Genomic DNA, 55,331 nt, shown 5'->3' on the forward strand with positions numbered 1-55,331 from the left:
ACCTGATCCGCACCGTGGGCGCCCGTCCGGCCGCCGCCGGAGACCGTCCCGATGTCCTCCTCCCCCGCCGCCGTCGAACCCGCCGCGCAGGATGGCCTGCCGCTCCACCTGCGCCGCTGGGTGGTGCTGACCACCACCATCGCGGTGGTCATGGCCTCGCTCGACACCGCCATCGCCAATACCGCTCTGCCGACCATCGCCGGCGACCTCCATACCGACGCCGCCACCGCCGTGTGGATCGTCAACGTCTACCAGCTGGCCATGGTGGCGACGCTGCTGCCGTTCGCCTCGCTGGGCGAGACGGCGGGGCACGAGCGGGTCTATCTGGGCGGGCTGATCCTGTTCACCTTCGCCTCGCTCGCCTGCGCGCTGGCCTGGTCGCTGCCCAGCCTGATGGTGGCGCGCATGCTGCAAGGCATCGGCGCCAGCGGCATCATGAGCGTGAACGCCGCCATCGTCCGCCACATCTATCCCCGCTCCATGCTGGGATTGGGCGTCGGGCGCACGGCGCTGGCGGTGGGGGTGGCCTTCGCGCTGGGGCCGACGGTCGCTTCCGCCATCCTCTCGGTGGCGGACTGGCCGTGGCTGTTCGCGGTCAACGTGCCGTTCGGCCTCGCCGCCATCGCCATCGGGCTGCGCACCACGCCGCGCACGCCGCGGGCGGACCACCGCTATGACCTGGTGGGCGGCGCCCTGGTGGCGGCCGCCTTCGCCGCGCTGATCCTGGCCATCGGCGAGGCGGCCCACTGGGCGCATCCGCTGGCGGTGGGGCTGGAGCTGCTCATCGCCGTCGTGCTGGGGGCGGTGCTGATCCGCCGGCAGGCCGGCCATCCGGCGCCCATGCTGCCGCTGGACCTGTTCCGCCGGCCGATGTTCACGCTCTCGGCCGCCACCGCCATGTGCTCCTTCGCCGCCCAGGGCCTCGCCTTCGTCGGGCTGCCGTTCTATTTCCAGGACGTGCTGGGCCGCACGGCGGTGGACACCGGCTTCCTCATGACCCCCTGGTCGATCGTGGTGGCGGTGATGGCGCCGGTGGCCGGGCGGCTGTCCGACCGCTATCCGGTGGGCATCCTCGGCGGCGGCGGGCTGATCATGCTCGGCATCGGCCTGGTGCTGCTCGCCACTTTGCCGGCCAATCCCTCGGTGGCCGACATCGTCTGGCGCATGGCGGTGTGCGGCGCCGGCTTCGGCTTTTTCCAGTCACCCAACATCCGCGCCATCATGTCGAGCGCCCCGCCCGGGCGCTCGGGCAGCGCCAGCGGCATGGTGGCGACCGCCCGCCTGCTGGGCCAGACCATCGGCGCCTCGCTCGTCGCCCTGTGCTTCGCCCTCGCCGGCCAGTCCGGCTCGACCCTGGCCCTGGCCTTGGGCGCCGGCTTCGCCTTCCTGGGCAGCGGGGCCAGCTTCCTGCGGCTGGCGGCCGGGCGTGGAGTGCCGGCTGAATGATGTTTTAAACATCACAAATGGGTATTGAAAAATGACTTAAGCCGGATTAGAGATGATTTATCGTCATCCATCCGTGAGCGTTCCGGGCCGCCATGATCACCGCTGCGCAATTGCGTGCCGCACGGGCGCTGCTCGGCCTGGACCAGAAGGCGCTGGCCGGCCTGTGCGGTCTGTCGGTGCCCACCATCCAGCGGATGGAAGGCAGCGACGGCGTGATCCGGGGCAATGTGGATTCGCTGATGAAGCTGGTCGGCGCGCTGGAGCGGGCCGGCGTCGAGCTGATCGCCGAGGGCAATGTGAGCGAGGCGGGCGGGCGCGGCGTGCGCCTGCGCGACCTGCCGGCCCGCCGCCCCGCCCCTCTGCCGGACGAGGCCTGAGCCATGGCCGTGGTCGTCGAGCTCTGGTGCGTCGCCGCGCTGCTGGCTCTGGCGGTCCTGGCCGTGCCCTTGTCCCGCGCCCATGCGGGCTCCCCCATCGTCTATGGCGGCGCGCTGGTGCTGAGCCTGATCGGCCTCGGCAATGCCGTGGCCGCGCTCGCCGCGCCGGCCGGCACGCTCGCTTTGCCGCTCGGCCTGCCCGGCACCGGGGCGCACTTCCGGCTCGACGGCCTGAGCGCGGTCTTCCTCGCCATCGTCCATCTGTGCGGCGCGAGCGCCAGCCTCTACGCCATCGGCTATGGCCGCCACGCGGACGCGCCGGGGCGGGTGCTGCCCTTCTTCCCCGCCTTCCTCGCCGCCATGAGCCTGGTGCTGCTGGCGGACGATGCCTACAGCTTCCTGTTCGCCTGGGAGAGCATGTCGCTGGCCTCCTGGGCGCTGGTCATCGCCGACCATCGCGCGGCGGAGAACCGCCGGGCGGCCTATGTCTATCTCGTCATGGCGAGCTTCGGCACCTTCCTGCTGATGCTGGCCTTCGGCCTGCTGGCGGGGACGGCGGGCATCTATGACTTCGTCGGCCTGCGCGCCCATCCGCCCGCCGCGCTGGTGGGCGGCGTGGTGCTCGGCCTCGCGCTCCTGGGGGCGGGCTCGAAGGCCGGCCTCGTGCCGCTGCACGCCTGGCTGCCGCTGGCCCATCCCGCCGCCCCCAGCCACGTCTCGGCGCTGATGAGCGCGGGCATGACCAAGGTGGCGGTCTACGGCTTCCTGCGCATCGTGTTCGACCTCATGGGCCCGCCGCAATGGTGGTGGGGCATTCCGGTGCTGGCGGCGGGGGCGGCGAGCGCGGCGCTCGGCGTGCTCTATGCGCTGATGCAGAGCGACATCAAGCGCGCGCTCGCCTACAGCACCATCGAGAACATCGGCATCGTCTTCGTCGGCCTCGGCCTGGCGCTGGCCTTTACTGCCAATGCGCTGCCCGCCGCCGGGGCGCTGGCGCTCACCGCCGCGCTGTTCCACGCGCTCAACCATGCGCTGTTCAAGAGCCTGCTGTTCTTCGGCGCCGGGGCGGTGCTGGGCGCCACCGGCGTGCGCGACATGGAGCGCATGGGCGGGCTGATCCACGGCATGCCGGTGACCGCCTTCGCCATGCTCATCGCCTGCGCCGCCATCTCGGCGCTGCCGCCGCTCAACGGCTTCGTCTCCGAATGGCTGATCTTCCAGGCCATCCTCATCAGCCCGGAATTGCCGGCCTGGGGGCTGAAGCTGCTGGTGCCCGCCGCCGGCGCGCTGCTGGCGCTGGCCGCGGCGCTCGCCGCCGCCTGCTTCGTGCGGCTCTACGGCATCTCCTTCCTCGGCCGCCCGCGCGGGCCACAGGCCGCCGCCGCGCGCGAGGTGGACCGCTGGCAGCTCGGCGCCATGCTGGCGCTGGCGGGGCTGTGCGTGCTGGCCGGCGTGCTGCCGGGCCTCGTCATCGACGCCATGGCGCCCGCCGTCGCCGCGCTCACCGGCGCGCGCATGCCGCCGCAGGCGGGGGTGGCGTGGCTGTCCATCATCCCGGTGGCGGAGAGCCGCAGCTCCTATAACGGCCTGCTGGTGCTGGTCTTCGTCGCCGGCTCCGCCGCCCTGGTGGCGGCGGCGATCCACCGCTTCGCCTCGCGCGCGGTGCGCCGGGCGCCGGCCTGGGACTGCGGCTTCCCGAATGCCGGCCTGCGCACCCAGTACACCGCCTCCAGCTTCGCCCAGCCGATCCGCCGGGTGTTCGGCGCCACGGTGTTCTCCGCCCGCGAGCAGATCCACATGCCCCCGCCCGGCGACCTCTCCCCGGCGCGCTTCCGGCTGCGCCTGGTCGATCCGGCGTGGGACGGGCTCTATTTGCCGCTGGCGCGCGCCGTCTGGGCGCTGTCGGGGCGGATGAACGCCCTGCAATATCTCTCCATCCGGCGTTATCTCGCCCTGGTGTTCGGCGCTCTGGTGCTCCTGCTGCTGGTGCTGGCGCTATGGGGATGATCCACGCCCTCCTGGTGCAGGGCCTCCAGATGGCCCTGGTGCTGGCCATCGCCCCGCTGGTCACCGGCTTCGTGCGGGTGGTGAAGGCCCGCCTGCTGCGCCGGCGCGGCCCGCCGCTGCTCCAGCCCTATTTCGATCTCGCCCGCCTCGCCCGCAAGGAGGCGGTGCTGGCGCAGAATGCCTCCTGGCTGTTCCGCGCCGCGCCCTATCTCATCTTCGCCGCCACCTGGGTGGCGGCGGCGCTGGTGCCCACCTTCGCCACCGGCCTCGTCTTCTCCTGGACGGCGGACCTCATCGCCATCACCGCCCTGCTCGGCAGCGCGCGCTTCTTCCTGGCGCTGGCCGGCATGGATGTGGGCACCAGCTTCGGCGGCCTCGGCGCCAGCCGCGAGGTGATGATCGCCTCGCTGGCCGAGCCGGCGCTCATCATGATCGTGTTCACTTTGGCGCTGGTGGCCGGCTCCACCCAACTCTCCACCGTGGCCGAGCACATGCTCTCCGCCCATGTAGGCCTGCGCGTCTCGCTCGGCCTCGCGCTGATCGGCCTGACCATGGTGGCGATCGCCGAGAATGCCCGCATCCCCATCGACAATCCGGCCACCCACCTGGAACTGACCATGGTGCACGAGGCCATGGTGCTGGAATATTCCGGCCGCCACCTGGCGCTGATCGAGCTGGCCGCGTCGCTGAAGCTGACGCTCTATCTCTCGCTGATCGCCTGCGTGTTCCTGCCCTGGGGGCTGGCGCCGGCGGGCGCGGCCCCCGCCGTGCTGGCGCTGGGCATGCTCGCCTATGGCGCCAAGCTGGCGCTGGGCGGGGCGCTGCTCGGCCTGTTCGAGACCGTCATCGCCAAGATGCGGGTGTTCCGGGTGCCGGACTTCCTCGGCGCGGCGCTGATGCTGGGCCTGCTCGGCACGCTGCTGCTGTTCGTGTCGAGGAGCTTCTGATGGGCAGCCTCGTCTTCGATGTGGCGCATCTCCTGGCCGGCGGCCTCGTGCTGCTCAGCCTCGTCATGCTCTATCAGGACCGCCTGCCGGCGCTGATCCGCATGTTCGCGCTCCAGGCGGTGGTGCTCACCCTGTCGGTGTCCTGGCAGGCCTATGCGCAGGGCGCGCCGCACCTCTATGTCACCGCCGCCATCGCGCTGGCGTTCAAGGCCATCATCATTCCCATCGCCCTCCAGCGCATCGTCGTGCGGCTCGGCCTGCACCGGGAGGTGGAGACCGCGCTTTCCATCGGCCCGACCATGGTGGCGGGCATCGCGCTGGTGGCGCTGTCCATGGTGGTGATGCTGCGCGTCACCGCCGAGGCCGATCCGCTGGCGCGGGAGGATCTGGCCTTCGCCCTCTCGGTGGTGCTGCTGGGCCTGCTGATGATGGTGACGCGGCGCAACGCGGTGAGCCAGGTGGTGGGCTTCATGTCGCTGGAGAACGGCCTCATCCTCGCCGCCGCCGGCGCCAAGGGCATGCCGCTGGTGGTGGAGATTTCGGTCGCCTTCTCCGTGCTGGTGGCCTTCATCGTCATCGGCATCTTCCTGTTCCGCATCCGCGAGCGCTTCGACACGGTGGACAGCGCGGCGCTGGACCGTTTCCGCGAGGGCCAGAGATGACCGCCGGCTTCGACGCGGCCTCCGCCCTGCTCCTGCTGCCGGCGCTCGCCGCCGCCGTGCTGCTGGCGCTGCCCGGCTACCGGGCCGGCGCGGTGGTGAACACGCTCGCCGCCTTCCTCTCCTTCCTCGCCGCCGCCTCGCTGCTGGTGGCAAAGCCCGAGGACGGGGCGTTCCTGCGGGTGGACGACCTCAACATCGTCTTCCTGGTGCTCAACAGCTTCGTCGGCTGCACCACGGCGCTGTTCAGCGCCGGCTACATCGCCCACGAGCTGGAGGCGGGGCGGCTGACCATCGGCCAGATGCGCTTCTACCACGCCATGTATCAGGCGCTGCTGTTCGCCATGAACCTCGCCCTGCTGGCCAGCAGCATCGGCGTCATGTGGGTGGCCATCGAGATGGCGACGCTGACCACCGTGCTCATGGTCGGCCTCTACCGCACCCCGGCGGCCATCGAGGCGGCGTGGAAATACTTCATCCTCGGCAGCGTCGGCATCGCGCTCGCGCTGTTCGGCAGCATCCTGGTCTACATGGCCGCCCGGCCGGTGGTGGGGGAGGGGCCCGACGGCATGGCGTGGGCCGTGCTGATGGCCCACGCGGCGGCGTTCGACCCGGCGCTGCTCAACCTCGCCTTCGTCTTCCTGCTGCTGGGCTACGGCACCAAGGTCGGCCTCGTGCCGCTGCATGCCTGGCTGCCGGATGCCCATGCGGAGGGGCCGACGCCGATCTCCGCCGTGCTCTCCGGCCTGCTGCTCAACGTGGCGCTCTACGCGGTGCTGCGCTTCAAGCTGCTGCTCGCGGCGGCCCCCGGCGCGCTGGCGCCCGGGCCGCTGCTGATGGGGCTGGGGCTGCTGTCGCTGCTGTTCGCCGGCGGCATGCTCTACCGGCGGCGGGACATCAAGCGCCTGTTCGCCTTTTCCTCCATCGAGCACATGGGGCTGATCGCCTTCGCCTTCGGCATCGGCGGGCCGATCGCCAATTTCGCCGGCCTGCTGCACATGGCCATGCACAGCCTCACCAAGTCGGCCATCTTCTTCGGCGTCGGCCATGTGGTGCAGGTGAAGGGCACGCAGGCGCTGTCCGAGATCCGCGGCCTCACCGCCAGCCACCCGGTGCTGGGCTGGGGGCTGGTGCTGGGTGTCGCCGCCATCGCCGGCCTGCCGCCGTCGGGCGTGTTCATGAGCGAATTCCTGGTGGTGACGTCCACGGTGGCCCACGCCCCGGCGCTGGCGGCGCTCCTGGTGGCGGGCCTGCTGCTGGCCTTCGGCGCCCTGATGCTGCGCCTGCACGGCCTCGCCTTCGGCGCGCCCACCGGCCGCATGGCGCCGGTGAAGGGCACGCAGGCGCCCATGCTGCTGCATCTCGCTTTGGTGGTCGGCGCCGGCCTCTATCTGCCGCCGCCGCTGGTCGCCTGGTTCCAGCACATCGCGCGGCTTCTGGGCTGAGGAGGGGGACATGCCGGCGCTCTTCAATGTCCTCGCCTCCGGCCGCATCCGGCCCGACCACCGGCCCTGGCTGCGGGCCGAGGTGGACGCGGCGCTGTGGTGCGCGCTGGCTCAGCAATTGGCGGAGGGGCGCTGGACCCTGCTCGGCCTGTGGGGCGACGCCGGCGCGGTGCACATGGCGCTGCTCGACGCGACCGGCGGTGCGGTGGGCGTGGCGAGCCTGGCCTGCGCGGACGGGACGTTTCCCTCGGTCGGCCGCCTGCATGCGCCGGCGCAGCGGCTTGAGCGCACGATCACCGATCTGTTCGGCCTGACACCGGTGGATGCGCCGGATACCCGGCCCTGGCTCGACCATGGCCGCTGGCCGGTGTCCCGCCCGCTGGCCGCCCGGCCCGGCGCGCCGGAGGCGGCGCCCTATGCCTTCCTGCCGGTGGAGGGCGAGGGGCTGCACGAGGTGGCGGTCGGCCCGGTGCATGCGGGCATCATCGAGCCCGGCCATTTCCGCTTCACCGCCAATGGCGAGGCGGTGGTGCGGCTGGAGGAGCGCCTCGGCTACGTGCATCGCGGCGTCGAGGGGCTGATGGCCGGGGCGTCCGTGGCGCAGGGCGCGGCGCTGGCGGGGCGGGTGTGCGGCGACAGCACGGTGGCCTATGCGCTCGCCTTCGCCCGTGCGGTGGAGGCGGCGCTGGGCGTGGCGGCGCCGGAGCGGGCGCAGTGGCTGCGCGGCCTGATGGCGGAGCTGGAGCGCCTCGCCAACCATATCGGCGACATCGGCGCGGTGTGCAACGATGCCGCCTTCCCGCGCCTGCTGGCGCCCTGCGCGGTGCTGCGCGAGCAGGTGCTGCGCGCCGCCGAGGCCGGCTTCGGCCAGCGCATGATGAAGGACCGCATCGTCCCCGGCGGGGTGACGGCGGACCTCGCCCCGGCGGGCGCGGCGCGCATCCGCGCCTTGGTCTCGACCGCGCGGGCGGCGCTGCCGGAGCTTATCTCCATCTATGACGGCACCGCCTCGTTGCAGGACCGCACCGCGGGCACCGGCTTCGCCCGGCCGGACCTGGTGGCGCGGTTCGGCTGCGGCGGTTTCGTCGGGCGGGCGTCGGGGCGGGGCTTCGACGCCCGGCGCGTGCTGCCCTATGCGCCCTATGACGCGCTGACCTTCGCCGTGCCGGTGCTGGACGGCGGCGACGTGAATGCCCGGGTGTGGGTGCGCATCAAGGAGGTGGAGCAGAGCCTCGGTCTCGTCACGCAGATGCTGGACCGGATGCCGGAGGGGCCGCTCGGTGTGGACCTGCCCGTGCCGGGGGCGCCGTGCGAGGGGCTGGCGCTGGTGGAGGGGTTCCGCGGCGACGTGCTGGCGTTCGTGCGGCTCGACGCCGAGGGCCGCATCGCCCGCTGCCATTTGCGCGATCCGTCCTGGTTCCAGTGGCCGGTGCTGGAGGCGGCGATCGAGGGCAACATCATCGCCGACTTTCCGCTCTGCAATAAGTCGTTCAACTGCGCCTATGCCGGGGTGGACCTTTAGGAGAGGCGCGATGCGCACGCTGCTGCTGGATGCCCTGTTGAAAGGGCCGCTCACCGAGCCCGCCCCCGCCGCGGACGATGCGGAGCTCATGGCGCTCGCCGCCCAGCTGGAGGGCGCGGCCAGGCGCCGGCTCGGGCGGGGCCTTGCCATCCGCCAGGTGGATGCGGGCTCGTGCAACGGCTGCGAGCTGGAGATCCACGCCCTTTCCAATGCCTATTACGACCTGGAGCGCTTCGGGCTGCGCTTCGTCGCCTCGCCGCGCCATGCGGACGTGCTGCTGGTCACCGGGCCGGTGACCGCCAACATGCGCGAAGCCCTGCTGCGCACCCATGCGGCGACGCCGGGGCCGAAATGGGTGGTGGCGGCGGGATCGTGCGCCTGCGACGGCGGGATGTTCGCCGGCAGCTATGCCTGCGCCGGCGGTGTCGAGGCCGTGCTGCCGGTGGACCTGCGCATCCCCGGCTGCCCGCCCAGCCCCGCCACGCTGCTGAAGGGGCTGATCGCGCTGCTCGGGCGCTGAGCCTTAGCCGCGCGGGCGCACGCCGTCGAGGAAGGTGCGCACGCAGCGCTTGAGGTGGACGAGGCGGGCGGCGCGCGCCGGTCCGGTGGGCGGGCCGTGCCGGGGATCGGAAAAGTGCAGCATGGCGCCGAACAGCATGTCCATGAGCATGCGCGCCGCGCTGTCCGCGTCCTCCAGCACGATGGCGCCGGTCTCCGCCTGGGCGGCCAGCCATTCTGCCAACATACGGCGTGACGCGTCCGGCCCGGCCTCGCGCAGGATGGCGTGGATCTCCGGGACGTCGTGGCCCTCGCGCATGGCCAGATGCACGAAGGCGCGGCGCTCCTGCTCCGCCTCGGGCGAGAGGTCGAAGCGGAACACGGCGGCGATGGCCTCGTCGAGCGGCAGGCCGGCGCGCTGGAGCGGCAGCTCCAGCATGGTGGCGCGGTGGTCGATCACCAGGGCGCGGAACAATTCGGCCTTGCTGGGGAACAGGCGGTAGAGCGTCTGCTTGGAGATGCGCGCCTCCGCCGCCACCATCTCGGTGGTGGTGCCGGCGTAGCCCTCGGCCTGGAACAGGCGCAGCGCGGCCTTGAGGATCCCGGCGCGGCGGTCCGCGTCGCTGGCCGTGCGCGGCCGTCCGCGCGGCCGGCCAGTGGCCGGTTTCAGCTCATCCGTGTCCCGCGCGACATATTCCACCTTGCTCATCTCGGCGCCCCCACGCATCCGATTGACAGTCCCGTGCCATCTCTATTATCAGTACCCATCGGTTCCGTAAATCATCCGTGGATGTGGAACGGTTCAAAGGGGCAGGGTCTCGGCTTGGACGGAGCATTTGTCTCCGGTATAGGCTGGAGCCGACAGGCGGCGCGCATCCCATACGTCGCGTCCGCTCTCAATGTCGGCATGCGCCGCGGTCCCGCAACCGCGCTCGTGCTTTCGGGCATGTGGATTTTGGTAATCGCGCCGTCGCGGACGGCCGCGGGCTGTGGGTGGACAGTCGGCGGACGGAGCCCGGCGTGCGCTTGCAGGTGATTGATGGCTCTGGCGTTTCCACCCCCTGGTGTGCCTTCCCGTGAGAGGGCGCGCGCCGCGCGCCGCCTCTTGCTGCGCCCCTTGCCGCGCCTCGCGCCCCGTTTTGCACCGCGTCTGGCCGCCCGGCTGCGGGCGACGGTCGCGCTGATCGCGCTCGCCCCGGCGCTCGCCGCCTGCGTGGTCGGGCCGGACTACGCGCCGCCGCCCATCGCCATGCCGCTCACCTTCAACGCCGCCAGCAAGGCGCAGTCGAAGAAGCCGCCGGAGCTGCACGCCTGGTGGCGCCGGCTGCGCGACCCCATGCTCGACACGCTGGTGAACGAGGCGGTGGCCGCCAATCTGGACGTGGCGACCGCCAAGTCCAGCATCCGCCAGGCCCGCGCCACCCGCGCCCAGCAGGCGTCCAACCTGTTCCCCACCCTGACCGGCTCCGGCTCCGTCATCCGCGAGCAGAATGCCACCTCCGGCACCACGACCTCCTCCTCCGGCACCAGCAGCACGGTGACGGTGGATACCGGCAGCAACTCGGGCACCACCACGGACACCCAGTGGCAGGGTGGCTTCGACGCCTCCTGGGAACTGGACCTGTTCGGCGGCAACAAGCGCGCCGTTGAGGCGGCGACCCGCGCCCTGGAAGCTTCCGACGAGCAGCTGCGCGACACGCTGGTGACGCTGATCGGCGACGTCACCACCTATTATGTGCAGGCGCGCGGCTATCAGGCCCGCATCGACCTTGCCACCCGCACGGCCGTGTCGCAGCGCGAGACGGCGGCGCTGACCAAGCGCAAGTTCGAGGCCGGCTCGGCCTCCGCCGTGGACGTGGCCAAGGCGGTGGCGCAGGCGGCGAGCACCGAGGCGGACATCCCCAGCCTCCAGATCAGCTACGCCCAGTCGGTGCACCGGCTCGGCGTGCTGCTGGGCCGCGAGCCCGCCGCGCTGATGGCGCAGATGAACCGCAGCAAGCCCATTCCCGCGCCGCCCGCGCGCATCGCCGCCGGGGTGCCGGCGGACATCCTCACCGCCCGGCCGGACGTGCGCGCCGCCGAGCGCCAGCTGGCGCAATATACCGCCAGCCTCGGCAATGCGACCGCCCAGCTCTATCCGAGCGTCAGCCTCACCGGCAGCGTCGCCACCACCGCCCTCAAGGCCGGCGACCTGGCCAAGGGGTCCACCATCAGCTGGTCGTTCGGCCCCTCGATCAGCATCCCGATCTTCAACGGCGGCAACCTGCAGGCGGGCGTCGATCTCGCCGCCGCCCAGCGCGACCAGTATTACATCGCGCTGCGCTCCAGCGTGCTGACCGCGCTGGAGGATGTGGAGAACGCCCTGGTGGCGCTGTCCCGCGAGCGGGTGCGGGCCAAGAGCCTGGATGAATCCGCCACCGCCTATGACGAGGCGGCCCGGCTCTCCCGCGCGCTCTACCAGACCGGCGGGTCGAGCTTCCTCGACGTGCTCGATGCCGAGCGCTCGCTCTATACCGCGCAGGACACGCTGCTGCAGAGCCGCGTGCTCATCGCCACCGACTACATCTCCCTGCACAAGGCGCTGGGCGGCGGCTGGGACGGGCGGATGGACACCAAGACACCGGAGGTGATCGACGTGAACACCGGCCCGCATCTGCCGGATGCCGCCGCGGTTCCCGCCATGCTGCCGTTCGGAGGCTGAGATGCCACGGCCCGAGCGGCTTCCCCCCCGCAATGAAGTCCCGGTGGACGCGCCCCATTTGGATGCCCCTCGCCCGGATGCGACGCCCGCCCGGCCCGACGCGGCGCCGGACTTCGGTGGCGACGCGGGCGGCGGCGCCGGCGGCGGGCGGCGCACCGCGCGCAAGCGGCGGCGCTGGCTCATCCTCGCCGGCCTGCTGCTGCTGGCGGGCGCCGGCTTCTATGCCTATCGCGCCGGCACCGCCGCGCGCCCGGCGGACGCCTACACCACCGCCGCCGTCGCCACGGGCGACGTGGAGGAGAGCGTGCTCGCCACCGGCATCCTGAAGCCGGTGCGCTTCGTCGCCGTGGGCGCCCAGGCCTCCGGCCGGCTGATCCGGATGAACGTGAAGCTGGGGCAGGTGGTGAAGGCCGGCGACCTCATCGCCGAGATCGATTCGCTCACCCAGCAGAACAGCCTGCGCACCGCCGAGGCGGACCTCGCCAACATCCGCGCCCAGCGCGAGGAAAAGCTGGTGACGCTGAAATATGCCGAGCTGACGCTGGCCCGGCAGACCCGCATGCTGTCCCAGACCATCACCTCGCAGGCGGATTTCGAGACCGCCGCCTCCACGGTCGGCACCACCAAGGCGCAGATCGCCTCGCTGGAGGCGCAGATCGCCGAGGCCGAGGTGGCGGTGGAGAACGCTCGGGTGAACCTCGGCTACACCCGCATCACCGCGCCCATCGACGGCACCATATTGTCCCTGGTCACCCAGGAAGGGCAGACGGTGAACGCCAGCCAGTCCGCGCCGACCATCGTCATCCTCGGCGCGGTGGACACGATGGTGGTGCGCACCGAGATCTCCGAGACCGACGTGGTCAAGGTGAAGCCGGGCCAGGACGTCTATTTCACCATCCTGGGCGAGCCGGACCGGCCCTATCACGCCAAGCTGGAATCCATCGAGCCGGCGCCGGAATCGGTGAAGAGCGACAGCAGCTTCAGCACCTCCACCACGTCCTCCTCGTCGTCGTCCTCCTCCTCGTCCACCAGCACCAGCTCGGCGATCTACTACAACGGCCTGTTCAACGTGCCGAACCCCGAGGGCAAGCTGCGCACCTACATGACCGCCGAGGTGCATATCGTGCTGGGCAGCGCCAAGGGCGTGCTCATCATTCCCGCCGCCGCTTTGGGCGCGCCGGCGGGGAACGGCGCCTATCCGGTGCAGGTGGTGAAGTCCGACGGCACGCTGGAAACCCGCGCCGTCACCGTCGGCCTCAACGACAAGGCGTCGGCGCAGGTGCTCTCGGGCCTCGCCGGAGGCGAGCAGGTGGTCACCGGCCGACGCAGCGCCCAGGGCACCGCGACCACGCAGCGGCCGGGTGGCGGCCCGCCGCCGGGGATGTGAGATGAGCGAGCCGCCGCTGATCGTTCTCGAACAGGTCCGGCAGGAGTTTCCCTCCGGCGACGGCACGCTGGTCGTGCTCAAGGACATCGACCTCACCATCGCGCGCGGCGAGATGGTGGCCATCGTCGGCGCCTCCGGCTCCGGCAAGTCCACGCTGATGAACATCCTCGGCTGCCTGCACACGCCGTCGTCCGGCAGCTACAGGGTGGCCGGGCGGGACGTGATGAGCCTGGAGGCGGACGAGCTGGCGGCGCTGCGCCGCGAGCGCTTCGGCTTCATCTTCCAGCGCTACCACCTGCTGGCCGAGCTGGACGCGGTGGATAATGTGGAGATCCCGGCGGTCTATGCCGGCGAGGACCCGCGCGCCCGGCACGACCGGGCCGAGGCCCTGCTGGCGCGGCTCGGCCTCGCCGACCGCGCCGACCACCGGCCGGGGCAATTGTCCGGTGGCCAGCAGCAGCGCGTCTCCATCGCCCGCGCGCTGATGAACGGCGGCGACGTGATCCTCGCCGACGAGCCCACCGGCGCGCTCGACCGGGCCAGCGGCGAGGAGGTGCTGCGCATCCTCGACGAGCTGAACGCCGAGGGAAAGACGATCATCATCGTCACCCACGACATGGCGGTGGCCGGGCGGGCGCGGCGCATCGTCGAATTGAGCGACGGCGCCATCGTCTCCGACCGGCCCACCGGCAAGGCGGCGCCGGCGGCGGTGCCGACCGTGCCGCGCGCGCGCAAGCAGGCCTCCGTCTGGCGCGGCGCGCTCGACCGCCTGCGCGAGGCGGTGCGCATGGCGGTGCTGTCCATGCTGGCGCACCGGCTGCGCACCTTCCTCACCATGCTGGGCATCATCATCGGCATCGCCTCGGTGGTGTGCGTGGTGGCGCTGGGCACCGGCACCCAGCAGAAGGTGCTGGCCAACATCTCGAACCTCGGCACCAACACGCTGGAGATCTTCCCCGGCAAGGATTTCGGCGACGTGCGCTCGGCCAAGGTGCAGACCCTGGTGCTGGCCGACGCGCGGGCGCTGGCCTCCCAGCCCTATGCGGCGGCGGTCAGCCCCACGGTGTCCACCAGCACCACGGTGCGCTTCGCCTCCAAGGAGGCGAGCGCGCTGGTGAACGGCGTGGACGAGGCCTATTTCGCCGCCAAGGGCACCAAGCTCGCCGCCGGCCGCTTCTTCGACGCGGTGAGCGTGCGCGGCCGGACCCAGGAAGTGGTGATCGACGAGAACACCCGCAAAGCCCTGTTCGCCAGCGTGCCCGGCGGGGCGCTGGGCAAGGTGCTGCTGGTGGGCGACGTGCCGTGCCGCGTGGTGGGCATCACGGAAGCCCAGCAGGGCGGCTTCGGCTCCAGCTCGAACCTTTCGGTCTACCTGCCCTATACCTCGGTGCAGACGCGCTTCCTCGGCACCAACACGCTGCGCTCGATCACGCTCAAGGTCAGCGACGAGGTGGAGCCGAGCGCGGCGGAGGAGGCGGTCACCGCCTTCCTGACCCAGCGCCACCGCACCAAGGACTTCTTCATTCTCAACACCGACGACATCCGCAAGACCATCACCAGCACCACCCAGATGCTGACGCTGCTGGTGGCGGCCATCGCCGTCATCTCGCTCATCGTCGGCGGCATCGGGGTGATGAACATCATGCTGGTGTCGGTGTCCGAGCGCATCGGCGAGATCGGCCTGCGCATGGCGGTGGGGGCGCGGCGCAGCGACATCCTCCAGCAATTCCTCATCGAGGCGGTGCTGGTGTGCCTGATCGGCGGCCTCGCCGGCATCGGCACGGCGCTGGGCCTCGGGGCGCTGGTCTCGGCGCTGGCCACGGGCTTCGCCATGGTCTATTCGCCCACCTCCATCGTGGCGGCGGTGGCGGTGTCCACGGCCATCGGCGTGGTGTTCGGCTATCTGCCGGCCCGCAACGCCTCTTTCCTCGACCCGGTGGTGGCCCTGTCGCGCGACTGAGCGTGCTCCGCGGGGCAGGGCGTTTCAGCCCCCTCGCTCGCGGGGGAGGGGGCGTGTTGACGTGTCGTGAGCCGGCTCCGCGCATCGGCGCGGAACGCGAACGCCGGGTCGATCAGCCGCGCCGCGGCGGGCGTCCGGCGCCGAGGCGCCGGCCCGGCCTCACATGGCCTTCTTCCTCACTTGGCCTTCTTGATGCGCACCATCTTGAAGAAGCCGGCGGGGAAGACCGGCGAGATGTCGCTCACCGTCATGTCCGGATGGGTCGCGGCCCATGTGCGCAGGCGGCTCGCCTTGAAGGCGATGCTCCAGCCCACCTTCTTCACCAGCGGCGCCAGCATGCTCTCCACATGCATGGCCGGGCCGGCGTCGGCGCCCAGCTTGGAGGCGATGATGATCTCGCCGCCCGGCTTCAGCACCCGGCGCATCTCGTCCAGCGCCCCTTCCGGGTCCGGGACCAGGGTGATGACGAAGGGCACGGTGACGGCATTGAAGCTGGCGTCGGCGAAGCCCAGCGCGCAGGCGTCCATGGAGGCCAGCAGGCCCACCTGGGAGAGGCGGCGCTCGCGCTTCTTCTCCACCGCCTTCTCCAGCATGTCGAACGACAGGTCGATGCCGGTGACGCGGCAGTGGCGCGGGTAATAGGACAGCACCAGCCCGGTGCCGACGCCCACTTCCAGGATGTCCGGCCCGCAGGCGGCGGCGGCATTGGCCGCCTTGCGCTGCGCGTCGGCCAGCAGCTTCACATAGACCGCGTCATAGATCGGCGCCCACTTGGCGTAGACCTTCTTCTGCTCTGCGAGATCGTATTGAACCGCCATTGTCCCACGCCGTCCTTCAGCTCTGGCGGGAAGGCCGGACCCAGCACCGGCTTTTCCCGCGACAGGAGGACCGGCGCGGTTGCAACCCGAGCCGCCCGTTCCCCCTCATGTTCCAACATGGAGAACGCCTGAAACGTCCTCCGGGCAACGATTCCGCCGGCAAAGATTCCACCGGCAACCATTCCACAGGCGAGGTCCCGCCGGCCGCGCATCCGCCGGGCGGCCGCAGCCGGAGGCGGGTCCCGTCCGGCCGCCCCGGAGCGAATCGATCCGCGCGGCTCCGATCCTTATGCCACTTGCGCGGCGTTCAGATGACTCATTGCGCGCTCCGCGCGCATGATGGTGCCGCCGCCGAGCAGCCGCGCCGCCCCGTCCGCCGCATCGTAGAACACGCAGGCCTGCCCCGGCGCAACGCCTTCCTCGCCGGTCACCAGCTCCACCACCGGCGCGCCGTCGGCGTCGCAGGTGAGGCGCGCGGGGGTCGGCGGGCGGGTGGAGCGCACCTTCACATGCACGTCCAGCCCCTCGGCGCAGGCCCGCGCCAGCGGCACGTCGCCCAGCCAGTTGATGTCGGCGAGCCGGATGGCGCGCACCGCCAGCGCCTCGCGCGGGCCGACGCGCACCTCGCGCCGCCCGGCGTCGATGGCCACCACATAGAGCGGCTCGGGCGTGGAGATGCCGAGGCCCTTCCTCTGGCCGATGGTGTAATGCATCACGCCGCGATGGCGGCCCAGCACGCGGCCGTCCAGGTGGACGATGTCGCCGGCCTCGCCCGCCTCGGGGCGCAGGCGCTCCACCACCTCGGCATAATCGCCGCCGGGCACGAAGCAGATGTCCTGGCTGTCCGGCTTGTCCGCCACCGGCAGGCCGAGTTCGACGGCAAGCGCGCGCACGTCGCTCTTCTTCATGCCGCCGAGCGGAAAGCGCAGCCGGGCGGCCTGGGCCGGGGTGGTGGCATAGAGGAAATAGCTCTGGTCGCGGTTCTCCTCGGCGGCGCGGAACAGGCCGCGCCGGCCGTCCGGCAGGGCGTGGCTCGCCACATAATGGCCGGTGGCCAGCACCGAGGCGCCCAGGTCCTGCGCCGTGGCCAGGAGATCGCGGAACTTCACCGTGCGGTTGCAGTCCACGCAGGGAATGGGGGTGAAGCCGGCGGCATAGCTGTCGGCGAACCGCTCGATCACCTCCTCGCGGAAGCGGGTCTCGTAATCGAGCACATAATGCGGGATGCCGAGGCGCTCGGCCACGTCGCGGGCGTCGTAGATGTCCTGGCCGGCGCAGCAGGCGCCCTTGCGGCGGGCCGCCTCGCCCTGGTCGTAGAGCTGGAGGGTGACGCCCACCACGTCGAAGCCGGCGCGGGCCAGCAGCCCGGCCACCACGGAGGAATCCACGCCGCCGGACATGGCCACCACCACGCGCGTGGCGGCGGGATCGGTCCCGATGTCGGCAAGGTCAGGCAGCAGGATGGTCATGTCTTGCGGGTCATGTCTCGCGGCGGATCGGCCGGGCGGCGGACATGAACGTCCGGTTGCCGCGCCGTGCCTAATATAGGCGCGGCCGCCGGTGACGCAATTCAGGAGGGCGCCGCCCACCTCTGCGTCACGCGGACACCTCCACCGCCACCAGCATCTGGCGCAGCGCGTCGGCGGGGCCGAGGTAGGAGCCGGCGATGGGCGTGGTCTCCTCCAGGAGGCGGCCCACCGCCACCGGCACCAGATTGTGGCCGCCCATGGTGGCGTGGGTGGGATCGAACGCCAGCCAGCCGGCGCCGGGCAGGAACACCTCGGCCCAGGCGTGCATGGTGGCAGTGCCCGGCGCGCTGCCGCCGGGATTGGCGAGGTAGCCCGAGACCAGGCGGACGGCGAGGCCCAGCGCCCGCGCGCCTTCCGCGAACAGCACGGCGAAATCCCGGCAGGAGGCGATGCCGCGCGCCAGCGTCTCCAGCGGGCCCTGGGTGCCCATGTCCAGGCGCACCTCGTAGCGGGCGGCGGCGGCCACCGCCGCGTTGAGGTCTCCCAGCAGGGCCAGCGTGCCGGTGGGCGCGCCGCGCACCAAGCCGCGCGCCCAGGCGGCGAGCCGGCCCTGCGGGTCGGCATAGGCGGGCAGGGCGAAGCGGGCGAGGCCCGGCCAGTCGGCCGCCGCATAGAGGAAGGGATAGGCCTGCGCCGCCGGATCGAGCGGCGGCGGGTCGGCGGCCGTGCCGCTCAGGTCCAGCTCGGCGCGGCTCTCCACCACCAGCGTGTCGGTCGCGCCGGTGAAGCTGGCGATGGCCAGCATGTTGGCCATCTCGTCCGCCTCGAAGCTGAGCGCGGCGGGGGGCGAGACGGTCAGGTCGAAGTTCAGGAGAGACAGGTCGCGCCCGGCGCGCGGGCGCAGCCGCAGCCGGTGCGGGCCGAGCGCGACGCTCTGGTGGTAGAGATAGGTGGTCCGGTGGGCGATGCGCACCCGCATGGGGTCAAGGCTCCGCGCGGCTCGGCGCGCCGACCGCGCCGCGCGGCCGTCACGGCCGGCGGCGCGGGTGGGGAAGGTCCGGTCAGGCCGCCGGCAGGCCGCGCTGCATCACCCGCATGAGGCGATCGGCGAAGGCCACGGGATCGGTCGGCTGCTCGCCGTCCAGCACGCGGGCCTGGTCGAACAGCAGCCGCGCCGCGTCCGCCCGGACGGCGGCATCGCCGACGCCGGCGAGCGCGGCCACCAGCGGGTGGCGCGGGTTGATCTCCAGCACCGGCTTCACCGCCGCGCCGAGGCGCCCGGCCCCGGCCAGCAGCTTCTCCAGCCGCCGGTCGATGCCGCTCTCCGGCGCCACCAGGCACACGGCGGAGGTGGTCAGGCGGTCGGAGGCGCGCACGTCGGACACCTCCTCGCCCAGCGTCTCCTTGACGAAGGCGATGAAGTCCTGCGCCCCCTCGGCCGCCTCCGGGGCCGGAGCCTCGTCCGTGGCCGCGCGGGGGATCAGGGAGAGGTCGGCGGCGCCCTGGGTGACGGAGGTGAAGGGCTTGCCCTCGTAATCGGCGCCCGCCGTCACCCAGAAGCTGTCCACCTGGTCGGGCAGCAGCAGCACCTCGACGCCGCGGGCGCGGAACCCTTCCAGCTGCGGGGCGTGCTCGACGCGGGCGAGGTCGCCGGTGATGTAATAGATGGCGGTCTGGTTCTCCTTGCAGTCCGCCACATAGTCCTTGAGCGTCCGCCACCCGCTGTCCGGCCCGGTGCCGGTGGCGGTGGTCTTGAAGCGGGCCAGCCCGAGCAATTGGGCGCGGCGCTCGTAATCCTCGTACAGCCCCTCCTTCAGCACCGGGCCGAAGTTGGACCAGATGGCCGCGTAGGCCTCCGCGTCATTCTGCGCCAGCTTCTCCAGCTCGGAGAGCACGCGCCCGGTCACGCCCTTGCGGATGGCGGCGAGGATGGCGCTGTCCTGGAGCATCTCGCGCGACAGGTTCAGCGGCAGGTCGGCGCTGTCCACCACGCCGCGCACGAAGCGCAGGTAGCGCGGCATCAGCTCGGCGTCGTCGGTGATGAAGACGCGCTTCACATAGAGCTTCACCCGGCCGGCGCGGTCGGGGTCGAACAGGTCGAACGGCGCGGTGCCGGGCACGAACACCAGCGCGGTGTATTCGTGCCGGCCCTCGGCGCGGAAATGCACGGTGAGCGCCGGGGCGTCGAACTGGCCGGCCACCGAGCGGTAGAAGTCGGCATAGTCCTCCGCCGAGATCTCGCTCTTGGCGCGCGTCCACAGCGCCACGCCGTCGGCGATCTCCTCCGGCTCGGCCTCCAGCGTCTCGACGATATAGATCGGCACCGGCACGTGGCCGGACTGCGCCTTGACGATGCGCTCCAGGGTGAAGCGGTCGGCGTAGCTCTTGCCGGCCTCTGAGAGGTGGAGCACGACGCGGGTGCCTCGCGCCGGCGCCTCGGCGACGCCGATGTCGGAGACGGTGTAGGCGCCCTGGCCGTCGGACGACCACAGGCTGGCGCCCTGCGCCCCGGCGCGGCGGGAGATCACGTCCACCCGGTCGGCTACCATGAAGGCGGAGTAGAAGCCGACGCCGAACTGGCCGATGAGCTGGGCGCCCTCGCTGGCCTGGGCGGCCTCGATGCGCTCCATGAACGCCTTGGTGCCGGAGCGGGCGATGGTGCCGAGCGCCTCCACCATCTCGGCGCGGCTCATGCCGATGCCGTTGTCCTCGACGATCAGGCGGCCGGCGGCGGCGTCGATGCGCAAGGTGATGCGCGGCTTGGGATCCTCGCCCAGCAGCTCGGGCTGGGTGATGGCCTCGTAGCGCAGCTTCTCGCACGCGTCGGCGGCGTTGGAGATCAGCTCGCGCAGGAACACGTCCTTGTCGGAATAGACCGAGTGCACCATCAGGTGCAGCAGCTTGGCGACATCGGCCTCGAAGGTGCGGCTCTCGGGTGCGGCGGCTTCGGCGGTCGTCATGGCGGGTGTGGTCCTCAGATGCGGTCAAGGGCGGGTCACGAGATGGCCCGTTCTCCGCCGCATTTCAAGGGCCGGAGGCCATTTGGGCGCCCATGACCGGCGTTCCGGGACATACGGCGTTACAATTCTCGCCCGCGCGGAAACGCGGTGACAAACTACGGTCCAGCTCCCGCCAAGAAGTTGCAGTTCACTGAAGCTGTATTCGATAAGGAGTGGGTGATGGAAAAGCTTGTGCGTCTGCTGCGGGACCCGCCGTCGCATGTGAAGACCCTGATGCTGCGCACCGGGGTCGGCGCCGCGCTCAGCCTCGGCACGCTGGCGCTGGCGCACATGATGCCCCCCGACACGCTGAGCCGCCCGGTCAAGACCATCGCCGCCGCCGACGCGCCGGCATTCGATTTCGGCCCGCAGAAGACGGCCGATGGTGCCAAGACGGATGCGGCCAAGGCCGACGTTGCGAAGACGGATGCGCTGAAGACCGCGACCGATGCCAAGGACAGCGCCAAGGATGGCGCTTCCCGGGACGGCACCCAGATGGCGAGCGTGCTGCCCGCCGCGCCGCTCCCCGCCGCCCGGCCGCGCGCCGTTCCGGCCGCCAAGCTGGCGGACGCCTCCGCTCTGCCGTCCGGCGTCGAGCGCTTCGACCGCTGCCGCAGCGCCTGCGACAGCCGCGACCCGGCCCTCACCGGGGCGGCGCTGGCCATGAGCGTGGTGGCCACAGGCCCCGCCATGCCCGTTCCCCCGCCCGCGCCGGAGGCTACCCCGAAGGGGCCGTTCCGCAGCGCCATGGGCGTGATCGGCGACGGCCGCCGCATGCTCGACGGTGCCATCGGCACCGCCTCCGCGACGCTGGTGACCGTCAAGGAAGCCATGCTCGGGGCGATCACGCCGGAGTATTGAGCCGATGGTCCACTTTCGTCTGCCCGCCGGCTGGCTCCAGCCGGCCCCCACCCCCGCACCGGCGGCGCCCAGCCGCCGGGAGGGCCTCCATGCGGCGATCCGCGAGGATGTCGCCGCCGTCATCTATGAGCGGATCTTCCCCACGCTGGTCTGGGGCGATGCCACGCGCAGCGGCAAGACCACCGCTTATGCCAGCGCCGACGCGGTGCTGCATGTGCTGCGCCCCTTCCTCGCTTTGCCCGGCCCCGACGCGAAGGCCTGAAGGCCCCCGCGTGGCCCCGGCGGGCCTCACGCCCCCCTGAATGCACGAAGCCCGCCCGCCCCGGATCGGGGGCGCGCGGGCTTCCGTCATTGGCCGCTTGGGTCACCGGCCGCTCGGGTCACTGGCCGCCTGGGCCGGCGCGGCGCCGGTCAGCGATAGTAATAGCCCGGATAGGGCGGCTGGCCGCCATAGCCATAGACCGGAGCGTGGTGCGGCGGCCGGGGCCGGGGCTCCACATAATGCCGGTGGCGCCGGGGCGCATAGGCCTGCGGCGGAGGGGCGTGCCGCATGTGGTGCGGGCGCGGCGCGTTGGGCGCCGGCGGACGGCCCACATGCACCTCGGTCCAGGTTTCGGCGGAGGCCGGCGCGACCGGAATGAGCGCCAGCGGGGCGGTCACCAGCGCCGCGGCGAGAACGGCGGCAACGGGTCTGATCATGGGAACACTCCTTCAGTCCGTTTGTCGAGTGTTCAACGGCGAATCCGGCTGTTCTGTTCCGCAGAGTCGTCCTCTCCGGCCAGACCGGAAAGATTGGTGGACCGAAAATGGCGCATTCCAAAGTAGTTCCGGAATGAGATGCGCAGGTCTTCGCTCGCCGTTTCCGTCCCATGTCAGCCATCGCCAGCGAGGATACATCAGCATCCGTTGATGAACCGCAGTTCATCTCAGCAGGACTGGATATGAGCGTCGAAGGCGTGACATCTCGTCATGAAATGTGATCGCGGACCAACGGATCCGTGCCGCCGCGCCGCGACCAACGCGGTCTTCCGCCGCCATCGTCCGCCCGGTCCTCTGCCGGTGCTCTGACGCCTGTTCCGCTTGTCGGAGAGGGACGGGGCCGCGCGCCGGGGCGGAAACCCTCCCGGCCTGGGGGACGGTTGCTTCGCGCCATGTCCGGGGCGCCTCGCCGGGCCCGCTCCCGAAGCTGCGCTGCCCGAAGCTGCGCCAGAGGCCCACGCTCTCCCTCCCCTCAGGCGGGAGCGCGCGCGTGGGCGGTCGTGGGGGCTGTCGGGGCCGGTGCGGCGCCGACCCTCACCCCCAGAGCGCCTCGCCCTCCACGAAGCGGCGGCGCCAGGTGAAGCCTTCCAGCGCGATCCGCCGCGCGGGATCGCCGGGCCAGACCGGCGTGAGGCCCGAGGCCTTCAGTTCCGCCACGACGCGCGCGCCCACGGCGATCTTGTCCGGCACCGCCCCCGCCACATGGTCGAAAGCGATGAGCAGCGGCTCCGCCGCCAGCGCCCGGGCGATGTCCTGCGCGTGATAGAAGCAATAGCCCACATAGGTGCCGGGCGGCTCCTGGGCGAGCGCGGCGGCGGCGTCCGCATGGCCGTCCGCCAGGGTGAAGCCGGCATTGTGCAGGGCCAGGACGCGGGCGCCCGGCAGCGCCTCGAAGGCGGCGTCCAGCCGGTCGCAATCGGTGGTGGCGGGCCAGCCGCGCTCGGCCTTGGCCTTCTCCGCCATCTCCGCGTTCACCGCCGCCCACAGCGCGGCTTCCTCCAGCTCCGGCGCCTCCAGGCGCAGATCCTCGATCAGTCCCTCGATGTCGTTCGGCCCGAGGAAGCCGGACCAGACGGTGGTGCGGATGACCTGCTGCTGGGTGTCCCCTATGCCGTTCAAGCCCCGTCCTCCCTTGCGTGTGCCCGCGTCTGTGGCGCCGCCATGGGGCGGGTGCGCGGGATTGGCCTAGGGTCAGGTTGGAGCGGGACCTTGGCGGCGGCAGGGCGGATCGAAGGCCGCGCCGCGTCCGGGTGTGGGAGAGGAGTGCGGCAACCGGGGCGTGCCGCGCGTGGGGGCGGATCGCCCCGCCGCGCCGCCGCCGGAGCCGATCGGGCGCCGCGGCCTGTGGCCGCCGCGCGTTTGCGGCGCTCCCTTTCTTGACACCCGCCGGGCCGCGCTCCTATATGCCCACCTCTCGGGACGCTGGCGGCACGCCGGCGCGCGGGGCAGCGTAGCTCAGTTGGTAAGAGCGCCGGATTCATAACCCGGAGGTCGGCGGTTCAAGTCCGCCCGCTGCTACCACCTTCGGCCGTGCGCCGCGACGAGATCCTCCCAGCCAGTTCCTTAGCTCCCATCTCGCCGGTCCATCCGGCCCGCCGCCTCGCCCGGCCTCATCGCCGCGCCAGATGGTGGAGGACGATGCCGCTGGTGGTGGCCACGTTCAGGCTGTCGAAGCCCGCCGCCATGGGAATGGCGATGCTGCGCGTCGCCGCCAGGACGTCCTGCGGCAGGCCGGGACCCTCGGTGCCGAACAGCGCCGCCCGCCGGCCGCCCGGTGCAATGTCCGCCAGCCGCTCGCCGCCGGACGGGCTGAGCGAGAGCAATTCGAGCCCGGCGTCGCGGATTGCACCGAGCATGTCGCCGGCATCGCCCGCGCGCGCATAGGGCACGATCAGGCTCGCCCCCACCGAGACCCGGATCGCCTTGCGGTAGAGCGGGTCGCAGCAGCCGGCGTCCAGCAGCACCGCATCGGCGCCGAAGGCGGCGGCGTTGCGGAAGATGCCGCCCATGTTGTCATGGTTGGAGATGCCCACCAGCCCCACCACCAGCGCGTGGGGGCCGAGGCCGGCGAGCAGGTCCGCCGCGCTCACCGGCGGGCGGGCGCGGCCGATGGCCAGGATGCCGCGATGGATGTGGAAGCCGACGATGCGGTCCATGACCGCCTGCCCGGCCACGTGCACCGGGACCGTGCGGGGCAGAAGGTCGAGGGCGTCGGCGACGCGGGGCAGGCTGGCCTGCGAGACCAGGACCGAGGCGAGGCCGTCGCCGCCGCGCCCGGCGAGGAGGCGCAGCACCACCTCGCCCTCGGCCATGAACTGGCCCCGGCGGCCGACGAGGTCGCGCTCGCGCACCTCCCGATAGTCGGCGATGCGCGGATCGTCCGGGTCGGCGATGGGGATGAGGCGGGGCGTGTCGCGTGACACGGTGTTCGCAGTGGGGAAGTCCATGTCCATGGACGTAGCATACGGGCCCAGGCGGAGGGCGTCAGCGAGGGCGGCCGGCGCGGGCCGGGGGCGGGGCGGTGGTATCGCGGACCACCAGCCGGGGGGTGAGCAGCACCCGCTCCACCGGCCGGGCGGGGTCGGCGATGCGGGCCAGCGCCAGGCCGGCGGCGATGCGGCCATACTCCGGGATGCGGGTGAAGACGGTGGTCAGCGCCGGGTGCCAGAGGGCGGCTTCGGGTAGGTCATCGTAGCCGACTAAGGAAAAATCCCTGCCGGCCGTCAGTCCCGCCGCCTGGAGCCCCATGAGGGCGCCGAACGCATTGAGATCATTGAAGCAGACGGCGGCGGTGGGCGGATCATCGAGGGCCAGCAGCTTGAGGATACCGGCCCGCCCGGTCTCGCGCAGGCCCGGCCCCTCGGCCACCAAAGCGGGCTCGAACGGCAGGCCGGCGGCGGCAAGGCCGGCCTTGTAGCCGGCGAGGCGCCGGCGCCCGGTGGAGGTGACGGGCAGGCTGCCGATCATGCCGATGCGGCGGTGGCCGAGCCCCACGAGATGGGCGACGGCGAGGCTCACGCCCGCCGTGTCGTCCGAGCCGGCGAAGTCGAATCCGGACCCTTCCACCTCCCGCGTGACCTGGACGACGGCGATCCCGCTGGCCGCCAAGGCCTTGAGATCGCTGACGGTTGTGGCGGCGGCGGGGGAGACGATGAAGGCGTCGGGGCGGTATTCGGCTAGCGTCCCGAGGGTCCGGGTCTGGCGCGCCACATCCTCCTGGCTGACCCCGAGCAGGACTGTTTTGCCGGCTACGCTGAGGGCTTCCTCCAGCGCCGCGAGCAGCTCGGTGAAGGACGGATTGATGATGTCGTGCAGGCCGATGCCGACGATATTGGTGCGCGCGGTGCGCAGCGAGGCGGCGCCACGATTGGCCACGTAGCCGCGCGCTCGGGCGGCCTCCTGCACCTTGATCCGGGTGGCGTCCGCCACCACCGGGCTGTCCCGCAGGGCCAGCGAGACCGTGGCCGTGGACAGGCCCAGCTCGCGCGCCAGCCGCTGGAGCGTCACCCGCCCCGCGCCTCCTCCCGCCCCGTCCATGCCCGCGTCCTCCCGGCCTGTTCCATCCCGGCCGCAGGCGTGTCGAAGCCGGGCGTTGGCGCCCATCCTAAACGATTTAACGAGCGGGGCGAAAGCCCGCCGCGTCGCCGCCGCACAGGCTGGTGGAGGCGGGAAAAGGCATGCGGCGGCAGGGCCTTATTCGACCTCGCTCTCCATCGGGCCGGCGGCGATGAGGCGATGCAGTGTCAGCAGCGCCTCCTTGAGCACCGCATGGGAGGGGGGCGAGAGGGCGAGGCGCACCGCATTGGGGGCATGGCTCGGGGCGACGCAGAAGGCCGAGGCCGGGGTGATGGCGATGCCCCGGCGGGCGGCGGCCGCCGCGAAGGCGTCGGCGCGCCAGCTGTCCGGCAGCTCCAGCCAGGCATGGTAGGAGCGCGGGTCGGTCTTCAGCATCGCGCCGTCGAACACCTCGCGCAGGATGGCCTGGCGCTCCCGCGCATCCGCCTGCTTGGCGGTGGTGAGGCGGCCGGCGATGCCGTCGGTCATGATCTGCAAGGCGGCGGCGAGCGGCAGGCCGGTGGCCGCCCAGGCGCCGGCGCGCACCGCCGCCACCATGCGCTCGGCCCAGGCGGCGGGGCCGGCGACGAGGCCGATGGTCAGGCCCGGCGCCACCCGCTTCGACAGGCTGTCCACCAGCAGCGTATGGGCCGGCGCCAGCGCCGCCAGCGGCTCCTCCTCGGCGAGGAAGCCGTAGATCACGTCCTCCACCGCCATCAGTTCCTCGCCCTTGAGGACGGCGGCGATCTCGGCCCGGCGGCGGGCATCCATGGACAGGCCGAGCGGATTGTGCAGCTGCGGCTGGAGATAGACCCCGCGCAACGGCGCGGCGCGATGGGCTTTCAAGAGCGCGTCGGGGCGCAGGCCGTGGACGTCCAGGGGCAGGGGCACCAGGGTGATGCCGAGCCGGGCGGCGATCCATTTCACCGCCGGATAGGTCAGCGCCTCCACCGCGATCCGCTCGCCGGGCGGGGCGAGGGCGGCGAAGGCGGCGGCGATGGCCTGCCGGCCGTTGGCGGTGAAGACGAGGCCGGCCGGGTCCGGCCGCCAGCCGGCCCGGGCGAGGAAATCGGCGGTGATGCCCCGCGCCTCGCGGGTGGCGGCGGCGCTGGTGGGGCGGAAGGCCGACGCCAGGGCACCGGAGCGCATCAGCCGGCTAAGGACCTGCGCCAATTCGGCATCCTGGCCGGGCAGGATGGGGAAGTTGAGCTGCAGGTCCACCGGCGCCTGCACCGGCTCGCCGAGCGCCCCGCTCGCCGGCGCCTCTCCGGTGCGCACATAGCTGCCCCGCCCGACCTCGCCGGCGATGAGCCCGCGCCGGGTCAGCTCGGCATAGACGCGGCTGGCGGTGGAGGCGGCGATGCGGTGCTGATAGGCGAACTCCCGCTGCGCCGGCAGGCGGGTGCCGGCGGGCAGGCGGCCGGAGGCGATGTCGGCGGCGATGGCGTCGGCCAGGGCGCGGTAGTCGCCGCGGACGGGACTGAGGACGTCGGCATCCGACATTTATTGCTCCGAGTACAATGTATTTATTGCACCGATATCATGTCGGAGCAATGAATGCGAGCCGTCGCTGGCAATTTCTGCCATCCGCCCCAGGAGGCCCCCATGGCTCCGCGCGTCCGCCCGTCCTCCCCGCCCCCCGGCAGCGCCGGCCGGCCTGCCGCCCGTCTGGCCGCGTCCACCGCGCCGCGCGGCGCCATCGGCCAGGCGCCGCCCGTGCCGGGCGCGGCGATGCCGGCGCCGGAGCGCTGGTCGCTCTATCGGACGCTGTGCCTGTGGATCTGGCGGGCGCAGTCGCGCCGGGCGCTGGCGGAGCTCGATGCCGACCGGCTGCGGGACATCGGCGTTCATCCGCGTGTGGCGCGGCGCGAGGCGGAAAAGCCGTTCTGGCGGGCGTGAGCGGCGGACCGCGCCAGGGGCGCGGTTCAGCCCTCGACCTTGCAGGCCGTGTCGGCGGGGGCGAGGGCGGGTTCGCGCCGGACGCCATAGACCTTCATGAACAGCCGCACCGCGCGGGTGACGACCTTCTCCATCTGTGCCCGCTGGATGCTGGCGGCGGCGCCGAACAGGGCCGGGGCGAGGATGGTGTCCTTGGCCAGGGACAGGAACTGGCTGGCGGCGGCGTCGGTGTCCTCGATGTCCAGCTGGCCCTGCTGGACCTTGGCCTTCAGGAAGGCGGACAGGCGCCGGATGCCCGAATCAGGCCCGGCATCGAGGAAGCGCAGGCCGATCTCGGGGAACTTCTCGGCGATGGCGATGACGGTCCGCACCGTGGCCACGTGGCTCGGGCGCAGCATGGCCTCGACGAAGGAGACGCCCAGCTTCATCAGCGCCGCCTCCACATCCGGCTCGTTGGCATCGAGCACGAACAGGCGTTCCGCCGTCTCATTGCATTCGGAGGTCACGAGGGAGGCGAACAGATCCACCTTGTCCTCGAAATAGACATACAGAGTGCCCTTCGACACGCCGGCCGCCCGGGCAATGTCGCCCATGCTGGCGGCGTCGAAGCCGCGCTCCAGAAACACCGCGCGGGCACCGGCCAGAATCTGGCGGCGCTTCTCCGGGTCCTGCCCGGCTCCGCTGGGCGTGTCTTTCGTTGGAACGGTCAATCGATCCATCTCCTTCATGATGTCTTTTTCCTCACACCAACGACATTCGCAAGCCGTTGTTGCGGTGGCGCTGAAGTCGTTCCCACCCCCTCAGCGGAGAAATTTTGACCGAACGGTTCGGTACGCTCTTGAAATGTGCTTTTCGCTGGCGTAAGTCAATGTCCACGTGACCGAACCGTTCGGTCAGACACCGGATCCGCAACCTGGTGGCCTGATCGGCGTTGAGGGAGGAGAGCAACCGCCCCCGCTCTCCTCCCTCTCTTCGTTCGTTTGGCAGCATCTGCCTCAGAAAAGAAACATTATGTCCCTGGCCGCCAAGACCTCGTCCGGGCCCTCGCCCGAGACCTCGGAGCAGAATATCGAGCCCTCGCGCATGCGCGTCGCCGAAGCCCCTTCTCAGGGCGCGGCTGCGGCCGTGGCCGCGCCGGCGAAGTCCGGCGGCCGCCGCCGGGTGATCCTCACCCTTGTCGCGCTGCTGGTCGCGGCCGGCGTGGTTGCGTGGGGATACCGCTACTGGACCGTCGGCCGCTTCATGGTGTCCACCGACAACGCCTATGTGGGCGCCGACATCGCCATCGTCGCCCCGAAGGTGTCGGGCTATGTGGCGGTCGCCCCGCTGGTGGCCAACAGCCACGTGAATGCCGGCGACCTCCTGGTGAAGCTCGACGACAGCGACTATCGGGTCGCCGTGGATCAGGCGAAGGCCAAGGTCGACACCCAGGATGCGACCATCGCGCGGCTCGGCAAGCAGGTGGAAGCGCAGCTCGCCGCCATCGACCAGTCCAAGGCGCAGCTCCAGTCCGCCGAGGCGGACGAGGCCCGCTCCGCGGCCGATTTCCAGCGCACCTCCAAGCTCGCCATCAATGCCTTCGCCAGCCAGCAGTCGCTGGACAGCGCGCGGGCCGACCGCGACAAGACCGCATCCGCCACCGTCGCCGCCCAGGCGGCGGTCAGCTCGGCCCGGGCCAATCTCGAAGTGCTGAAGGCGCAGAAGGCTGAGGCGGAAAGCACCCGCAAGGAGCTGGTGGCGGCGCTCGCCAAGGCCCAGCTCGACCTCGACGCCACCCAGGTGCGCGCCCCGTCCGCCGGCATCATCGGCAACAAGGCGGTGGAGGTCGGCGACTACGTGACCGCCGGCAAGCGCCTCGCCGCGCTGGTGCCCGACAACGGCGCCTATGTGGACGCCAACTTCAAGGAAACCCAGTTGCGCGACCTGCGTCCCGGCCAGAGGGTGGAACTGTCGCTGGACACCGACCCCGACCACCCGATCACCGGGACCGTTGACAGCATCGCGCCCGCCGCCGGTCAGGTGTTCAGCCTGCTGCCGCCGGAAAACGCCACCGGCAACTTCACCAAGATCGTGCAGCGCGTGCCGGTTCGCGTCCGCGTTCCGCTCGCGGACCTGGAGCGCGGGGTGCTCCGCCCCGGCCTGTCCGTGGTGGCGACCGTCGACACCCGCACCGGGCCGAGCCGCACCGCCGAGGCACGCTGATGGCGGCCGGGCCGGCCGCCGGGGCGCCTGCCGAGCCGCAGGTGACCGCCCGGCGGATGATCGCCTTCCTGGCGCTCATCTTCGGCATGTTCATGGCCATCCTGGACATCCAGATCGTCTCGTCCTCGCTGTCCGAGATCCAGGCGGGCGTGTCCGCCTCCGCCGACGAGATCTCCTGGGTCCAGACCGCCTATCTCATCGCCGAGGTGGTGATGATCCCGCTGTCGGGCTTCCTCGCCCGGGCGATGTCGACGCGCTACCTGTTCGCCCTGTCGTCGGCCGGCTTCACGCTGGCGAGCCTGCTCTGCGCGACCGCCACCTCCATCGAGCAGATGATCTTCTACCGCGCCGTGCAGGGTTTCATCGGCGGCGGCATGATCCCGACCGCCTTCGCGGCGGCCTACACCATCTTCCCCAAGCGCTACCAGCCGCCGGTGATGTCGCTGGTCGGCCTCGTGGTGACGCTGGCGCCGACCATCGGCCCGACGGTTGGCGGCTATCTCACCGACGCCCTGTCCTGGCACTGGCTGTTCCTGATCAACGTGCCGCCGGGTATCGCGGCGACGCTGCTGTGCTGGTTCCTGGTGGATTTCGACAAGCCCGAGTTCAGCCTGCTGAGGCAGTTCGACTTCATGGGCCTCATCGGCATGGCGGTGTTCCTCGGCAGCCTGGAATATGTGCTGGAGGAGGGCGAGCGCGACGACTGGTTCCAGTCGGAAACCATCGTCTTCTTCTCGGTCATGGTGGTGCTCGGGGCGATCCTGTTCTTCTACCGGGCGTTCAAGGCGAAGCAGCCGGTGGTGGATCTGCGCGCCTATGCGGACCGCAATTTCGCCGTCGGCTCGGTGCTCACCTTCATGCTGGGCACCGTGCTCTACGGCCTGACCTATCTCTACCCGCTGTTCCTGGCGCAGGTGCGCGGCTTCAATTCGTTGCAGATCGGCGAGACGGTGTTCGTCACCGGCGCCGCCATGTTCGTGTTCGCCCCGGTGGTGGGCATCTTCGGCCGCAAGCTCGACCCGCGTCTGGTCATCGGCGCCGGCTTCGTCTGCCTCATCGTCTCCTCGTTCGAGCTGCTGCCCATCACCAAGGACTGGGGCTTCTACGAGATGCTGTGGCCGCAACTGCTGCGCGGCGCGGCGCTGATGATGTGCATGGTGCCCATCAACACCGTGGCGCTCGGCACGCTGCCGCCCTCGCAACTTAAGAATGCCAGCGGCCTGTTCAACCTGATGCGCAACCTCGGCGGCGCGGTCGGGCTGGCGATCATCAACACGGTGCTGAACAGCCGGTGGGACCTCCACATGGCCCGGCTGCGGGATGCCGTGACCTGGTCGCGGCCGGGCGTGGTGGACACGCTCGCCAACATCACCGCCGGCTTCCAGGCGCGCCTCGGCACCAATGCGGAGATCGCGGCCACCAAGGAGGTGGCCAAGATGGTGCGCCAGCACGCGCTGGTGATGGCCTTCTCAGACGTCTTCCTCGGTATCGCGGTCTTCCTGTGCGGCGCGGCCCTGCTGGTGTTCCTGGTGCGCAAGCCGAACGCCGGGGCGGGCGCGGCGCCCGCCCACTGAGCCGCGCCTCGCGGGGCGCGCCTCAGGCCGGGCGCATGGTCCCGGCCGCAGGCATCGCCGCCGCGGTGGCGACCAGGGTCGCCACGTGCGGCGCGAGGCGCAGCATGTTGTCGCCTTCGCGTTTGGCATCATAGAGCGCCAGATCAGCCGCGTTCAGTAGGTCCTCCATCGAGCCCTGCCCGTCCGCGCTCAATGCCATGCCGCCCGAGGCGGTGCAGAGGATGCCGCGCTCGCTCGCTGCGGCGGCCTGCTGGGTGAAGCGCTCCATCAGGCAGCGCGCCACTTCGGTAGCGGCCCTGGCGTCGCAGTCCGGCAGCATGATCGCGAATTCCTCGCCGCCGATGCGCCCGGCAATGCCGGACGGGGCGAGGCACAGCGCGACCGCGCGGGCAAAGGCCTTGAGGACGGCATCGCCTGCGGCATGGCCATAGGTGTCGTTCACCGCCTTGAACTCATCGAGATCGAAGATCGCCACCGCCGCCGGCCGGCCGGCGCGGGCGCAGGCGGCCAGCCGCGCCGTTCCCTGCTCGAAGAAGGCGCGCCGGTTGCACAGGCCGGTCAGCGGATCGGTCGCCGCCGCCTGCCGCAGCCGCGCCTCCAGCCGCTGCTTGGTCAGGCCGATGACCAGGATCGCGGTCATCTGCACGAAGGCGATGGCTTCCAGCAGGACCACGCCGAGCCACGGGCTGTGGAACGGCAGGGCTCCGGCCGGGAGGAGCCCGACGATGATCGGTGTGCGCAGCAGCATCACGAAGGCATGCGCGGCGATCAGCAGCGCCAGGGGCAGGCGCCCCGGCAGCGGTTCGCCGGCCCGGAATTCGCGCGCCGCCAGCAGCATGAACAGCGCGATGAGGGCGGATCCGTAGAAGCTGCGGAACGGGACCCAGCCGGCGAACAGCGGCGAAGCCCAGAACAGCAGCCAGGCGAGAGGCCCGATGATGATGGCGGTCCAGCAGGGCGGACGGCCGTTGAAGGCGCGCGCACCGGTCCAGACGGTACTGGTGGCGATGATGATGACGGCGGGCCCGATCGCCTCATGCAGACCGGGAGGAAGGCGAATGGTGCCGGAAAACAGCGCGACGCCGACGCTGGCGAGCAGAAGGGCGCCGCCGCTCCAGGCCAGCATCTTTTCGGCGCGGTCGCGGGCCCAGCTCCACAGCAGGGAAAGACCTGCCACGTCGAGAGTGACAATCAGCGCGACGAATAGAGTTGTTGGGTCGAACCACATGCGCCCGAGTCTGAAACCGCCCGATCACCATCTGATAAAGCACGCGCGGCGGTTGGTACAGTGGTGGGCGGCCCTTACACGCCTACCTGCCAGCTTCACACAAGATCGGATCGCGAACGCAGAACGGGATCAGGCGCCGAGCAGAATACGCAGCGCCTCGTTGCCCAGCCTTGTCGCCACCGGCCCGTTGGCGAGTATGACCACGCCGTGGGTCGCCGGGGCACCGGTGCCTTGCCAGTCGGTGAAGCCCATCCAGGAGGTGAAGCCGGCCACCGCGCCATTCTTGTTGAGGGCGCGCACCGGGCCTCCGGACGTCGCCACCTGCTGGGCGAACCAGCCATAGGCGGTCGTCGGGCTGCGTTCCCCACCGCCGCACGGCGGCGCGTGGAAGCGCGGCGACTGCTGGTAGGCCAGGGCCGGATCCGATGGCCCGCCCGGCTTGCGCCCCATGTTGCAGGCGAGGAAGGCCAGCATGTCGGTTCCGGTGCTCACGATGCCGCCGGCACCGATGGTCGGCGGGCGGGTTGGCGCATAGGGCGCCCCGGTGGGCAGGGGGCGCCATTCCCGCCTGTAGCCGATTGGCAGGCGCGGCCGCAGCGAGGGGGCGAACACCTGGGTGTCGCGCGCGCCGACGTCCGCGCAGAAGGCGGAGAGGGCCGCAGCGTATCGCCGGACATAGGCGGTGGTGTCCGTCCCCTGAAGGCCGGTGGCCGCCATGGCCAGGAGAGCCCAGCCAAGGTTCGAATAGGCATAGCAGGTGCCCTGGGGCAGGGGGCCGGGCAAGGCGTTGAGATAGGCGAAGACGCTGTCGAGCGTGGCCAGTGTGCCGGGCGGGTAGACGCCGCCCTGGTTGTCCTGCGGCAGTCCGGGCCGGTAGGAGGCGAGATTGGCCAGTTCCAGCGCCGCCACGGCGGGCGAAAGGGCGACGGCGCCGCCGAGCGCGGTGCCGAGCGTCCCGGCATAGGCGCCATGCGCGCGGTAGGAGAGGGCCGAGGTGAAGACCTTGGAGATCGAGCCGATCTCGAACGGGGTCTGGGGCGTGAGCGCCAGCGGGGCGCCGGTGGCGGACAGGAGGCCCGCCCCGCCGGCGACGAGCACGCGGCCCTCCGGCGCCTCCGGGCTGATGAGGGCAAGGGACAGGGCGAGCTGCGCGCCGTTCTGGGCCCTGGCGCGGGCCGCCGCCCGGTCGATGAGCATCTGGCAGCGATCGCTCTGCGCCAAGGCGCGGCCGGACAGCAGCGCCGGAGCGGCGAGCCCCGTGGCGATCGTGCCGGAGAGGAAGGCGCGACGTGTCAGCATGCCCCAAGCTTGACCGGCCTGGCGCAGATTTCAAGCCATCGCCGCCAGGCTTGCGGTTTCGACTTGATGCGCGCCGCGCCCGGCGCCATGTGAAGGGAAGATCAGGCCGATCGGAGCGCGGCGGCGGAGCCGTCCTTCGATGCGGCAAGTGGGCTTCAGGGGAGCACGGGATGACGGGACTGAAGAGCTTGGCCGGGGCCGGCGTCGTGGCGGCGGCGATGGCATGTGGCGCTCCGGCCTTTGCGCAGGAATGCCTGGAGCAGATCGTCGCCTTGCAGAACCGGCTGCCGCAGCCGCCGCTCGACGCGCCGGTGAACGCGGGGCCGTCCGCGCGGCAGACGGTGGGGACGCAGCTGGACCACCAGCCGACCCCCGGATCGGTCGCCGCCGCCAGCGGCGGGCAGCCGCAATTGTCCGGCGCGCAGGCCTATCTCAACAAGGCGGAGAACCTCCAGGCGGCCGGCGACAAGGCCGGTTGCCTCCAGGCGGTGGAGGAAGCGCGCAAGCTGCTGGACCGCAAATAGGGCGGCGTGGGGCGAAAAATGCCGCACGCGGCACCATGGTAACTCCCCAAAAAAATTAGCCGGATCAACGTCATCGGACTGTCAGGCAGTGCGCGGCAGGTAGCCCTGTTTCGCACCTGCTCCGGATTGCTCCCATGCGTCTTTTCCGCCGGCCCCGGCTCGTCTTGCGTGCCACCATCGGGCGCAAGTTGGGCGCCGTTCTTGCCCTGCTGACCCTGGTGACGATCGCCGTCTCCGGCTTCGGCTATCTCCAGATCGCCCTGGAACAGCATAGGGCGGAGCAGATCGAGAAGATCTGGAACGGCGCGTTGCAGGCCCAGACGCTGGCGCGGACCATCGAGCACGCGGTGGTGGAGGCCAATGCCGTCTACACCGCCAAGGACAAGGCCGCCGCCCGCGACAAGCTCGAAGGCCTCCAGCGGGCGTTGCAGGACGTGACCGCCGCGCGCGAGCCCTTCTTTGCCGCTTTGGGCGAGCAGATCGATCCGCAGCGCCGCCAGCGTCTGCAGAACCAGCTCAACGAATTCGTCGCCTACCAGGAAGACACCGCCCAGCTCGGCCTCACCATTTCCCCGGCGGCGGCGCTGCTCCAGGCGACGGAGGAGCCGACCATCCGCAGCCGCGAGCAGATGCTCGCCGGCATCACGGCGCTCGGCAAGGACGTGCTCGCCGGCCTCGACCGGACCCGCGCGGAGGCCGAGGCGTCGCGCTCCGACGCCCAGGTGGCGCTGATCGCCTTTCCCGCCGTTGGCCTGGTGCTGGCGCTCGGCATGGCCGGCTGGCTGACCACGTCGCAGATCCAGCGCCCGCTGATCCGGCTGAAATCCACCATGACCGCGCTGGCCGCCGACGACCTGGAGGTGGAGGTGCCCTTCGCCCAGCGGCGCGACGAGATCGGCGAGATGGCCCAGTCCATCGCCGTCTTCCGGCGGGCGCTGCTGGAAAAGCGCGAGGCGGACGCCGCCCTGCTGGCCCGCTCCGCCGCCGATCACGCGCGGGCGGAGAACCTGGCGGAGGCTGCCCGGGCGTTCGAGCAGGAGGCGCTGGCCATGATGAGCGCCGTCGCGGAAGCGGCCGAGAAGATGAACTTCGCCGCCGGCGCCATGGCCAATGCGTCAGATTCCACCCAGACCCAGGCCAAGCTTGCCTCCGAGGCGGCCGGCGCCGCGGCGCGGGCGGTAGATTCCATCGCCGGCAGCGCCCGGCACCTGTCCGAATCCGCCGATGAGATCGGCGAGCGCATCCGCACCACCAGCCAGATCGCGGCGGAAGCCCTGGTGGAAACCGAGCAGACGGGCGCCGCCGCGGGCCAATTGGTGGCGGCTGTGGGCAAGATCAGCGAAGTGGTGGGCGTCATCGCCTCCATCGCCGAGCAGACCAACCTGCTCGCCCTCAACGCCACCATCGAGGCGGCCCGCGCCGGCGACAAGGGCCGCGGCTTCTCGGTCGTCGCCAGCGAGGTGAAGGCGCTGGCCGAGCAGACCGCCCGTGCCACCGCGCAGGTGACGGAGGAGATCACCGGCATCCAGAGCGCCAGCCGCGGCACCTCCAAGGCCGTGGACCTGATCGCCGAGACGATCCGCAACATGAACCTGCTGGCCCGCGAAGTGGCGGAGGCCGCCGTCGGCCAGGGCCACGCCAGCCGCGACATCGCGGTGAGCATGGACGAGGCGGCGGGCGGCTCGCGCACCGTGTTCGCCAGCATCGGCGGCGTGCAGAGCGCGGTCGCCTCCAACGGTGGCCATGTGGCCGAGGTGCAGACCCTGGCGGTCAACCTCGCCGAGCGGGCGCAACTGCTCGGCCGTTCGGTCGAGACCTTCCTGAGCTGCGTGCGGGCGGCCTGACGGCCGCCCCCGGAGCACGCAACCTCTCTCTTACGTGTGACTGTGCGAACCGCTGTTGCGCCCTATGCTGATCGAATGTTGATCGAGGGGTGGGAACATGTTCGACATCACGACATTGACCGGCATTCACACCTGGCTGAGCCTGATCGCCATCGCCTCCGGCGTGGTGGTCACGGGTGGATTGTTCGCGTCGCGCCGTCTGCCGGGCTGGACGGCGCTTTTCCTCGCCACGGCGGTGGCCGCCAGCGCCACCGGCTATCTGTTTCCGTTCAACGGCGTCCTGCCGTCGCACATCGTCGGCGCGGTGGCGCTGGTCGTCCTGGTGGCGGCGCTGGCGGCCCGCTATCCGCTGCGTCTGTCCGGCGCCGCGCGCTGGATCTACGTGGCAGGCGCGGTGGCGAGCCTCTACCTGCTGGTGTTCGTGGGCGTGGCGCAGGCCTTCGCCAAGATCCCGGCCTTGAAGGCCATGGCGCCGACCCAGGCCGAGCCGCCGTTCGCCATCGCCCAGGGCGTCGTCCTGCTCATCTTCCTGGGTATCGGCGTCCTTGCGGCACGGTCCTTCCATCCGGCGGGCCCCCTGACGGGCCTGAGGCAAGCCCAGGCGCGCTGAGGCGGAAAGCCTCGGCTCAGAGCCGATCGCGCAACGCGTAATAGCTGAGGCCGGCCACCAGCAGCGGATAGCGCAGCGCCGTGCCGCCCGGAAAGGCCGGCACCGGGAAGCGTTCCAGCACGGCGAGGCGGTCCAGGCGCCCCGCCACCGCCTCGGCGAGGATCTGCCCGAACAGCGGCGCCAGCAGCACGCCCTGGCCGCTGTAGCCGGCCGCCACCAGCACCCGGTCGGACAGGCGCCGCACGAAGGGGTTGCGGCTCATAGTGAGGCCGAGGATACCGCCCCAGCCATAGTCGAGCGGGATGTCCGCCAGTTGCGGGAAGATGCGCAGCATGTAGGGCCGCACGAAGCCGGTCACGTCGCGCCGTAGCGTCCGGCGATAGCTCTCCCCGCCGCCGAACAGCAGCCGCCGGTCGGGCGAGAGGCGGAAGTAGTTCACCACGAAGCGGGTGTCCGACACCGCCGCATCGTTCCGGATGAGCTCGGCCGCGCGCGCGCCGAGCGGCGCGGTGGCGGCGATGTAATTGGCGATGGGCATGACGTGGGTGTCCACGCGTCGGTCGAGCCCGTCCATCAGCCCGTCGCCGCATTCCAGCAGCCGGTCGGCCCGCACCACGGGGCCGGCGGCGGTGGAGATGCGCACGCCGCCGGTCTCCTGCGTGATCGCGACTGCCCGCGTGCCCTCGAACAGGCGAGCGCCGGCCTTCTGCGCGGCGCGGGCGAGGCCGAAGGCGAGCTTCAGCGGATGCAGATGGCCGCCGCCCTTGTCGAAGGTTCCGCCGTGGTAGGCGTCCGAGGCGAGCAGCGACCGCAATTCCTCGCGCGACAGGGGCGCGATGTCCTCATAGCCATAGGCGTCCCGCAGATGACGGGCGTAGGCTTGGTCGTCGGCGGCAAGGTCCGGCTTGTGGGCGGCGTGGATCAGGCCGCCCCTGAGGTCGCAGTCGATGTCCTGGGTGGCGATGAGATGCCGCAGCAGGACTTTCGCGTCCTCGGCCAGATCCCACAGCTTGCGGGCGTCGTCGCGGCCCACATGGGCTTCCAGATAGGCCTGGTCGCGCCGATGCCCGGAATGGATCTGCCCGCCGTTGCGGCCCGAGGCGCCGGACCCGACGCGCCCGGCCTCCAGCAGGACCACGTCGAGACCCATCTGGGCGAGGAACAGCGCGGCGGCGAGCCCGGTATAGCCGCCGCCGACGATGGCGACGTCGGCGCGGGTGTCGGCGGTGAGCCGCGGCAGGTCCGGCGGGGTGCCGGCCGTCGCGGCGTACCAGGAGGCGGGATGGTCCGGGGGCGTCACGGCCGGCTCAAACGTTGAGCAGCAGGTATTCCCGTTCCCATGGCGAGATCACCCGCATGAAGGTCTCGAACTCCGCCCGTTTCACCGCTGCATAGGTCTTGACGAAGCGCTGGCCGAGCACAGTGCCCAGTTCCGTGCAGGCGGCCAGTTCGTCCACCGCCTCCAGCAGGCCGCGCGGCAGGTCGAAGGGCTTGTCCTTGGCGTCGCCCTCCAGCGGCTCGGTGGGCCGCAGGCCCTGCTCGATGCCGAGATAGCCGCAGGCCAGCGAGGCGGCGATGACGAGATACGGGTTGGCGTCGGAGGAGGGCACGCGGTTCTCCACGCGCCGTGCTTCCGGCAGCGAAGGCGGCACGCGCAGGCCGGCGGTGCGGTTGTCATAGCCCCATTGGACGTTGATGGGGGCCATGGAATCCGGGGTCAGGCGCCGGTAGGAGTTCACATAGGGCGCCAGGATGCAGAGCACCGCCGGCAGGTATTTCTGCTGGCCGGCGATGAAGGAGAAGAATTCCGGCGTCGGATCGCCATCGGCGTCGGAGAAGATGTTCTTGCCGGTCTTGCTGTCCACCACCGACTGGTGGATGTGCATGGCGCTGCCGGGCTCGTTGGCGATCGGCTTGGCCATGAAGGTGGCGTAGATCTTGTGCCCCAGTGCCGCCTCGCGGATGGTGCGCTTGAACAGGAACACCTGGTCCGCCAGCACCAGCGGGTCGCCGTGGCGCAGGTTGATCTCCATCTGCGCGGCGCCGTCCTCGTGGATCAGCGTGTCGATCTCCAGGCCCTGGGCCTCGGAATAATCATAGATGTCCTCGAACAGGGCATCGAACTCGTTCACCGCCTGGATGGAATAGGACTGCCGGCCGATCTCGGGGCGGCCGGAGCGGCCGACCGGCGGCTTCAGCGGATAGTCGGGGTCGGTGTTGGGCTCCACCAGATAGAATTCGATCTCCGGGGCCACCACCGGCGTCCAGCCGTGCTTGGCATAGAGGCCGAGCACGTTCTTGAGCACCTGCCGGGGGGATTCCTCCACCGGGCGGCCGTCGCGATGATAGGCGTCGTGCACGATCTGCGCGGTGGGGTCCTGCGCCCAGGGCACGGCGCAGAGCGTGGCGAAGTCCGGCTCCATGACGAGATCGGAATCCGCCACCACGGAATCCACCAGCCCCTCGTAATCGGGATATTCGCCGGAAATGGTCTGGAAGAAGACCGAGAGCGGCAAATTCATCACCGGCGAGGAGAAGAATTTCGAGGCGGGCATGATCTTGCCGCGCGCCACGCCGGCGAGATCGGGCACGGTGCACTCGATCTCGGTGATCCCGCGGGCGGCCATCCAGGCCTTCGCCTCGCTCAATGTCTTGACGCCACGGGGCGCCGTCAGGGTGACTTTCTCGTTTGCCTTGCTGCGCTTGGCCATGGAGCCCTCTGGCACGACCGCCGTGCCGGAGCAGGGAACACCTGCCCACCACCCGGTGTCAACGGAAGGCGGCGTTGCGGCAGGCGATGAGTCCAGAACAGGAACGGAACGAATCGCGGTCGAATCGAGAGAGTCGGGCGTTCCTGCTTTGTCCCATCGCGGTCACCGCGCGAGACTCAGGGCTTCGGCGCGCTCACCGGCACGGCCTTGTCCTTCGCCTCGGTCTCGAAGCTGGTGGCCTCCAGCAAGGCGGTGCCGATCATGGTGGCGATGGAGACCTTGAAGGGAGCCATCAGCCGGGTGCCGGAAATGGGCACCAGCCAAACGAACATCTCCTTGTTCTCCATCATGTATTTCACGGTGGAGCGGGTCGGGCGATGGCCGGCGACGGGAAAGTAGCTGGCTCGGCACACCACCGAGGGGCCGGCATAGGTCTTGCCCGCCTTCACTTGCTCCACCCGCAGGAAGGAGAGGGCGACATCATAGCGCTGGCGGCCGTCGAACACCGGGATGGTGCGGTCGCAGGCGGCGGCGGAGATTGGATCGACGGTGCCCGGCACATAGACGAACGCGCCGCTCATGGGGTCCATGATGTTGGCGAGATGCGCCTCGGTGATCTCCACCCGGTCGGGCAGCGGCTTGACCGGGGGCTCCACCTCCACCTCCTTGGCAGCGCCGCCGACGATGCCGAGCCGCACGGACTCCGGCTTGCCGTCCGCCTCCGCCGACAAGGCGAAGACCTGCGGGCTGACCTTGGCGACGCCGATGCCCCCCTTGGCGGCCGCGCTGCCCTTGCCGGCGGACACCGCGCGCAGGATGCCGGTGACCTTGCCGGTGCCGGCGATCTGGTAGGCGGTGTCGGAGGCATCGACCGCGATGGTCGCCCGGCCGATCTCCACCCCGGCCACGGTGAGCGTGTATTTGGCTGAGAGCTTGCCGTCGGCGCGGGCCATGGCGAGAGGGCAGGCGGCAACGGCTGTGCCGAGCGCGGCGCGGGCTGCCAAGGCGGCAAGAAGGGCAAGGCTCGGGCGCATGGCGGGTCCGGATCACTCGTGACGCAACGGCTTACCCCCGTCCGGAGGCGCCTGATTCGCGGATGTTCGCCCTTCATTGTGCCATGAGTGGGGAAGGGGGCCGAACTTTGTCCGGGTTGCGCCGCACACCAAAAATGCCCGGCGGGAACCCTCTGGAAAGGCGCAAGGTCATTGACTTAAGCGGCGTTTGTCACGATCTTCTGGGTCCGCCTTTCGCGTCGAGACCTGCCCGCGGCTCGCAGCCGCCGCAACAATTCGGCTTCCGGGGGCGGAAAGTTCAATGGCAAGAGGAGTTTGCCGCCATTCGACGCCCTATGAGACCCGTCGCGCCGGAGAAGGATGGTCCGCGCGTCAACGAAGAGATCCGCATCCGCGAAGTTCAGCTCATCGACCAAGATGGGCAAAATCGTGGTGTCCTGGCCATCCGCGACGCCTTGGCGCTGGCGCAGGAGGCCGGGCTTGATCTCGTGGAGATCTCGCCCAATTCCGCTCCTCCCGTCTGCAAGATCCTCGATTTCGGCCGCTTCAAGTATCAGAACCAGAAGAAGGCCAGCGAGGCGCGCAAGAAGCAGAAGGTGGTCGAGGTCAAGGAAATCAAGCTGCGGCCCGGCATCGATACCCACGATTACGAGGTCAAGATGCGCGCGATGCAGCGCTTCTTCGAGGAAGGCGACAAGGTGAAGGTCACCCTGCGCTTCCGCGGTCGTGAGATGGCGCACCAGGACATCGGCTACAAGCTGCTGCAGAAGCTGCGTGAAGAGGTGTCCACCATCGCCAAGGTGGAAGCCGAGCCCATGCTCGAAGGCCGCCAGATGATCATGATCCTGGCGCCCCGCTGACCGCGCCTGCGTTTGTCCGACACGACACGGCCCGCCTTCGCTGAAGGCGGGCCGTTTCTGTTTCAGTGCCTTGCCGGATCAGGGGCAGGGATGCCGGAAGCCGTCGTAGCCGAGATAGGTGCCCGTGCGGGGGTCGTACGAGCGATAGCGCGAGGCGCAATAGGCCTGCGCGTTGGAGATGTTCGCCTGGTTGGCATTGGCCACGCTGGCCGCCGCGGCGCCCAGCGCCATGCCACCGATGATGCCGGCGGCCACCGCCGCGCCGTTGTTATTGTAATTATAGTAGCGCGGGCCGTAGTAGCCGGGACCCCGCCAGCCGGGGCCGCCCCAGCCGCGATTGTAATAGCCCGGGCCCCGCCAGCCGGGGCCGCGCCAGCCGGCACCAGGCCCGCCGCCGCGCCAGCCGCGCGGCGGGGCGCGTCGGACGCCGGGAGGGGCGTGGGGCCCCGGCCCGTAATACTGCACCCGCTCCACCGGCACCTTCGGCGCGGCGGCGAGGTCGCTCGGGACGCTGGATGCGCCGAGCCGCAGCGCCTGGGCGCTCGCGATTGTCGGCAGGCCGACCGAGGCCGCGACCGCAGCGGCGGTGAGAAGGGCGGAGGCGCGTCGCCAAGCGCTTATGCGTGCTGTCATTTTGTTCTCCTTCGGAGCTACAACGCCGCCGCGCCTCAAAAGATGCGGGCAGTCACGGACGATTGAGCCGGCGGCGTCCGCGACCGGGGCCGCCCGGCACCATTGGCGGCGCGGACGGCCCGGTCGGCCTCGCGGATGCGGGCGCGCCATGCCGCCGTCAGGTGCAGGGATGGCGACGGCCGTCATAGCCCAGGAAGGTGCCGGTCCTCGGGTCGAAGGAACGGTACTTCGCCGCGCAATAGGCGTACCAGTTGGCTGGCGGCGGGGGAGCGACGGCGGTTGCCGCGGCGCCGCCGATGATCACGCCGGTGGCGAAGGCCGGTCCCCAGCCATAATTGTAGCCATAGCCCCAGCCTGGGCCCCAACCGGCGTAATAGCGCGGGCCCCATCCAGGCCCCCAACCCGGTCCGGGTCCACCCCAGCCCGGCCGGCCCCATCCGGGACCGCCCCAGCCGGGGCCGCCGCGCCAGCCGCCACCGCCCCATCCGGGGCCGCCCCAGCCGCCCCGGCGCCATTGGACCTGCTCCACACCGCCGGCCGCAGCGGCGACGGCGGATGGCGGCAGGGCGCCGAGCGCAAGAGCCTGCGCGGAGGCGGGACGGGGAGCCGTGGCAAGGCCGGCGGCAAGCACCACGGCGGCGGACGTGAGTGTGAGTGCGCGAACGAGGGGCATGATTATTCCTCCGATCCTTTATGTATATGGACACTTTGGCGCCCTCGGGGTTCCCATGGGGCCGGTGTTCACATTCGCTTGAGCGTGGGCGTGGGCCGGTCCCGACTCTGGCTGCGCTTGCCTTTTGAAGCCGGCTCCTGTAACGAGTGCGGCCTTCCGAACCGGCCGGCGACAAGGGCTGCCGTGCTGGTTCTTATTGCTCACTAACAAGAGGCCGAAAGCCCCGCACGGCAACGGGCGGTGGATCGCGGCTACGGAGAGCCAAATGCCCAAGATGAAGACCAAGTCGGGAGCGAAGAAACGCTTCCGCCTGACGGGTACTGGAAAAGTGATCGCGGCCCAGGCCGGTAAGCGGCATGGGATGATCAAGCGGACCAACAAGACGATCCGCAACCAGCGCGGCACCACGATCCTGAGCGAGAGCGATGGGCGCGTGATCCGCAAGTCGTTCCTGCCGAACGGCTGACGCCACAACCGCGATCAAAGGAAATCATCCATGGCCCGCGTGAAACGTGGCGTTACATCACACGCCAAACACAAGAAGGTCTTCAAAGCCGCCAAGGGCTTTTACGGCCGTCGCAAGAATACCATCCGCGCTGCGAAGTCGGCCGTCGAACGGTCGATGCAGTACAATTACCGCGATCGCAAGATCAAGAAGCGCACGTTCCGCGCGCTCTGGATCCAGCGTATCAACGCGGGTGTGCGTGAGCTCGGCATGACCTACGGCCGATTTATCGATGGTCTCGGCAAGGCCGGGATCGAGGTGGATCGCAAGGTGCTCTCGGATATCGCCATCCATGAGCCCGAGACCCTGAAGGCCCTGGTGGAGAAGGCGCAGGCTGCCCTCGCGGCCTGAGCTTCCGCTTCGGCGCATCCCGCTTGTCCGAGACCTGAAAGCCCCGTGCGCCGAGCGTCCGGGGCTTTTGGCGTTTGTGCCGTGCGGATATAAGGCGCGCGGCGCCCCTGCTCGTGCCGTCCCGCTCGCCCCTGAAGGTTTGCCATGTCCGCATTCGTCCTCACCGACCATCCCGCCCTCGACGCTCTGGAGCGGGAGATCGCCGGCGCCATCCTTGCCGCCGCCGGCGAGGCGGAGCTGGAGCAGGTGCGCGTCTCCGCCCTCGGCAAGAAGGGCAGCGTCTCCGAACTGCTGAAATCCCTCGGCGGCATGTCGCCGGACGAGCGCAAGGTCATGGGGCCGGCCATCAACGGCCTGCGCGACCGCGTGCAGGGCCTGCTGACCGCCCGCAAGGAGACGCTGAAGCAGGCGGCCCTCGAAGCCCGCCTCGCCACCGAGCGCCTGGACGTCACCCTGCCGATCCGCGAGACCCCGGCCGAGATCGGCCGCGTCCACCCGATCGCGCAGGTGACGGAAGAACTGACCGCCATCTTCGCCGACATGGGCTTCTCAGTGGCGGAAGGGCCGGACATCGAGACCGACTTCCACAATTTCACCGCGCTGAACTTCCCCGCCGGCCATCCGGCGCGGGAGATGCACGACACCTTCTTCCTGCCGCCCAATGCCGAGGGCGAGCGCATGGTGCTGCGCACCCACACCTCGCCGGTGCAGGTGCGCACCATGCTCGGCCAGAAGCCGCCGATCCGCGTCATCTGCCCCGGCCGTACCTATCGCTGCGACAGCGACCAGACTCACACCCCCATGTTCCATCAGGTGGAGGGGCTGGTGATCGACAAGGGCTCGCACATGGGCCACCTGAAGTGGATCCTGCAGGAATTCTGCAAGGCCTTCTTCGAGGTGGAGAATGTGACCATGCGCTTCCGCCCGTCCTTCTTCCCCTTCACCGAGCCGAGCATGGAAGTGGACATCCAGTGCGACCGCTCGCGCCCCGGCGAGATCCGCTTCGGCGAGGGCAATGACTGGCTGGAGATCCTGGGCTGCGGCATGGTGCACCCGAACGTGCTGCGCAATTGCGGCATCGACCCGGACGAGTACCAGGGCTTCGCCTGGGGCATGGGCATCGACCGCATCGCCATGCTGAAGTACGGCATGAACGACCTGCGCGCCTTCTTCGAGGCCGACGTGCGCTGGCTGTCGCACTACGGCTTCCGCCCGCTCGACTTCCCGACGCTCGCCGGCGGCCTCAGCGCCTGAGGCCGCTGCCCGCCGCCGTCATCCGTCCGATCCTCCCGCGGCCGCGCGCTTTGAGAGCGCAGGCCGGCCGCCCCTTGAAGGCATCCGCGCCATGAAGTTCACCTGGTCCTGGCTCCAAGAGCATCTCGAAACCACCCAGCCGATGGACGCCATCGTCGAGAAGCTGTCCCTCATCGGGCTCGAAGTGGAGGGCGTCGAGGACAAGGCGAAGGCGCTGAAGCCATTCATCGTCGGCGAGGTGCTGACCGCCGAGAAGCACCCCAACGCCGACAAGCTGCGCCTGTGCACGGTGGACGTGGGCACCGGCAGCCCGGTGCAGGTGGTGTGCGGCGCGCCGAACGCACGCGCCGGCATCAAGGTGGTGTTCGCCGCGCCGGGCACCGTCATCCCGGCCTCCGGCGCCGAGTTGAAGATCGGCACCATCCGTGGCGTCGAGAGCCGGGGCATGATGTGCTCGGCCCGGGAGCTCGGCCTCTCCGACGAGCACGAGGGCATCATCGAGCTGCCCGCCGACGCGCCCGTGGGCGCGCCCTTCGCGGATGTGCTCGGCCTCAACGACCCGGTGATCGAGATCGCCGTGACGCCCAATCGCGCGGACTGCCTCGGCGTCTCGGGCGTCGCCCGCGATCTCGCCGCCGCGGGCCTGGGCGAGCTGATGGCGCCGCGCATCGCCCCGGTGGCGGGCACCTTCCCCGCCCCGCTGATGGCGACGCTCGATTTCGGCGAGACCCCCGCCCTCTGCCCGGCCTTTGCCCTGCGCGTGGTGCGCGGCGTGAAGAACGGCCCCTCGCCGGAGTGGCTCCAGGACAAGCTGCGCGCCATCGGTCTGCGCCCGATCAACGCGCTGGTAGACGTCACCAACTTCCTCACCTTCGACCGCAACCGGCCGCTGCACGTGTTCGACCTGAAGAAGGTGACCGGCAACCTCGTGGTGCGCCGGGCCAAGGCGGGCGAGACGCTGCTGGCGCTCGACGGCAAGACCTACACGCTCGACGAGGCCATGTGCGTGATCGCCGACGACAAGGGCGTCGAGAGCCTCGCCGGCGTCATGGGCGGCGAGGAGAGCGGCTGCGACGAGACCACCACCGACGTGGTGATCGAGAGCGCGCTGTGGGACCCCATCAACATCGCCCAGACCGGCCGCAAGCTGGGGCTGAATTCCGATGCGCGCTTCCGCTTCGAGCGCGGCATCGATCCGGCCTTCACCGTGCCGGGCCTGGAACTGGCCACGCACCTCATTCTCGACTTCTGCGGCGGCGAGCCCTCCGAGGTGGTGCTGGCCGGGGCGATCCCGGACACAAGCCGCACCATCGCCTTCCCGCTCGCCGAGGTGAAGCGCCTCTCCGGCCTTGAGGCCACGCGCGAGGAGATCCTCGACGTGCTGGGCAAGCTCGGCTTCGAGGCCTCCGGCTCCGGCGAAGTGCTGGACGTGGTGCCGCCCTCCTGGCGCGGCGACGTGGAGGGCAAGGCCGACCTCGTGGAAGAGGTGGTGCGCATTCTCGGTCTCGAGCGCGTGGCGCCGACCGAGTTTCCGCGCGGCGATGCCCGCCGCCCGGTGCTGACCGCGCTGCAATTGCGCACCCGCAAGGCGCGCCGGTCGCTGGCCGCGCGCGGGCTGGTGGAGGCGGTCACCTGGTCTTTCGTCTCCAAGGCCGAGGCCGAGCTGTTCGGCGGCGGCGCGGCGGAACTCGCCCTGATCAACCCCATCGCCTCGGATCTCTCCAACATGCGCCCGAGCCTGCTGCCGGGCCTCATCCGCTCGGCCCAGGCCAATGCGGATCGCGGCTTCGGCGACGTGGCGCTGTTCGAGGTGGGGCAGGTGTTCGCCGGTGACCGGCCGAAGGACCAGACCCAGCAGGCCTCCGGCATCCGCCGCGCCACCGCCAAGCCGTCCGGCGCCGGCCGCCATTGGTCCGGCAAGGCGGGCAGCGTGGATGCTTTCGACGCCAAGGCCGACGCGCTGGCGGCGCTGGCCGCCTGCGGCGCGCCGGTGGCCAATCTCCAGGTCACGCGCGATGCCCCGGCCTGGTATCACCCCGGCCGCTCGGGGGTGTTCCGCCTGGGGCCGAACGTGATCGGCACCTTCGGCGAGCTGCATCCCTCCGTGCTGGAGGCGCTGGACGTGTCCGGCCCCATCGTCGCCTTCGAACTGACGCTCGACCGTGTGCCGGAGCCCAAGGCCAAGCCCACCAAGGTGAAGCCGCTGCTCGACCTGTCCGCCTTCCAGCCGGTGAAGCGCGACTTCGCCTTCCTGGTGGACCGCTCCGTCGCCGCCGCCGACATCCTTAAGGCGGCCCAGGGCGTGGACAGGAAGCTGGTGACCGAAGTGAACGTGTTCGACCTCTATGAGGGCGCGGGCATGGGCGAGGACAAGAAGTCCGTGGCCATCGAAGTCACGCTTCAGCCGCGCGAGCGCACGCTGACCGACGTCGAGATCGAGGCGGTGGCGGGCAAGATCGTGGCCGAAGTCACCAAGAAGACCGGCGCGGCCCTGCGCGCCTGACGTCCCTTCAGCGTCAGGGCGCGAGGCTCGCGCCCTGAACGCCGAGGATGCGCAACGCCTGCCCCGCCGCCCGCTCGCCGGACAGCCAGGCGCCGGGCACCGTGCCCCACAGGGTCTCGTGCGCATGCTCGCCGGCGAACACCAGCCGGTTGGCCACCACTTCGGTGAAGGCGCGGCGCATGTTGCCGCTGCCGGGCAGGGCGCAGGAGATGGCGCCCAGCGCCAGCGGCTCGCGGCTCCAGCGGGTCTGCACCACCTTGCCCATGCGCCGCGCCAGGTCGGCGCCGAAATTGGCCTGGAGCGCGCTTTTCACATAGTCCGCGCCGGACGTGGCGCCGCCGTCGGCAAGGCCCTGCGCCAATTGTCCGCCCACCTGAGCCACATGCACGTCGCTGCCGTTGACCCGGGCGATCAGGCGGAACGGCCGCTGGCCGGTGGTCTGGACCATAAGGGTCTCGTCGGGCGCCGCATTCAGGGGATTGCCCGGCAAGAGGAAGGCGATGTGGTCGCGCGCGCCGAGCGTGATGCGCTCCACCGCGCTGCGCTGGCGCGTGGGCAGGCCGGGCGTGATGCGGATCTTGCCCGCGGCGATCAGGCTGGGCGGAACCGCCAGGATCACCGCGCGGGCGGTGAGCAGGCCCTTGCTGGTGCGCACCTCCACGTTGCGGGGACCAAGGTCGATGACGCTCGCGGCGGTCTCCATCCGCACGGTGAGGCCCTGCGCCAGCTTGGTGACGAGGCTGCCGATGCCGGTGCGGCACAGCACCGCCTCATCGCGCTCCTCGGCGCGGGAGAAGTCCACCGTGGAGACCTGATCCAGTTCCTTGGCGCAACGCAGCGGGCCGATCATGAAGCTGGCGGCGGCGCCGAACGGGCCGAGATCCGGAGGCAGCACGCGTGCGGCGGGCAGATCGCGCCCCGCATCGCCGGCGGCGCCGATGGCGCGCTCCGCCCGCCGCACGGTGGCGGCGAAATCCTCATACGGGCTGTCGCTTGCCTCCTTCAGCCCCTGGTACAGCCGGGCGCCGCGCGGGGCCTCATAGAGGTCGAGCCCTGCCTGCCGCGCGAGGTCCACCACCGGCGCTCCGCCGGGCAGGAACAGCCGCGTGGCGCCGAGATCGAGCGGCAGGCCGAAGGCGGCGGTGTCGGTGAAGGCGCGCCCGCCGACGCGCTTGCCGGCCTCGATGAGCGCATAGGTGCGGCCCGCCGCCGCCACCTTGCGCGCGGCCGCGATGCCGGCGGCACCGGCGCCGATGATGACCACATCCACCTGGCCGGACGCCGGCACCTGCCCGAGCGCGCGGGAGAAGGCCGGCAAGGCAAAGGCGCCGGCGAGCAGGCCGCGGCGGGTGAGGGTGCCGGTCATCGCGCGGCCTCCGCCGGGCCGGCGGGGCGGTGCCGCACGGCCGGGCGGTCCTTCTGATGGGGCATGACGTCGTCCAGGGAAGCCATGCCCATGATGTAGCACGCACCCGCGCGGCGGGCGACGGCGGCGGCGCTCAGCTCTGCCGCTCCGCCACGAAACGGGCGGCGGCGGCGAGCGTGTCGCCGCGCGGGCCGAAGATGGAAAGGGCGGCGAGCGCCTCCTCCACCAGCCCGGCGAGCACCGTTCGCGCGGCCGGGAGGCCGAGCGCGGAGACGAGCGTCGCCTTGCCCGCCTCCTGGTCCTTGCCCACGGACTTGCCCACCGCCTCCGGGGTGCCTTCCACGTCCAGCAGGTCGTCGGCGATCTGGAAGGCGGCGCCCAGCGCCTTGCCATAGGCGGCCAGAGCGGTCCGTTCCTCCGGCGTCGCGCGGCCGAGCAGCGCCCCGGCCTCGACGCTGGCGGCGAGCAGGGCGCCGGTCTTCATGGCCTGGAGGTCGCGTATCTCCGGAATGTCGAGCGCCAGCGGGCCGGTGCCGCCGAAGCGGCCCTCCGCCGCGAGGTCAAGCATCTGTCCCCCCACCATGCCACCGAGGCCGGAGGCGCGCGCCAGGAGGCGCACCAGGGCGATGCGCACGGCGGGGTCGGCATGGGCCTCCTCGCCGGCCAGGAGGTCGAAGGCGAGGGTCAGCAGCGCGTCGCCCGCCAGGATCGCGGTGGCCTCGCCATAGGCCACATGCACCGTGGGCCGCCCCCGGCGCAGCATGTCGTTGTCCATGGCCGGCAGATCGTCATGGATGAGCGAGTAGCAATGCACGCATTCGAGTGCCGCCGCGGTGGTGATGGCGGCATGGGTGTCGATGCCGAACAGCGCCGCCGTCTCGACCACCAGCAGAGGCCGCAGCCGCTTGCCGCCGTCGAGGGCGCCGTGCCGCATGGCCTGGAGCAGCCGGTCCGGCCGCTGTCGCTCGCCGGCCTCGGGGACATCGTCGAGCGCGCGGGCAAGCCGCTGTTCGGTCGCCGTCGCGACTGCCTGGAACCGCGTGGCCAGGAGAGAGGAAGCGCTGGTCACGGCGTGAGGTCCCGGACGTGGCAATTGACGTTGGCGACGGGGTGCCCCAACCAGAGCGGACGGTCAAGCCGCCAGGGAACCCGAGCGGGAGCGGAACCGTTCCAGGAGGAATGCGTGGCGCGGCGGGGGAAAATGGGTGTTCTTGGCGTCATCCTGCGGATTGTCCTGGTCCTGGTGCTGGCGCCACTGGTGCTCGCCATCCTCTATAATGTGGTCAACCCGGTCTCGACCCTGATGATCGGCCGCTGGCTGACGGGCGCGCGGGTGGAGCGCGTCTGGACGCCCATCGATCGCATGTCGCCCATTCTGGTGCGCACCGTCGTCGCCTCCGAGGATGCCCGCTTCTGCCGGCACTGGGGTGTCGACGTCGGCGAGATCCGCGCCGCCATCGCCAAGGCGGACGACGATGTGGAGGATGCGCGCGGCGCCTCCACCATTCCCATGCAGGTGGCGAAGAACCTGTTCCTGTGGCCCGGCCGCTCCTTCATCCGCAAGGGGCTGGAACTGCCGCTGGCGCTGTGGATCGACCTGGTGCTGAGCAAGCGGCGGCTGATGGAAATCTATCTCAACATCGCCGAATGGGGGCCGGACGGGGAGTTCGGCGTCGAGGCCGGCGCGCAGCGGGCGCTGCGCAAGAGCGCGGCGCAGGTCTCCGCCTCGGAGGCGGCGCTGCTGGCGGTGATGCTGCCCAATCCCATCCGCCGCGATGCCGGCCGGCCCACGCCGGGGGTGCGCCGCCTCGCCGCCCGCCTCGACGGGCGGGTGGAGCAGGAGGGGCCGGAGATCGTGTCCTGCCTCAGGCTTGCGCGGTGAGGGGGCTGCCGCCGCCCGGGCCTTGATCCCGCCGCTGTCGCTCCCCACAACAGATGCATGTTAAGAGGAGCACGATGACCCAGCCCGTTTCCAGTGAGGCGCCCGTGTCCAGCCCGCAGCAAGCCGCCGCTCCCGCCAAGCCGAAGATGGGCCTCGGCCTCAAGATGGCGCTGGAGATGGGGCCGCTGGCTCTGTTCTTCGCCGGCAATTCCTATGGCGGCATCTATGTGGCCACCGGCGTGTTCATGGTGGCGACCCTCGCCGCGCTCGGCGCCATGTGGGTGCTGGCGCGCAAGATCGCGGTGATGCCGCTGGTCTCCGCCCTCGTGGTGATGGTGTTCGGCACGCTGACGCTGGTGCTGCAGGACGACCATTTCATCAAGATCAAGCCGACCATGGTGAATGCGCTGTTCGGTGCCCTGCTGCTGGGCGGCCTCGCGTTCCGCAAGCCGCTGCTGCCCTATGTGCTCGACGGCATGGTGAAGCTGACCGACACCGGCTGGCGTATCCTGACCATCCGCTGGGGCGTGTTCTTCCTGGCGATGGCGGTGCTGAACGAGGTGGTCTGGCGCTCGGTGTCCACCGACACCTGGGTCAATTTCAAGACCTTCGGCTATCTGCCGCTCACCTTCGTCTTCGCCATGGCGCAGGCCCCGCTGATGGCCCGCTACGAGGACAAGCACCCCGCTCCCGAGGCGTGAGCGCTCAGGATGCCGCCGGCTTGCCGGACAGGCGCTCAATCAGCGGCAGCAGCGTGTCCCTTATGGTCTGCTCGGTGAGCGGGCCGACGAACTTCTGCGCGATGGTGCCGTCGGGCGCCAGGACGAAGGTCTCCGGCACGCCATAGACGCCCCAGTCGATCGCCGAGCGGCCCGCGGGATCCACCCCCACCGCCGCATAGGGCAGGCCGAAGGTGCCGAGGAAGCGGCGGGCATTGTCCGGCAGGTCCTTGTAGTTGAGGCCCACCAGCAGGATGCGCGGGTCGCGGGACAGCGACATCAGCAGCGGGTGCTCCTCCCGGCACGGCGCGCACCAGGATGCCCACACATTCACCAAGGCCACCTTGCCGGCGAGCGCGGCCGAGGTGATGCCCGGCACCGGACCGCCGGCCGTCGAGAGGCCGGGCAGGGCCGCGAGGTCGAGCGCGGGCGCCTGCCGCCCGACGAGGGCGGAGGGGATGCGCGAGGGATCGCCCGCGAACAGCCGGATGAAGAACAGCCCCGCCAGCACGGCGAACGCCAGCAGCGGCAATATGACGACGAGGGGGCGACGCCGGCGTGGGGTGGTGGCGGTCATGGCTCAGCCCTGGCTGGCGCGGCGGCGGATGCCGCGCGCCTCAAGATCAGCCAGCGCCCGGCGCTGGGCGCGGTTGTCCAGGACCAGCGCCAGCGCCAGCGCGCCGAGGCCGAGGGCAGCCACGCCATAGGCGGCGGCAATGAAGGCGGCATGGCTCATGTCACAATCCTGCCTGGGCGGCGGCGCGGGCTTCGAGGGCCTGGACGCGGCGGCGCAGGATCTCCGTGCGCATGGCCAGCATGTGCAGGGCGAGGAACAGCAGGGTGAAGCCCGTGGCGCAGACCAGCAGCGGCCACAGCAGGCTGGGCGCGATGGTGGAGCCGCCCATGCGGAATACCGAGGCTGGCTGGTGCAGCGTGTTCCACCAGTCCACCGAGAACTTCACGATCGGCACGTTGATGAAGCCCACCAGGGTCAGCACCGCGGCGGCGCGTCCGGCGCGGTTGGGATCGTCGATCGCCGCGCGCAGCGCCATGACGCCCAGATAGAGCAGGAACAGCACCAGCACCGAGGTGAGCCGGGCATCCCACACCCAATAGGTGCCCCACATGGGCCGGCCCCACAGCGCGCCGGTGATCAGGCACAGGCAGGTGAAGGTGGCGCCGATGGGCGCGAGCGCCTTGTGCGCCACGTCCGCGAGCGGGTGGCGCCAGGCGAGGATGCCGAGCGAGGACACGGCCATGAGGCTGTAGCCGAACATGGAGAGCCAGGCGAACGGCACATGGATGTACATGATCCGCACCGTTTCGCCCTGCTGGTAGTCGGGCGGCGCCTGAAAGGCGAGCACGAGCCCGGCGCCGAGGACGAGCACCGCCGCGCCCGAGAGCCACGGCAGGAGCCGGTCGGACAGCCAGACGAAACGGGTGGGATTGGCGAGATTGAGCAGTCCCATGGGCAAGGGTTCTAGTGTGCCCCACGCCCCGTGGGAAGCCGTCTCCCCCTGTCACATCTTCGCGTGCCCTGCGGCTCAAGCCCGCGCCGTGCGCAGCGCCGCCGCCGCCGCCACCGGGCCGAGCACGAGGGAAAACAGCGTCAGCCCCATCAGGATGCGGAACGGGGTGCCGAACGGCACCGGCCCGGTGATGGCGGCGCTGGTGGCGGAGACGGCGAAGATCAGCACCGGAATGGCCAGCGGCAGGACCAGCACGGCGATCAGCAGCCCGCCTCGGCGGAAGGCGCCGGAGAAGGCCGCGCCGATGAGGCCGAGGGCGGTGACCGCCGGCGTGCCCACCAGCAAGGTGAGCACCACCGCGCCGATGGCGGTGGGATCGAGGTTGAGCATCAGGGCCAGCACCGGGGCCGCGAGCACCAGGGGCAGGCCGGTGGCGAGCCAATGGGCGAGGCCTTTCGCCGCGGCCACCAGCTCAAGCGGCAGCGGCGACAGGCAGAGGGCGTCGAGTGAGCCGTCTTCCACATCGCCCGCGAACAGCCGCTCCAGGCCGATGAGGCTGGCGAGCAGGGCGCCGATCCATAGGATGGCGGGGCCGATGCGCGCGAGCAGCGCCAGGTCCGGCCCCACCGCGAACGGCATGATGGTGACGACGGAGAGGAAAAAGACGACGCCCAGGCCCGCGCCGCCGCCGGAGCGCAGGGCGAGATGCAGGTCACGCCGCACGATGGCGAGGAAGGCTTCCATCATGACGGGCGCCGCGCCCCGAGCGCGAGTTCCTGGACAGTCGCGCCGAAATCCAGCGGCGTATGGGTGGCGGCCAGGATGATGCCGCCGCCGGCGAGATGGGCGCGCGCCAGTTCCGCGAATCGCGCCTGCGCGGTGACGTCGAGCGCGGTGGTGGGCTCGTCGAGCATCCAGACGAGGCGCCGGGTCACCAGCAGGCGGGCGATGGCGAGCCGCCGCTTCTGTCCGGCGGAGAGGACGGAGGCGGGCAGGCGCCCGAGGCCGCCCAGCCCCACCTCTTCGAGGGCCTCGTCCACGGCAAGGCCGGTGCGGCCGAGCACGTTGCGCCAGAAGGCGAGATTCTCCGCCACCGACAGCCCGCCCTTGAGCGCATCGTCATGGCCGAGATACTGCAACTGTTCTCTTAGACTAAGGTCTGGGTCCCCGCCGCGCAGGTGTATCGCACCCGCCGTGGCGCCGAGAAGGCCGGCCATGATGCGCAAAAGTGATGACTTTCCAGCGCCGTTCGGGCCGACCACCACCAGCGCATGGCCGGCCTGCGTCTCGAACGACAGGCCGGAGAACAGGAGCCTCTGGCCGCGCTGACACGAAAGGCCTTGTGCGCAAAGGGCTGGCGCGGTATCGGCCCGACCGGGCGAGGGCATTTCAAGTTGGTTCATTTTGGGTCGTCTTATCGCATGACCGCCGTTTGAAATGGCTCTATAAAGCGCCTGAACCGCACCGCCCATGGTGTCGGGGTATTCCGTTCCCCGCCGCTATGGCGCTTCGCGTCGGTCGATCATCGAACCGGAGAAAACGCGCCGTGACTTCTCTCGACAGCTTCAAGTGCCGCACCACCCTCACGGTGGATGACAAGGAATATGTCTATTACAGCCTTGAAGCGGCCGAGCAAAACGGGCTTCCCGGCGTCTCGCGCCTGCCCTTCTCCATGAAGGTGCTGCTGGAGAACCTCCTGCGTTACGAGGATGGCCGCTCCGTCACCAAGGACGACGTCGCCGCCATCGCCGAATGGCTCACCACCCGCGGCAAGGCCGAGCGCGAGATCGCCTACCGTCCCGCGCGCGTGCTGATGCAGGACTTCACCGGCGTTCCGGCGGTGGTGGACCTCGCCGCCATGCGCGACGCCATGGTGAACCTCGGCGGTGATCCGGCCAAGATCAATCCGCTGGTGCCGGTCGACCTGGTGATCGACCATTCGGTGATCGTCAACTTCTTCGGCTCGGACAACGCGCTGAAGAAGAATGTGGACGAGGAATACAAGCAGAACCAGGAGCGCTACCGCTTCCTGAAGTGGGGCCAGAGCGCGTTCGACAACTTCCGCGTTGTCCCGCCCGGCACCGGCATCTGCCACCAGGTGAACCTGGAATATCTCGCCCAGACGGTGTGGACCCGCAAGGAAGAGATCAACGGCAAGACGGTCACCGTCGCTTATCCCGACACGCTGGTCGGCACCGACAGCCACACCACCATGGTCAACGGCCTCGGCGTGCTGGGCTGGGGCGTGGGCGGCATCGAGGCGGAAGCGGCCATGCTCGGCCAGCCCATCTCCATGCTCATCCCCGAGGTGATCGGCTTCAAGCTGGACGGCAAGCTGAAGGAAGGCATCACCGCCACCGACCTCGTGCTCACTGTCACCCAGATGCTCCGCAAGAAGGGCGTGGTGGGCAAGTTCGTGGAATTCTTCGGTCCCGGCCTGGAGCACCTCTCGCTCGCCGACCGCGCCACCATTGCCAACATGGCGCCCGAATATGGCGCGACCTGCGGCTTCTTCCCGGTGGACCGCGAGACCATCGACTATCTTGACGAGACCGGCCGCAAGGACAGCCGCGTCAAGCTCGTGGAGGCCTACAGCAAGGCCCAGGGCATGTGGCGCAAGAAGGACACCCCCGACCCGGTGTTCACCGACACGCTGGGGCTCGATCTCGACACCGTGCTGCCGTCCCTGGCCGGCCCGAAGCGCCCGCAGGACCGTGTGCTGCTTTCCGACACCAAGGCCGGCTTCCTCTCCGCTCTGGCGGGCGAGTTCAAGAAGCCCGGCGAGGCCGACAAGGAAGTGCC

The 55,331-nt window shown here is 70.7% G+C and carries 52 protein-coding genes and 1 tRNA gene (1 of these 53 only partly in view); 28 read left to right on the top strand and 25 right to left on the bottom strand.

Annotated features, from left to right (window positions below; genetic code table 11):
• The first annotated feature begins 51 nt into the window (after positions 1-51).
• The 8 genes from YU1_RS0107820 to YU1_RS0107855 all read left to right on the top strand — a co-directional run bounded on the left by YU1_RS0107820 (position 52) and on the right by YU1_RS0107855 (position 8,923).
• The gene (locus YU1_RS0107820; RefSeq protein WP_029003596.1) at positions 52-1,446 is read left to right on the top strand and encodes an MFS transporter; all 1,395 of its coding nucleotides are present in this window, start codon (positions 52-54) and stop codon (positions 1,444-1,446) included.
• 92 nt (positions 1,447-1,538) lie between these two features.
• The gene (locus tag YU1_RS0107825; protein WP_029003597.1) at positions 1,539-1,823 is read left to right on the top strand and encodes a helix-turn-helix domain-containing protein; all 285 of its coding nucleotides are present in this window, start codon (positions 1,539-1,541) and stop codon (positions 1,821-1,823) included.
• A 3-nt stretch (positions 1,824-1,826) separates the two neighbouring features.
• A complete protein-coding gene (hyfB, locus tag YU1_RS0107830; RefSeq protein WP_029003598.1) occupies positions 1,827-3,830 on the top strand; it encodes a hydrogenase 4 subunit B in 2,004 nt (667 codons plus the stop codon).
• Entirely contained in the window at positions 3,821-4,777 is a 957-nt protein-coding gene (locus YU1_RS0107835) for a respiratory chain complex I subunit 1 family protein (protein ID WP_029003599.1), read from the top strand. Before hyfB ends, YU1_RS0107835 begins: the two co-directional genes overlap by 10 nt.
• Complete coding sequence (locus YU1_RS0107840) at positions 4,777-5,439, top strand: hydrogenase-4 component E (protein ID WP_029003600.1); 663 nt, start codon at positions 4,777-4,779, stop codon at positions 5,437-5,439. Before YU1_RS0107835 ends, YU1_RS0107840 begins: the two co-directional genes overlap by 1 nt.
• Complete coding sequence (locus YU1_RS0107845) at positions 5,436-6,881, top strand: hydrogenase 4 subunit F (protein ID WP_029003601.1); 1,446 nt, start codon at positions 5,436-5,438, stop codon at positions 6,879-6,881. Before YU1_RS0107840 ends, YU1_RS0107845 begins: the two co-directional genes overlap by 4 nt.
• A gap of 10 nt (positions 6,882-6,891) precedes the next feature.
• Positions 6,892-8,403 (top strand): hydrogenase large subunit, encoded by a 1,512-nt coding sequence (locus YU1_RS0107850; protein ID WP_029003602.1) that lies wholly within the window; start codon positions 6,892-6,894, stop codon positions 8,401-8,403.
• A 10-nt stretch (positions 8,404-8,413) separates the two neighbouring features.
• On the top strand, positions 8,414-8,923 hold the full coding sequence (locus YU1_RS0107855; RefSeq protein WP_029003603.1) for an NADH-quinone oxidoreductase subunit B family protein: 510 nt from the start codon (positions 8,414-8,416) through the stop codon (positions 8,921-8,923).
• Positions 8,924-8,926: 3 nt separating this feature from the next.
• On the opposite strand, the gene YU1_RS0107860 is transcribed toward YU1_RS0107855, so the two are convergent.
• Positions 8,927-9,610, bottom strand: coding sequence for a TetR/AcrR family transcriptional regulator (locus tag YU1_RS0107860; protein ID WP_029003604.1), 684 nt, complete (start codon positions 9,608-9,610; stop codon positions 8,927-8,929).
• 396 nt (positions 9,611-10,006) lie between these two features.
• On the opposite strand from YU1_RS0107860, the gene YU1_RS28490 reads away from it, so the two are divergent.
• The 3 genes from YU1_RS28490 to YU1_RS0107875 are packed head-to-tail and all read left to right on the top strand — an operon-like array spanning position 10,007 to position 14,949.
• Entirely contained in the window at positions 10,007-11,602 is a 1,596-nt protein-coding gene (locus YU1_RS28490) for an efflux transporter outer membrane subunit (protein WP_425339138.1), read from the top strand.
• Positions 11,603-11,645: 43 nt separating this feature from the next.
• A complete protein-coding gene (locus YU1_RS0107870; RefSeq protein WP_425339139.1) occupies positions 11,646-12,989 on the top strand; it encodes an efflux RND transporter periplasmic adaptor subunit in 1,344 nt (447 codons plus the stop codon).
• 1 nt (position 12,990) lies between these two features.
• Positions 12,991-14,949 carry a MacB family efflux pump subunit gene (locus YU1_RS0107875; protein WP_029003606.1) on the top strand — a complete coding sequence of 653 codons (1,959 nt, stop codon included), beginning with the start codon at positions 12,991-12,993 and terminating at the stop codon, positions 14,947-14,949.
• 176 nt (positions 14,950-15,125) lie between these two features.
• Here the strand turns inward: YU1_RS0107875 and YU1_RS0107880 are convergent, their stop codons facing one another.
• The 4 genes from YU1_RS0107880 to htpG form a co-directional block, all read right to left on the bottom strand.
• Positions 15,126-15,767, bottom strand: coding sequence for a class I SAM-dependent methyltransferase (locus tag YU1_RS0107880; protein ID WP_029003607.1), 642 nt, complete (start codon positions 15,765-15,767; stop codon positions 15,126-15,128).
• A gap of 287 nt (positions 15,768-16,054) precedes the next feature.
• Positions 16,055-17,236 carry a tRNA 2-thiouridine(34) synthase MnmA gene (mnmA, locus tag YU1_RS0107885; protein WP_029003608.1) on the bottom strand — a complete coding sequence of 394 codons (1,182 nt, stop codon included), beginning with the start codon at positions 17,234-17,236 and terminating at the stop codon, positions 16,055-16,057.
• Between the two features lie 127 nt (positions 17,237-17,363).
• The gene (locus YU1_RS0107890) at positions 17,364-18,215 is read right to left on the bottom strand and encodes a transglutaminase family protein (RefSeq protein ID WP_029003609.1); all 852 of its coding nucleotides are present in this window, start codon (positions 18,213-18,215) and stop codon (positions 17,364-17,366) included.
• A gap of 82 nt (positions 18,216-18,297) precedes the next feature.
• Positions 18,298-20,196: a molecular chaperone HtpG gene (gene htpG / locus YU1_RS0107895; protein WP_029003610.1), complete on the bottom strand. Its 1,899-nt coding sequence runs from the start codon at positions 20,194-20,196 to the stop codon at positions 18,298-18,300.
• 219 nt (positions 20,197-20,415) lie between these two features.
• Between htpG and YU1_RS0107900 the strand changes: the two genes are divergently transcribed.
• Positions 20,416-21,096 carry a hypothetical protein gene (locus YU1_RS0107900; RefSeq protein WP_029003611.1) on the top strand — a complete coding sequence of 227 codons (681 nt, stop codon included), beginning with the start codon at positions 20,416-20,418 and terminating at the stop codon, positions 21,094-21,096.
• Positions 21,097-21,100: 4 nt separating this feature from the next.
• Positions 21,101-21,358 (top strand): hypothetical protein, encoded by a 258-nt coding sequence (locus YU1_RS0107905; protein ID WP_029003612.1) that lies wholly within the window; start codon positions 21,101-21,103, stop codon positions 21,356-21,358.
• 149 nt (positions 21,359-21,507) lie between these two features.
• Here YU1_RS0107905 and YU1_RS0107910 read toward each other — a convergent pair whose 3' ends face one another.
• Both YU1_RS0107910 and YU1_RS0107915 read right to left on the bottom strand, forming a co-directional pair.
• Positions 21,508-21,795 (bottom strand): hypothetical protein, encoded by a 288-nt coding sequence (locus YU1_RS0107910; RefSeq protein WP_029003613.1) that lies wholly within the window; start codon positions 21,793-21,795, stop codon positions 21,508-21,510.
• Between the two features lie 594 nt (positions 21,796-22,389).
• Positions 22,390-22,974 (bottom strand): DUF6891 domain-containing protein, encoded by a 585-nt coding sequence (locus YU1_RS0107915; protein WP_051356613.1) that lies wholly within the window; start codon positions 22,972-22,974, stop codon positions 22,390-22,392.
• A gap of 325 nt (positions 22,975-23,299) precedes the next feature.
• Between YU1_RS0107915 and YU1_RS0107920 the strand changes: the two genes are divergently transcribed.
• Positions 23,300-23,376 (top strand) — tRNA-Met (locus YU1_RS0107920).
• Between the two features lie 89 nt (positions 23,377-23,465).
• On the opposite strand, the gene YU1_RS0107925 is transcribed toward YU1_RS0107920, so the two are convergent.
• The 3 genes from YU1_RS0107925 to YU1_RS0107935 all read right to left on the bottom strand — a co-directional run bounded on the left by YU1_RS0107925 (position 23,466) and on the right by YU1_RS0107935 (position 26,913).
• Positions 23,466-24,308, bottom strand: coding sequence for a TrmH family RNA methyltransferase (locus tag YU1_RS0107925; RefSeq protein ID WP_245263260.1), 843 nt, complete (start codon positions 24,306-24,308; stop codon positions 23,466-23,468).
• 31 nt (positions 24,309-24,339) lie between these two features.
• Complete coding sequence (locus YU1_RS0107930) at positions 24,340-25,392, bottom strand: LacI family DNA-binding transcriptional regulator (protein WP_029003616.1); 1,053 nt, start codon at positions 25,390-25,392, stop codon at positions 24,340-24,342.
• A 156-nt stretch (positions 25,393-25,548) separates the two neighbouring features.
• On the bottom strand, positions 25,549-26,913 hold the full coding sequence (locus YU1_RS0107935; protein WP_051356614.1) for an aminotransferase-like domain-containing protein: 1,365 nt from the start codon (positions 26,911-26,913) through the stop codon (positions 25,549-25,551).
• Positions 26,914-27,015: 102 nt separating this feature from the next.
• On the opposite strand from YU1_RS0107935, the gene YU1_RS34355 reads away from it, so the two are divergent.
• Complete coding sequence (locus tag YU1_RS34355) at positions 27,016-27,309, top strand: DUF1127 domain-containing protein (RefSeq protein ID WP_051356615.1); 294 nt, start codon at positions 27,016-27,018, stop codon at positions 27,307-27,309.
• Between the two features lie 26 nt (positions 27,310-27,335).
• On the opposite strand, the gene YU1_RS28495 is transcribed toward YU1_RS34355, so the two are convergent.
• Positions 27,336-28,019, bottom strand: a complete 684-nt coding sequence (locus YU1_RS28495; RefSeq protein WP_245263261.1) for a TetR/AcrR family transcriptional regulator — start codon at positions 28,017-28,019, stop codon at positions 27,336-27,338.
• Between the two features lie 301 nt (positions 28,020-28,320).
• Here YU1_RS28495 and YU1_RS0107950 point away from each other — a divergent pair, with 301 nt between their 5' ends.
• Positions 28,321-29,511, top strand: coding sequence for an HlyD family secretion protein (locus tag YU1_RS0107950; protein WP_029003619.1), 1,191 nt, complete (start codon positions 28,321-28,323; stop codon positions 29,509-29,511).
• Positions 29,511-31,085, top strand: a complete 1,575-nt coding sequence (locus YU1_RS0107955; protein WP_029003620.1) for a DHA2 family efflux MFS transporter permease subunit — start codon at positions 29,511-29,513, stop codon at positions 31,083-31,085. The genes YU1_RS0107950 and YU1_RS0107955 overlap by 1 nt, the downstream gene beginning before the upstream one ends.
• Before the next feature lie 22 nt (positions 31,086-31,107).
• On the opposite strand, the gene YU1_RS31860 is transcribed toward YU1_RS0107955, so the two are convergent.
• Positions 31,108-32,313 (bottom strand): GGDEF domain-containing protein, encoded by a 1,206-nt coding sequence (locus YU1_RS31860; RefSeq protein WP_084539738.1) that lies wholly within the window; start codon positions 32,311-32,313, stop codon positions 31,108-31,110.
• 129 nt (positions 32,314-32,442) lie between these two features.
• Positions 32,443-33,612 carry a serine hydrolase domain-containing protein gene (locus tag YU1_RS0107965; protein ID WP_029003621.1) on the bottom strand — a complete coding sequence of 390 codons (1,170 nt, stop codon included), beginning with the start codon at positions 33,610-33,612 and terminating at the stop codon, positions 32,443-32,445.
• A gap of 170 nt (positions 33,613-33,782) precedes the next feature.
• On the opposite strand from YU1_RS0107965, the gene YU1_RS31865 reads away from it, so the two are divergent.
• The 3 genes from YU1_RS31865 (at position 33,783) to YU1_RS28510 (ending at position 36,590) form a co-directional block, all read left to right on the top strand.
• Positions 33,783-34,136 carry a hypothetical protein gene (locus tag YU1_RS31865; protein ID WP_051356617.1) on the top strand — a complete coding sequence of 118 codons (354 nt, stop codon included), beginning with the start codon at positions 33,783-33,785 and terminating at the stop codon, positions 34,134-34,136.
• Positions 34,137-34,270: 134 nt separating this feature from the next.
• Positions 34,271-35,980 (top strand): methyl-accepting chemotaxis protein, encoded by a 1,710-nt coding sequence (locus YU1_RS0107975; RefSeq protein WP_051356618.1) that lies wholly within the window; start codon positions 34,271-34,273, stop codon positions 35,978-35,980.
• 97 nt (positions 35,981-36,077) lie between these two features.
• Entirely contained in the window at positions 36,078-36,590 is a 513-nt protein-coding gene (locus YU1_RS28510; RefSeq protein ID WP_035714406.1) for a hypothetical protein, read from the top strand.
• A 16-nt stretch (positions 36,591-36,606) separates the two neighbouring features.
• Here YU1_RS28510 and YU1_RS0107985 read toward each other — a convergent pair whose 3' ends face one another.
• The 3 genes from YU1_RS0107985 to YU1_RS0107995 all read right to left on the bottom strand — a co-directional run bounded on the left by YU1_RS0107985 (position 36,607) and on the right by YU1_RS0107995 (position 40,335).
• Positions 36,607-37,890, bottom strand: coding sequence for an NAD(P)/FAD-dependent oxidoreductase (locus YU1_RS0107985; protein ID WP_029003623.1), 1,284 nt, complete (start codon positions 37,888-37,890; stop codon positions 36,607-36,609).
• 7 nt (positions 37,891-37,897) lie between these two features.
• Positions 37,898-39,301 carry a glutamine synthetase family protein gene (locus tag YU1_RS0107990; protein ID WP_029003624.1) on the bottom strand — a complete coding sequence of 468 codons (1,404 nt, stop codon included), beginning with the start codon at positions 39,299-39,301 and terminating at the stop codon, positions 37,898-37,900.
• A 176-nt stretch (positions 39,302-39,477) separates the two neighbouring features.
• Positions 39,478-40,335, bottom strand: a complete 858-nt coding sequence (locus tag YU1_RS0107995; RefSeq protein ID WP_051356619.1) for a DUF3108 domain-containing protein — start codon at positions 40,333-40,335, stop codon at positions 39,478-39,480.
• 314 nt (positions 40,336-40,649) lie between these two features.
• On the opposite strand from YU1_RS0107995, the gene infC reads away from it, so the two are divergent.
• The gene (infC, locus tag YU1_RS0108000; RefSeq protein WP_029003626.1) at positions 40,650-41,174 is read left to right on the top strand and encodes a translation initiation factor IF-3; all 525 of its coding nucleotides are present in this window, start codon (positions 40,650-40,652) and stop codon (positions 41,172-41,174) included.
• 78 nt (positions 41,175-41,252) lie between these two features.
• Here infC and YU1_RS28515 read toward each other — a convergent pair whose 3' ends face one another.
• Entirely contained in the window at positions 41,253-41,807 is a 555-nt protein-coding gene (locus tag YU1_RS28515; RefSeq protein WP_051356620.1) for a BA14K family protein, read from the bottom strand.
• Between the two features lie 157 nt (positions 41,808-41,964).
• The gene (locus tag YU1_RS32585) at positions 41,965-42,480 is read right to left on the bottom strand and encodes a BA14K family protein (RefSeq protein ID WP_084539739.1); all 516 of its coding nucleotides are present in this window, start codon (positions 42,478-42,480) and stop codon (positions 41,965-41,967) included.
• Positions 42,481-42,745: 265 nt separating this feature from the next.
• Between YU1_RS32585 and rpmI the strand changes: the two genes are divergently transcribed.
• The 4 genes from rpmI to pheT all read left to right on the top strand — a co-directional run bounded on the left by rpmI (position 42,746) and on the right by pheT (position 47,093).
• The gene (gene rpmI / locus YU1_RS0108010; RefSeq protein WP_029003627.1) at positions 42,746-42,946 is read left to right on the top strand and encodes a 50S ribosomal protein L35; all 201 of its coding nucleotides are present in this window, start codon (positions 42,746-42,748) and stop codon (positions 42,944-42,946) included.
• Positions 42,947-42,976: 30 nt separating this feature from the next.
• Positions 42,977-43,336 carry a 50S ribosomal protein L20 gene (rplT, locus tag YU1_RS0108015; protein WP_029003628.1) on the top strand — a complete coding sequence of 120 codons (360 nt, stop codon included), beginning with the start codon at positions 42,977-42,979 and terminating at the stop codon, positions 43,334-43,336.
• Between the two features lie 144 nt (positions 43,337-43,480).
• Entirely contained in the window at positions 43,481-44,590 is a 1,110-nt protein-coding gene (pheS, locus tag YU1_RS0108020) for a phenylalanine--tRNA ligase subunit alpha (protein ID WP_029003629.1), read from the top strand.
• A gap of 91 nt (positions 44,591-44,681) precedes the next feature.
• Positions 44,682-47,093, top strand: a complete 2,412-nt coding sequence (gene pheT / locus YU1_RS0108025) for a phenylalanine--tRNA ligase subunit beta (RefSeq protein ID WP_029003630.1) — start codon at positions 44,682-44,684, stop codon at positions 47,091-47,093.
• A 13-nt stretch (positions 47,094-47,106) separates the two neighbouring features.
• On the opposite strand, the gene YU1_RS28520 is transcribed toward pheT, so the two are convergent.
• A complete protein-coding gene (locus YU1_RS28520; RefSeq protein ID WP_035714409.1) occupies positions 47,107-48,459 on the bottom strand; it encodes a flavin monoamine oxidase family protein in 1,353 nt (450 codons plus the stop codon).
• Positions 48,460-48,592: 133 nt separating this feature from the next.
• Positions 48,593-49,528, bottom strand: coding sequence for a polyprenyl synthetase family protein (locus YU1_RS0108035; protein WP_029003631.1), 936 nt, complete (start codon positions 49,526-49,528; stop codon positions 48,593-48,595).
• A 132-nt stretch (positions 49,529-49,660) separates the two neighbouring features.
• Here YU1_RS0108035 and mtgA point away from each other — a divergent pair, with 132 nt between their 5' ends.
• The gene (gene mtgA / locus YU1_RS0108040) at positions 49,661-50,341 is read left to right on the top strand and encodes a monofunctional biosynthetic peptidoglycan transglycosylase (protein WP_029003632.1); all 681 of its coding nucleotides are present in this window, start codon (positions 49,661-49,663) and stop codon (positions 50,339-50,341) included.
• 146 nt (positions 50,342-50,487) lie between these two features.
• Positions 50,488-51,042 (top strand): septation protein A, encoded by a 555-nt coding sequence (locus YU1_RS0108045; protein WP_029003633.1) that lies wholly within the window; start codon positions 50,488-50,490, stop codon positions 51,040-51,042.
• A gap of 4 nt (positions 51,043-51,046) precedes the next feature.
• On the opposite strand, the gene YU1_RS0108050 is transcribed toward YU1_RS0108045, so the two are convergent.
• The 5 genes from YU1_RS0108050 to ccmA all read right to left on the bottom strand — a co-directional run bounded on the left by YU1_RS0108050 (position 51,047) and on the right by ccmA (position 53,932).
• Complete coding sequence (locus tag YU1_RS0108050) at positions 51,047-51,637, bottom strand: DsbE family thiol:disulfide interchange protein (RefSeq protein WP_029003634.1); 591 nt, start codon at positions 51,635-51,637, stop codon at positions 51,047-51,049.
• 3 nt (positions 51,638-51,640) lie between these two features.
• A complete protein-coding gene (ccmD, locus tag YU1_RS0108055) occupies positions 51,641-51,796 on the bottom strand; it encodes a heme exporter protein CcmD (protein ID WP_029003635.1) in 156 nt (51 codons plus the stop codon).
• Between the two features lies 1 nt (position 51,797).
• On the bottom strand, positions 51,798-52,529 hold the full coding sequence (locus YU1_RS0108060; protein ID WP_029003636.1) for a heme ABC transporter permease: 732 nt from the start codon (positions 52,527-52,529) through the stop codon (positions 51,798-51,800).
• Between the two features lie 75 nt (positions 52,530-52,604).
• Entirely contained in the window at positions 52,605-53,273 is a 669-nt protein-coding gene (gene ccmB, locus YU1_RS0108065) for a heme exporter protein CcmB (RefSeq protein ID WP_029003637.1), read from the bottom strand.
• A complete protein-coding gene (ccmA, locus tag YU1_RS28525; protein ID WP_245263262.1) occupies positions 53,273-53,932 on the bottom strand; it encodes a heme ABC exporter ATP-binding protein CcmA in 660 nt (219 codons plus the stop codon). Before ccmA ends, ccmB begins: the two co-directional genes overlap by 1 nt.
• A gap of 143 nt (positions 53,933-54,075) precedes the next feature.
• On the opposite strand from ccmA, the gene acnA reads away from it, so the two are divergent.
• On the top strand, positions 54,076-55,331 hold the 5' end (the start) of the coding sequence (acnA, locus tag YU1_RS0108075) for an aconitate hydratase AcnA (protein ID WP_029003638.1). It continues 1,441 nt past the right edge of the window; the window shows 1,256 of its 2,697 coding nt (coding positions 1-1,256); it begins with the start codon at positions 54,076-54,078; its stop codon lies beyond the right edge, outside the window.

It is taken from the genome of Azorhizobium doebereinerae UFLA1-100 (assembly GCF_000473085.1).
GTDB lineage: Bacteria > Pseudomonadota > Alphaproteobacteria > Rhizobiales > Xanthobacteraceae > Azorhizobium > Azorhizobium doebereinerae.

What these genes read in the sequence shown, in the direction of transcription:
- YU1_RS0107820 (WP_029003596.1), top strand. Translation starts at nt 52, where the DNA reads ATGTCCTCCTCCCCCGCCGCCGTCGAACCCGCCGCGCAGGATGGCCTG.
- YU1_RS0107825 (WP_029003597.1), top strand. Translation starts at nt 1,539, where the DNA reads ATGATCACCGCTGCGCAATTGCGTGCCGCACGGGCGCTGCTCGGCCTG.
- hyfB (WP_029003598.1), top strand. Translation starts at nt 1,827, where the DNA reads ATGGCCGTGGTCGTCGAGCTCTGGTGCGTCGCCGCGCTGCTGGCTCTG.
- YU1_RS0107835 (WP_029003599.1), top strand. Translation starts at nt 3,821, where the DNA reads ATGGGGATGATCCACGCCCTCCTGGTGCAGGGCCTCCAGATGGCCCTG.
- YU1_RS0107840 (WP_029003600.1), top strand. Translation starts at nt 4,777, where the DNA reads ATGGGCAGCCTCGTCTTCGATGTGGCGCATCTCCTGGCCGGCGGCCTC.
- YU1_RS0107845 (WP_029003601.1), top strand. Translation starts at nt 5,436, where the DNA reads ATGACCGCCGGCTTCGACGCGGCCTCCGCCCTGCTCCTGCTGCCGGCG.
- YU1_RS0107850 (WP_029003602.1), top strand. Translation starts at nt 6,892, where the DNA reads ATGCCGGCGCTCTTCAATGTCCTCGCCTCCGGCCGCATCCGGCCCGAC.
- YU1_RS0107855 (WP_029003603.1), top strand. Translation starts at nt 8,414, where the DNA reads ATGCGCACGCTGCTGCTGGATGCCCTGTTGAAAGGGCCGCTCACCGAG.
- YU1_RS0107860 (WP_029003604.1), bottom strand. Translation starts at nt 9,610, where the DNA reads ATGAGCAAGGTGGAATATGTCGCGCGGGACACGGATGAGCTGAAACCG.
- YU1_RS0107875 (WP_029003606.1), top strand. Translation starts at nt 12,991, where the DNA reads ATGAGCGAGCCGCCGCTGATCGTTCTCGAACAGGTCCGGCAGGAGTTT.
- YU1_RS0107880 (WP_029003607.1), bottom strand. Translation starts at nt 15,767, where the DNA reads ATGGCGGTTCAATACGATCTCGCAGAGCAGAAGAAGGTCTACGCCAAG.
- mnmA (WP_029003608.1), bottom strand. Translation starts at nt 17,236, where the DNA reads ATGACCATCCTGCTGCCTGACCTTGCCGACATCGGGACCGATCCCGCC.
- YU1_RS0107890 (WP_029003609.1), bottom strand. Translation starts at nt 18,215, where the DNA reads ATGCGGGTGCGCATCGCCCACCGGACCACCTATCTCTACCACCAGAGC.
- htpG (WP_029003610.1), bottom strand. Translation starts at nt 20,196, where the DNA reads ATGACGACCGCCGAAGCCGCCGCACCCGAGAGCCGCACCTTCGAGGCC.
- YU1_RS0107900 (WP_029003611.1), top strand. Translation starts at nt 20,416, where the DNA reads ATGGAAAAGCTTGTGCGTCTGCTGCGGGACCCGCCGTCGCATGTGAAG.
- YU1_RS0107905 (WP_029003612.1), top strand. Translation starts at nt 21,101, where the DNA reads ATGGTCCACTTTCGTCTGCCCGCCGGCTGGCTCCAGCCGGCCCCCACC.
- YU1_RS0107910 (WP_029003613.1), bottom strand. Translation starts at nt 21,795, where the DNA reads ATGATCAGACCCGTTGCCGCCGTTCTCGCCGCGGCGCTGGTGACCGCC.
- YU1_RS0107925 (WP_245263260.1), bottom strand. Translation starts at nt 24,308, where the DNA reads ATGGACATGGACTTCCCCACTGCGAACACCGTGTCACGCGACACGCCC.
- YU1_RS0107930 (WP_029003616.1), bottom strand. Translation starts at nt 25,392, where the DNA reads ATGGACGGGGCGGGAGGAGGCGCGGGGCGGGTGACGCTCCAGCGGCTG.
- YU1_RS0107935 (WP_051356614.1), bottom strand. Translation starts at nt 26,913, where the DNA reads ATGTCGGATGCCGACGTCCTCAGTCCCGTCCGCGGCGACTACCGCGCC.
- YU1_RS34355 (WP_051356615.1), top strand. Translation starts at nt 27,016, where the DNA reads ATGGCTCCGCGCGTCCGCCCGTCCTCCCCGCCCCCCGGCAGCGCCGGC.
- YU1_RS0107950 (WP_029003619.1), top strand. Translation starts at nt 28,321, where the DNA reads ATGTCCCTGGCCGCCAAGACCTCGTCCGGGCCCTCGCCCGAGACCTCG.
- YU1_RS0107955 (WP_029003620.1), top strand. Translation starts at nt 29,511, where the DNA reads ATGGCGGCCGGGCCGGCCGCCGGGGCGCCTGCCGAGCCGCAGGTGACC.
- YU1_RS31860 (WP_084539738.1), bottom strand. Translation starts at nt 32,313, where the DNA reads ATGTGGTTCGACCCAACAACTCTATTCGTCGCGCTGATTGTCACTCTC.
- YU1_RS0107965 (WP_029003621.1), bottom strand. Translation starts at nt 33,612, where the DNA reads ATGCTGACACGTCGCGCCTTCCTCTCCGGCACGATCGCCACGGGGCTC.
- YU1_RS31865 (WP_051356617.1), top strand. Translation starts at nt 33,783, where the DNA reads ATGACGGGACTGAAGAGCTTGGCCGGGGCCGGCGTCGTGGCGGCGGCG.
- YU1_RS0107975 (WP_051356618.1), top strand. Translation starts at nt 34,271, where the DNA reads ATGCGTCTTTTCCGCCGGCCCCGGCTCGTCTTGCGTGCCACCATCGGG.
- YU1_RS28510 (WP_035714406.1), top strand. Translation starts at nt 36,078, where the DNA reads ATGTTCGACATCACGACATTGACCGGCATTCACACCTGGCTGAGCCTG.
- YU1_RS0107990 (WP_029003624.1), bottom strand. Translation starts at nt 39,301, where the DNA reads ATGGCCAAGCGCAGCAAGGCAAACGAGAAAGTCACCCTGACGGCGCCC.
- YU1_RS0107995 (WP_051356619.1), bottom strand. Translation starts at nt 40,335, where the DNA reads ATGCGCCCGAGCCTTGCCCTTCTTGCCGCCTTGGCAGCCCGCGCCGCG.
- infC (WP_029003626.1), top strand. Translation starts at nt 40,650, where the DNA reads ATGAGACCCGTCGCGCCGGAGAAGGATGGTCCGCGCGTCAACGAAGAG.
- YU1_RS28515 (WP_051356620.1), bottom strand. Translation starts at nt 41,807, where the DNA reads ATGACAGCACGCATAAGCGCTTGGCGACGCGCCTCCGCCCTTCTCACC.
- YU1_RS32585 (WP_084539739.1), bottom strand. Translation starts at nt 42,480, where the DNA reads ATGCCCCTCGTTCGCGCACTCACACTCACGTCCGCCGCCGTGGTGCTT.
- rpmI (WP_029003627.1), top strand. Translation starts at nt 42,746, where the DNA reads ATGCCCAAGATGAAGACCAAGTCGGGAGCGAAGAAACGCTTCCGCCTG.
- rplT (WP_029003628.1), top strand. Translation starts at nt 42,977, where the DNA reads ATGGCCCGCGTGAAACGTGGCGTTACATCACACGCCAAACACAAGAAG.
- pheS (WP_029003629.1), top strand. Translation starts at nt 43,481, where the DNA reads ATGTCCGCATTCGTCCTCACCGACCATCCCGCCCTCGACGCTCTGGAG.
- pheT (WP_029003630.1), top strand. Translation starts at nt 44,682, where the DNA reads ATGAAGTTCACCTGGTCCTGGCTCCAAGAGCATCTCGAAACCACCCAG.
- YU1_RS28520 (WP_035714409.1), bottom strand. Translation starts at nt 48,459, where the DNA reads ATGACCGGCACCCTCACCCGCCGCGGCCTGCTCGCCGGCGCCTTTGCC.
- mtgA (WP_029003632.1), top strand. Translation starts at nt 49,661, where the DNA reads ATGGGTGTTCTTGGCGTCATCCTGCGGATTGTCCTGGTCCTGGTGCTG.
- YU1_RS0108045 (WP_029003633.1), top strand. Translation starts at nt 50,488, where the DNA reads ATGGGCCTCGGCCTCAAGATGGCGCTGGAGATGGGGCCGCTGGCTCTG.
- YU1_RS0108050 (WP_029003634.1), bottom strand. Translation starts at nt 51,637, where the DNA reads ATGACCGCCACCACCCCACGCCGGCGTCGCCCCCTCGTCGTCATATTG.
- ccmD (WP_029003635.1), bottom strand. Translation starts at nt 51,796, where the DNA reads ATGAGCCATGCCGCCTTCATTGCCGCCGCCTATGGCGTGGCTGCCCTC.
- YU1_RS0108060 (WP_029003636.1), bottom strand. Translation starts at nt 52,529, where the DNA reads ATGGGACTGCTCAATCTCGCCAATCCCACCCGTTTCGTCTGGCTGTCC.
- ccmB (WP_029003637.1), bottom strand. Translation starts at nt 53,273, where the DNA reads ATGGAAGCCTTCCTCGCCATCGTGCGGCGTGACCTGCATCTCGCCCTG.
- ccmA (WP_245263262.1), bottom strand. Translation starts at nt 53,932, where the DNA reads ATGAACCAACTTGAAATGCCCTCGCCCGGTCGGGCCGATACCGCGCCA.